This window comes from Martelella mangrovi, assembly GCF_040545495.1.
Lineage (GTDB): Bacteria > Pseudomonadota > Alphaproteobacteria > Rhizobiales > Rhizobiaceae > Martelella > Martelella mangrovi.
The window spans coordinates 171,029-228,267 of the sequence record NZ_JBEPLY010000005.1 but is presented as its reverse complement, the minus strand read 5'-3'; the positions used below and the strand labels follow the sequence as shown (position 1 = coordinate 228,267).

53 protein-coding genes and 1 pseudogene (2 of these 54 running past the window's edge) are annotated in these 57,239 nt (G+C 59.8%); 34 read left to right on the top strand and 20 right to left on the bottom strand.

Going from position 1 to position 57,239, the window contains the following annotated elements:
- Positions 1-1,289: the 3' portion of a single-stranded-DNA-specific exonuclease RecJ gene (gene recJ, locus ABID12_RS09970; RefSeq protein ID WP_354434085.1), read on the top strand. 526 nt of this gene lie to the left of the window's left edge; the window shows 1,289 of its 1,815 coding nt (coding positions 527-1,815); the start codon falls outside the window, past its left edge; the stop codon is at positions 1,287-1,289.
- A 12-nt stretch (positions 1,290-1,301) separates the two neighbouring features.
- On the opposite strand, the gene ABID12_RS09965 is transcribed toward recJ, so the two are convergent.
- Complete coding sequence (locus tag ABID12_RS09965) at positions 1,302-1,610, bottom strand: DUF4031 domain-containing protein (protein ID WP_354434084.1); 309 nt, start codon at positions 1,608-1,610, stop codon at positions 1,302-1,304.
- A 480-nt stretch (positions 1,611-2,090) separates the two neighbouring features.
- On the opposite strand from ABID12_RS09965, the gene ABID12_RS09960 reads away from it, so the two are divergent.
- The 3 genes from ABID12_RS09960 (at position 2,091) to ABID12_RS09950 (ending at position 3,806) form a co-directional block, all read left to right on the top strand.
- Positions 2,091-2,420 carry a hypothetical protein gene (locus ABID12_RS09960; RefSeq protein WP_354434083.1) on the top strand — a complete coding sequence of 110 codons (330 nt, stop codon included), beginning with the start codon at positions 2,091-2,093 and terminating at the stop codon, positions 2,418-2,420.
- Between the two features lie 129 nt (positions 2,421-2,549).
- On the top strand, positions 2,550-2,771 hold the full coding sequence (locus tag ABID12_RS09955) for a hypothetical protein (protein ID WP_146132266.1): 222 nt from the start codon (positions 2,550-2,552) through the stop codon (positions 2,769-2,771).
- Between the two features lie 75 nt (positions 2,772-2,846).
- On the top strand, positions 2,847-3,806 hold the full coding sequence (locus ABID12_RS09950) for a mitochondrial fission ELM1 family protein (RefSeq protein WP_354434082.1): 960 nt from the start codon (positions 2,847-2,849) through the stop codon (positions 3,804-3,806).
- Here the strand turns inward: ABID12_RS09950 and ABID12_RS09945 are convergent, their stop codons facing one another.
- Both ABID12_RS09945 and uvrB read right to left on the bottom strand, forming a co-directional pair.
- Positions 3,807-4,475, bottom strand: coding sequence for a 2OG-Fe(II) oxygenase (locus tag ABID12_RS09945; RefSeq protein ID WP_354434081.1), 669 nt, complete (start codon positions 4,473-4,475; stop codon positions 3,807-3,809). It lies immediately after the preceding gene.
- Positions 4,476-4,562: 87 nt separating this feature from the next.
- Positions 4,563-7,316, bottom strand: coding sequence for an excinuclease ABC subunit UvrB (gene uvrB / locus ABID12_RS09940; RefSeq protein ID WP_354434080.1), 2,754 nt, complete (start codon positions 7,314-7,316; stop codon positions 4,563-4,565).
- Positions 7,317-7,572: 256 nt separating this feature from the next.
- Here uvrB and ABID12_RS09935 point away from each other — a divergent pair, with 256 nt between their 5' ends.
- Both ABID12_RS09935 and ABID12_RS09930 read left to right on the top strand, forming a co-directional pair.
- A complete protein-coding gene (locus tag ABID12_RS09935) occupies positions 7,573-8,937 on the top strand; it encodes a DUF1800 domain-containing protein (RefSeq protein WP_354434079.1) in 1,365 nt (454 codons plus the stop codon).
- A 10-nt stretch (positions 8,938-8,947) separates the two neighbouring features.
- On the top strand, positions 8,948-10,117 hold the full coding sequence (locus tag ABID12_RS09930; RefSeq protein WP_354434078.1) for a DUF1501 domain-containing protein: 1,170 nt from the start codon (positions 8,948-8,950) through the stop codon (positions 10,115-10,117).
- Between the two features lie 62 nt (positions 10,118-10,179).
- On the opposite strand, the gene ABID12_RS09925 is transcribed toward ABID12_RS09930, so the two are convergent.
- Positions 10,180-11,043, bottom strand: coding sequence for a hypothetical protein (locus ABID12_RS09925; RefSeq protein ID WP_354434077.1), 864 nt, complete (start codon positions 11,041-11,043; stop codon positions 10,180-10,182).
- A gap of 2 nt (positions 11,044-11,045) precedes the next feature.
- Entirely contained in the window at positions 11,046-11,456 is a 411-nt protein-coding gene (locus ABID12_RS09920; RefSeq protein ID WP_354434076.1) for an acyl-CoA thioesterase, read from the bottom strand.
- A gap of 150 nt (positions 11,457-11,606) precedes the next feature.
- On the opposite strand from ABID12_RS09920, the gene ABID12_RS09915 reads away from it, so the two are divergent.
- The 3 genes from ABID12_RS09915 to clpA all read left to right on the top strand — a co-directional run bounded on the left by ABID12_RS09915 (position 11,607) and on the right by clpA (position 15,853).
- The gene (locus ABID12_RS09915) at positions 11,607-12,656 is read left to right on the top strand and encodes an extensin-like domain-containing protein (RefSeq protein ID WP_354434075.1); all 1,050 of its coding nucleotides are present in this window, start codon (positions 11,607-11,609) and stop codon (positions 12,654-12,656) included.
- Between the two features lie 433 nt (positions 12,657-13,089).
- Entirely contained in the window at positions 13,090-13,443 is a 354-nt protein-coding gene (gene clpS / locus ABID12_RS09910) for an ATP-dependent Clp protease adapter ClpS (protein ID WP_024707881.1), read from the top strand.
- 10 nt (positions 13,444-13,453) lie between these two features.
- The gene (gene clpA / locus ABID12_RS09905) at positions 13,454-15,853 is read left to right on the top strand and encodes an ATP-dependent Clp protease ATP-binding subunit ClpA (RefSeq protein ID WP_354434074.1); all 2,400 of its coding nucleotides are present in this window, start codon (positions 13,454-13,456) and stop codon (positions 15,851-15,853) included.
- 471 nt (positions 15,854-16,324) lie between these two features.
- Here the strand turns inward: clpA and ABID12_RS09900 are convergent, their stop codons facing one another.
- The 4 genes and pseudogenes from ABID12_RS09900 to ABID12_RS09885 form a co-directional block, all read right to left on the bottom strand.
- Positions 16,325-16,918, bottom strand: a complete 594-nt coding sequence (locus ABID12_RS09900) for an acyloxyacyl hydrolase (protein WP_106305453.1) — start codon at positions 16,916-16,918, stop codon at positions 16,325-16,327.
- 134 nt (positions 16,919-17,052) lie between these two features.
- Positions 17,053-17,727: a phosphoribosylformylglycinamidine synthase subunit PurQ gene (gene purQ, locus ABID12_RS09895; RefSeq protein ID WP_354434073.1), complete on the bottom strand. Its 675-nt coding sequence runs from the start codon at positions 17,725-17,727 to the stop codon at positions 17,053-17,055.
- A gap of 22 nt (positions 17,728-17,749) precedes the next feature.
- On the bottom strand, positions 17,750-17,998 hold the full coding sequence (purS, locus tag ABID12_RS09890; RefSeq protein WP_106305447.1) for a phosphoribosylformylglycinamidine synthase subunit PurS: 249 nt from the start codon (positions 17,996-17,998) through the stop codon (positions 17,750-17,752).
- 159 nt (positions 17,999-18,157) lie between these two features.
- Positions 18,158-18,776: pseudogene (locus ABID12_RS09885) on the bottom strand (phosphoribosylaminoimidazolesuccinocarboxamide synthase); the annotation flags it as partial.
- 292 nt (positions 18,777-19,068) lie between these two features.
- On the opposite strand from ABID12_RS09885, the gene ABID12_RS09880 reads away from it, so the two are divergent.
- Positions 19,069-19,389 carry a DUF1476 domain-containing protein gene (locus ABID12_RS09880; protein WP_319520067.1) on the top strand — a complete coding sequence of 107 codons (321 nt, stop codon included), beginning with the start codon at positions 19,069-19,071 and terminating at the stop codon, positions 19,387-19,389.
- 54 nt (positions 19,390-19,443) lie between these two features.
- On the opposite strand, the gene ABID12_RS09875 is transcribed toward ABID12_RS09880, so the two are convergent.
- Genes ABID12_RS09875 through ABID12_RS09855 form a run of 5 tightly spaced genes read right to left on the bottom strand, consistent with a single transcriptional unit; the run spans position 19,444 to position 24,923 of the window.
- On the bottom strand, positions 19,444-20,667 hold the full coding sequence (locus tag ABID12_RS09875; RefSeq protein ID WP_354434071.1) for a molybdopterin molybdotransferase MoeA: 1,224 nt from the start codon (positions 20,665-20,667) through the stop codon (positions 19,444-19,446).
- A gap of 6 nt (positions 20,668-20,673) precedes the next feature.
- Entirely contained in the window at positions 20,674-21,168 is a 495-nt protein-coding gene (moaC, locus tag ABID12_RS09870) for a cyclic pyranopterin monophosphate synthase MoaC (protein WP_354434070.1), read from the bottom strand.
- The gene (gene trpC / locus ABID12_RS09865; RefSeq protein ID WP_354434069.1) at positions 21,165-21,980 is read right to left on the bottom strand and encodes an indole-3-glycerol phosphate synthase TrpC; all 816 of its coding nucleotides are present in this window, start codon (positions 21,978-21,980) and stop codon (positions 21,165-21,167) included. Before trpC ends, moaC begins: the two co-directional genes overlap by 4 nt.
- 10 nt (positions 21,981-21,990) lie before the next feature.
- Positions 21,991-23,013: an anthranilate phosphoribosyltransferase gene (trpD, locus tag ABID12_RS09860; protein WP_354434068.1), complete on the bottom strand. Its 1,023-nt coding sequence runs from the start codon at positions 23,011-23,013 to the stop codon at positions 21,991-21,993.
- Positions 23,014-23,027: 14 nt separating this feature from the next.
- Positions 23,028-24,923, bottom strand: a complete 1,896-nt coding sequence (locus ABID12_RS09855) for a peptidylprolyl isomerase (RefSeq protein ID WP_354434067.1) — start codon at positions 24,921-24,923, stop codon at positions 23,028-23,030.
- A 295-nt stretch (positions 24,924-25,218) separates the two neighbouring features.
- On the opposite strand from ABID12_RS09855, the gene ABID12_RS09850 reads away from it, so the two are divergent.
- The 15 genes from ABID12_RS09850 to ABID12_RS09780 all read left to right on the top strand — a co-directional run bounded on the left by ABID12_RS09850 (position 25,219) and on the right by ABID12_RS09780 (position 42,087).
- Positions 25,219-29,100 carry an autotransporter domain-containing protein gene (locus ABID12_RS09850; RefSeq protein ID WP_354434066.1) on the top strand — a complete coding sequence of 1,294 codons (3,882 nt, stop codon included), beginning with the start codon at positions 25,219-25,221 and terminating at the stop codon, positions 29,098-29,100.
- A 98-nt stretch (positions 29,101-29,198) separates the two neighbouring features.
- Positions 29,199-30,089 carry a VOC family protein gene (locus tag ABID12_RS09845; RefSeq protein ID WP_354434065.1) on the top strand — a complete coding sequence of 297 codons (891 nt, stop codon included), beginning with the start codon at positions 29,199-29,201 and terminating at the stop codon, positions 30,087-30,089.
- 1 nt (position 30,090) lies between these two features.
- Positions 30,091-30,930 carry a 3-deoxy-8-phosphooctulonate synthase gene (gene kdsA, locus ABID12_RS09840; protein WP_319520059.1) on the top strand — a complete coding sequence of 280 codons (840 nt, stop codon included), beginning with the start codon at positions 30,091-30,093 and terminating at the stop codon, positions 30,928-30,930.
- Positions 30,931-31,135: 205 nt separating this feature from the next.
- A complete protein-coding gene (eno, locus tag ABID12_RS09835; protein ID WP_319520058.1) occupies positions 31,136-32,410 on the top strand; it encodes a phosphopyruvate hydratase in 1,275 nt (424 codons plus the stop codon).
- A gap of 178 nt (positions 32,411-32,588) precedes the next feature.
- Entirely contained in the window at positions 32,589-32,909 is a 321-nt protein-coding gene (locus tag ABID12_RS09830) for an FtsB family cell division protein (protein WP_354434064.1), read from the top strand.
- 147 nt (positions 32,910-33,056) lie between these two features.
- Entirely contained in the window at positions 33,057-34,079 is a 1,023-nt protein-coding gene (pdhA, locus tag ABID12_RS09825; protein ID WP_106305412.1) for a pyruvate dehydrogenase (acetyl-transferring) E1 component subunit alpha, read from the top strand.
- A 17-nt stretch (positions 34,080-34,096) separates the two neighbouring features.
- Positions 34,097-35,485, top strand: coding sequence for a pyruvate dehydrogenase complex E1 component subunit beta (locus tag ABID12_RS09820; RefSeq protein ID WP_354434063.1), 1,389 nt, complete (start codon positions 34,097-34,099; stop codon positions 35,483-35,485).
- Between the two features lie 12 nt (positions 35,486-35,497).
- Positions 35,498-36,859, top strand: a complete 1,362-nt coding sequence (locus tag ABID12_RS09815) for a pyruvate dehydrogenase complex dihydrolipoamide acetyltransferase (RefSeq protein WP_354434062.1) — start codon at positions 35,498-35,500, stop codon at positions 36,857-36,859.
- A 27-nt stretch (positions 36,860-36,886) separates the two neighbouring features.
- Positions 36,887-37,525: an SGNH/GDSL hydrolase family protein gene (locus tag ABID12_RS09810; RefSeq protein ID WP_354434061.1), complete on the top strand. Its 639-nt coding sequence runs from the start codon at positions 36,887-36,889 to the stop codon at positions 37,523-37,525.
- 82 nt (positions 37,526-37,607) lie between these two features.
- Positions 37,608-37,844 (top strand): HP1242/YdcH family protein, encoded by a 237-nt coding sequence (locus ABID12_RS09805; protein ID WP_319520055.1) that lies wholly within the window; start codon positions 37,608-37,610, stop codon positions 37,842-37,844.
- Positions 37,845-37,918: 74 nt separating this feature from the next.
- Positions 37,919-39,364 carry a dihydrolipoyl dehydrogenase gene (lpdA, locus tag ABID12_RS09800; RefSeq protein WP_354434060.1) on the top strand — a complete coding sequence of 482 codons (1,446 nt, stop codon included), beginning with the start codon at positions 37,919-37,921 and terminating at the stop codon, positions 39,362-39,364.
- Between the two features lie 70 nt (positions 39,365-39,434).
- Positions 39,435-39,686: a GlsB/YeaQ/YmgE family stress response membrane protein gene (locus tag ABID12_RS09795; protein ID WP_106305396.1), complete on the top strand. Its 252-nt coding sequence runs from the start codon at positions 39,435-39,437 to the stop codon at positions 39,684-39,686.
- A 62-nt stretch (positions 39,687-39,748) separates the two neighbouring features.
- On the top strand, positions 39,749-40,714 hold the full coding sequence (gene lipA, locus ABID12_RS09790) for a lipoyl synthase (RefSeq protein WP_354434059.1): 966 nt from the start codon (positions 39,749-39,751) through the stop codon (positions 40,712-40,714).
- A 352-nt stretch (positions 40,715-41,066) separates the two neighbouring features.
- Positions 41,067-41,630, top strand: a complete 564-nt coding sequence (locus ABID12_RS09785) for a P-loop NTPase family protein (protein WP_354434058.1) — start codon at positions 41,067-41,069, stop codon at positions 41,628-41,630.
- 10 nt (positions 41,631-41,640) lie between these two features.
- Positions 41,641-42,087, top strand: coding sequence for a type II toxin-antitoxin system RatA family toxin (locus ABID12_RS09780; RefSeq protein ID WP_354434057.1), 447 nt, complete (start codon positions 41,641-41,643; stop codon positions 42,085-42,087).
- A gap of 67 nt (positions 42,088-42,154) precedes the next feature.
- Here ABID12_RS09780 and ABID12_RS09775 read toward each other — a convergent pair whose 3' ends face one another.
- The gene (locus tag ABID12_RS09775; RefSeq protein ID WP_354434056.1) at positions 42,155-42,649 is read right to left on the bottom strand and encodes a CinA family protein; all 495 of its coding nucleotides are present in this window, start codon (positions 42,647-42,649) and stop codon (positions 42,155-42,157) included.
- Complete coding sequence (locus ABID12_RS09770; RefSeq protein ID WP_354434055.1) at positions 42,646-43,857, bottom strand: bifunctional 2-C-methyl-D-erythritol 4-phosphate cytidylyltransferase/2-C-methyl-D-erythritol 2,4-cyclodiphosphate synthase; 1,212 nt, start codon at positions 43,855-43,857, stop codon at positions 42,646-42,648. The genes ABID12_RS09775 and ABID12_RS09770 overlap by 4 nt, the downstream gene beginning before the upstream one ends.
- Positions 43,858-44,003: 146 nt before the next feature.
- On the opposite strand from ABID12_RS09770, the gene dusB reads away from it, so the two are divergent.
- From dusB to hflX, 8 genes are all read left to right on the top strand, one after another.
- Positions 44,004-45,020 carry a tRNA dihydrouridine synthase DusB gene (gene dusB / locus ABID12_RS09765; RefSeq protein ID WP_354434054.1) on the top strand — a complete coding sequence of 339 codons (1,017 nt, stop codon included), beginning with the start codon at positions 44,004-44,006 and terminating at the stop codon, positions 45,018-45,020.
- Positions 45,017-46,156 (top strand): two-component system sensor histidine kinase NtrB, encoded by a 1,140-nt coding sequence (locus ABID12_RS09760; RefSeq protein ID WP_319520047.1) that lies wholly within the window; start codon positions 45,017-45,019, stop codon positions 46,154-46,156. Before dusB ends, ABID12_RS09760 begins: the two co-directional genes overlap by 4 nt.
- Entirely contained in the window at positions 46,157-47,611 is a 1,455-nt protein-coding gene (gene ntrC, locus ABID12_RS09755; RefSeq protein ID WP_106305371.1) for a nitrogen regulation protein NR(I), read from the top strand.
- A gap of 167 nt (positions 47,612-47,778) precedes the next feature.
- On the top strand, positions 47,779-50,091 hold the full coding sequence (locus tag ABID12_RS09750) for a sensor histidine kinase NtrY-like (protein ID WP_354434053.1): 2,313 nt from the start codon (positions 47,779-47,781) through the stop codon (positions 50,089-50,091).
- The gene (ntrX, locus tag ABID12_RS09745; protein ID WP_106305366.1) at positions 50,081-51,445 is read left to right on the top strand and encodes a nitrogen assimilation response regulator NtrX; all 1,365 of its coding nucleotides are present in this window, start codon (positions 50,081-50,083) and stop codon (positions 51,443-51,445) included. Before ABID12_RS09750 ends, ntrX begins: the two co-directional genes overlap by 11 nt.
- Before the next feature lie 64 nt (positions 51,446-51,509).
- A complete protein-coding gene (gene trkA / locus ABID12_RS09740) occupies positions 51,510-52,886 on the top strand; it encodes a Trk system potassium transporter TrkA (RefSeq protein ID WP_106305363.1) in 1,377 nt (458 codons plus the stop codon).
- Between the two features lie 175 nt (positions 52,887-53,061).
- Positions 53,062-53,304: an RNA chaperone Hfq gene (gene hfq / locus ABID12_RS09735; protein WP_024706884.1), complete on the top strand. Its 243-nt coding sequence runs from the start codon at positions 53,062-53,064 to the stop codon at positions 53,302-53,304.
- A 77-nt stretch (positions 53,305-53,381) separates the two neighbouring features.
- Positions 53,382-54,653, top strand: coding sequence for a GTPase HflX (gene hflX / locus ABID12_RS09730; RefSeq protein WP_494337877.1), 1,272 nt, complete (start codon positions 53,382-53,384; stop codon positions 54,651-54,653).
- 6 nt (positions 54,654-54,659) lie between these two features.
- Here the strand turns inward: hflX and ABID12_RS09725 are convergent, their stop codons facing one another.
- From ABID12_RS09725 to ABID12_RS09710, 4 genes are all read right to left on the bottom strand, one after another.
- The gene (locus ABID12_RS09725; RefSeq protein ID WP_354434052.1) at positions 54,660-55,061 is read right to left on the bottom strand and encodes a carboxymuconolactone decarboxylase family protein; all 402 of its coding nucleotides are present in this window, start codon (positions 55,059-55,061) and stop codon (positions 54,660-54,662) included.
- Positions 55,021-55,431 (bottom strand): MerR family transcriptional regulator, encoded by a 411-nt coding sequence (locus ABID12_RS09720; protein ID WP_354434051.1) that lies wholly within the window; start codon positions 55,429-55,431, stop codon positions 55,021-55,023. Before ABID12_RS09720 ends, ABID12_RS09725 begins: the two co-directional genes overlap by 41 nt.
- Positions 55,432-55,545: 114 nt before the next feature.
- Complete coding sequence (gene mazG, locus ABID12_RS09715) at positions 55,546-56,379, bottom strand: nucleoside triphosphate pyrophosphohydrolase (RefSeq protein ID WP_354434050.1); 834 nt, start codon at positions 56,377-56,379, stop codon at positions 55,546-55,548.
- 33 nt (positions 56,380-56,412) lie between these two features.
- Positions 56,413-57,054 carry a nucleoside deaminase gene (locus ABID12_RS09710; protein WP_354434049.1) on the bottom strand — a complete coding sequence of 214 codons (642 nt, stop codon included), beginning with the start codon at positions 57,052-57,054 and terminating at the stop codon, positions 56,413-56,415.
- A gap of 161 nt (positions 57,055-57,215) precedes the next feature.
- Here ABID12_RS09710 and cysG point away from each other — a divergent pair, with 161 nt between their 5' ends.
- Positions 57,216-57,239, top strand: partial view of a siroheme synthase CysG gene (gene cysG, locus ABID12_RS09705; RefSeq protein WP_354434048.1) — the start only. The gene runs 1,440 nt beyond the window's last position; 24 of the gene's 1,464 nt are visible here — the first part of the coding sequence; its start codon is at positions 57,216-57,218; its stop codon lies beyond the right edge, outside the window.

Genomic DNA, 57,239 nt, shown 5'->3' with positions numbered 1-57,239 from the left:
CGGTTGCCCGTTCACGCGGGATCGATGTTGTGGTCATCGACCACCATCAGGTCGGTGTCGATCTTCCCGAGTGCACGGCGCTGGTCAATCCCAACAGGGAGGACGATCTTTCCGGTCAGGGGCATTTGTGTGCTGCCGGCGTTGTATTCCTCGTGCTTGTCGCGACATTGCGCGCGCTGCGCCAGGCCGGCGACATGCGGGCAGGGCGGATTGACCTGCTGTCTTGGCTGGACATCGTGGCGCTTGCCACCGTGTGCGATGTGGTGCCGCTCAAAGGGCTGAACCGGGCTTATGTGGTCAAGGGGCTGATCGTGGCCCGCGCACTTTCCAATCCCGGTCTTTCGGCTCTTTTCAAACGCGCCGGGCTCGCCGGCCCCGTGACGCCCTATCATTTCGGATTCCTGATCGGGCCGCGGATCAATGCCGGCGGGCGCATCGGCGATGCCGCGCTCGGCAGCCGGCTTTTGACGGTGCATGATACCGAGGAGGCCGAGGCAATCGCCGAAAGACTGGATCAGCTGAACCGCGAACGGCAGGCGATCGAGGCTGCGATGCTGGAAGAAGCGGAAGCCGATGCCATCACCGAGTTCGGGACCGGCGAGGGCGTCGGCGTGATCGTGACGGCGCGCGAGGGCTGGCATCCGGGCATTGTCGGGCTTCTGGCCTCGCGGCTGAAGGACCGGTTTGCGCGTCCGGCCTTTGCCATCGCCTTTGATGCCAATGGCAGGGGCACCGGCTCCGGCCGTTCGATTGCCGGTTTCGATCTCGGGCGCATGGTACGTGCTGCGGTGGAAGAGGGGATCTTGATCAAGGGCGGCGGGCACGCCATGGCCGCGGGGCTGACCGTGCGCCGCGAAAAGCTTTCGACGTTGCGCGCCTTTTTCGAGGAGCACGCCCGCGAAGCCGTTGAAGCCCTTTCTGCCGATGCTGTGCTGAAAATCGATGGTGCGCTGAATGCCTCCGGCGCCACGCTCGATCTGATTGACCGGCTGGAGGCCGCCGGCCCCTATGGCTCAGGCCATCCGCAGCCTGTCTTCGCCGTTCCCGATCACAAGCTTCGCGATGCCCGGGTGATCGGCACTGGCGGCCATGTGAAGGTGACACTGGAAAGTGCGGACGGCGCGCATCTCGATGGCATTGCCTTCCGCGCCGCCGACAAGCCCCTTGGCGAGATGCTGCTTGCTTCGCGCGGCCGCAGGCTCAATGTCGCAGGCTCGCTGTCCGGCGATTACTGGCAGGGCCGGCGACGGGTGCAACTGAGGATCATCGACGCTGCCGAGCCTGCCTGACGGTGTCCGCCATCAGCGCCGGCTGCGGATCAACCCGACCATGAAGCGCCAGCTGACCTCGACCGCACCGGCTTCAACGGCAACCACGCGCCGGGACATCGGGATATCGTAATGTTCCTTCGCGGTGCCCGGATACTGGACCCATCGGCGTTCCATGCCCAGCAGGTCGGCCATGGCGTGAAGTTCCGCGCTGGTATCGGCCAGCATGTGGCACATCACCATGCCCTTGAAGGGCCATTTCATATCATCGACGTAGACTGCCATGACTGTATTGTTGCCGATTTCCAATGTGAGCGGGTCGTCATATTTGAAACGGGGCATTTGTCAAGCTGACGGCCCGCAGGCAAGGCAGCGTGTTTCGTTTCCCGATTGTCGTGAGTGATGCCGAACCTGACGCTTGGCATCCTGTCGGGTTTACTCAGGGGAAGTATGACGCCGTTTTGTACGTTCATGCTTACGTTTAGCTCGTGTAACCTGTTATCCAGCAACATGGCCAATGAGCGTTCCAAACGCTTAGGAAACATACAGAGTATGCCAGGAACGTCATGATTTTCAGTGGTTTGACCAGTCGCGACGGTGTTTTGATTGACGAACTGAAACGGCGCAAAACTTACAATAGGTTGTAAATGTAATTTCTGAATCTACTAGGGGTGATATTAATCAAACCTTGCTTGAACACACTATTCTTTTGATGCCGATTGAACTTTGTGAGCATGGACAGCTTTCGGTAGAAGTGTTATTTTGATCTTTAACAATAATAAAGAAATCTGAAATTTTGGGTCGAGTTGTGAGAAGTGAGCCTTGCACAGCTTTGACAATCAACACAAAGACCTCTCCGGTATCGGTAAATGCGCAGGTTCAGGTCTGCGGAATGCCGATCGGATTTGTGAAGATATATGGTCTTTGTCGGTTGATGTGCCTGCGCTGGGCCGAAATGTTGCAAGCGCCGCGCAATCGTTTTCCGATCTCCGGGGAGCAGCCGGATGGTCGGACGTATTCTACGCGGCAATGAAGTTTTTCCAGTCATTCGAAATACCGGACCGGGTCAATCTACCGATATTGCTGTCGCTGATAGTGGCCGGTGCGATGAGTGGGCAAGAAGGAAATGATAGCGCTGTCTGCCCCGTCTGATGTGGACAGCGGCAGGACAGCTTTAAAGCGCAGTGGTGGAAAGTTCGCGACCGGCCGGATTTCAGGACAGGCTGACTGTCTGAAACGGGGTGCGACAAACCACAAGGCGGCAAACACATGGAGGGAATCATGCAGACCATGGCTACAAATATTGTTTTTGAAGAACATCAGGCCTTCGGAAACGAGGATGAAAAACATCTTCTGGATCTGATAGAGACCGCCGTATCGGTTGCGATCCGTCTGGGATACAGCGACACGGCAGCTGCGCTTTTCAGCGCGTGTGAAAGTGTTCATGTGAAGGGGGCGGGCGACATGCCCATGCCGTCGGTATCGGAGAACGCGCACCGTTGACTGTCTAGGCCGATGGCGTCACAAGCAATAACAGCGTTTCGGCGTGCGGTGTGACGTGATGGCAAAGGGCTAGTCTTGCGAATCTGGATTTTGACGGACGGGAAGATCGGCGACCGGGTGCAGTGTCTCGGTGTGGCTTCGCGTCTCGGGGAGGATCCCGAGGAAAAGGTGATCCTGCCCGGGAAACCCTGGGAATGGTGGATGCCGCATGGGCCCGTTCCACTGAAACACAGGCCGGGGCACCCCGGAAGCCCGATCGCGCCGCCTTTTCCTGATGTTGCGATTGCCAGCGGACGGCGCATGGTGCCTTACCTGAAGGCCGTGAAGAAGGCGTCCGGCGGCAAGACCTTCACCGTGTTTCTGAAAGACCCGCGGATTGGCGCCGCGGCGGCCGATCTGATCTGGGTGCCGCGTCATGACCGGCTTCGCGCCGACAACGTGCTGGTCACCGATACCGGCCCGCATCCGCTGACCGAAGAGGCGCTCGCCGCTGCGGTGGCCGAACGCCCGGCGGAATGGGAAAGCCTGCCGTGCCCGAGGCTGGGATTTCTGATCGGCAATCCGGTCTCCGGTGCGCGCGATGAAGATGCCGCGCTGAACCGTTTTCTGACGCAGATCGATCATGCCAGAAGCGCGGTCGGCAGCATCATCGTCACGCAGTCGCGACGGACCCCGGAGACGGTGATGACGGCGCTGCGCGCGCGGCTTTCCGGCTTTCCGCACTGGATCTGGTCGCCGGAAGAACAAAATCCCTACCGCGCGCTGCTCGGTTTTTGCGATATGCTGGCCGTGACCGGCGATTCCCACAATATGGTCAGCGAAGCCTTGTCCACCGGCAAACCGGTGTTTCCGCTTGTGCCCCATCATCTCAATCCGAAGCTGGCGGGCTTTCTGAAACGACTGGAGGAAACCGGCCTGACACGGCCGTTCGACGGGCCGCTCAAGCCTTACGACTATCAGCCTGTGGATGCCACGCAGACGATTGCAGAGGCGATTTTGCGCGGTCTTGCCGCGCGTGAGCAAAAGCCCGGATAATCAGGCGATCCTGATCGTGTCATCGGGGAAGGCGAGTTGCTCGCGCGCCCGCCACTCGGGAGCCACATAGTTGATGATCAGGGATTTGCGTACGCCTTCGATCGGACGTCGCTGAAATCCGTGCCAGGTATTGTCGGCGGGCACAAAGGCCATTGCCAGATTCGGGCCGAAAGGTGAGCGGCCGACATGCTCATCCTTGGAGGCATAGATATCGGTTCCGAGCTCTTCATGTCCCGGTCCGTCGGAAAGATAGATCAGCAGGGTAAACAGCTTCACGCCGATATCGGTATGCGGCTCCAGCCAGAAGCCATCCATGTCCTGAGCGTATTCGATCCTGAGGTTCGCCCCCTCGATATTAGTACCGAAAGTTCGCTGGATCACGCCGGCCATGTCAAGCGACTGGAAGGCTGCCGCAACCGCCGCGCAACTGCCATGCTTTGCCCTGTTCTCCCGGTCGAAATAATGCCGGCTCTTGTTGTGAATCTCCCGCGTGCCCGATCGTCCTTCATGGTCACGACGTGGAAAATCAAGTTTTTGCAAATCGGAAAGAAGTGTTTCCGGAAACATGTCCTTTGCCAGCCAGTACCGGTAAGGTTCATTGCCTTCCTGTGCATTTAAGAAAGAATTTTTTAAGTATTTCCTAATGCACTTATCATGAACGTCGGTCATTTTACAGGCCATTTTACGTTGCGTTGACGCAAAATATAAATGTATAATTTGCGCATCACAACTATAAAATGTAGTAATGGATAAGGTCTATTTACCGGGTTTTCCGGTTTTTCCCTTGCGGCGGCCACGTTGTTTCTGCTCGGCCGGTTCCTCATAGGAGCCGGCGCCGATCTTGCCCCGTTTGACCGGTTTGGCATCGCCGCCACGCGGTTTTTCGGTGCGCCCGACGGTCATCTCGTCCAGCGTGTTCTTGCGGAACAGTGGCTTGGCCGTATCCGTGCCGGGGCCCATATCGTCCAGAGACGGCGGCGCGAAATAGGATGATGTGTTTTTGTCGGCCTGTCGCGACTCGGCCTTTTCCAGCTTGTCGTCCATGCCTTCCAGTTCGGCAGCCTTCAGGCGCTTGATCTCGTCGCGCACACGGGCGGCGGTCTCGAAGTCGAGATCCGCGGCGGCATCGCGCATCTGCTTTTCGAGCGCCTCGAGATGGGCCTGCAGATTGTTGCCGACGAGGTGTCCATCCTGGGCAAAGCCCTTGCCGCCCTTGGTGCCGATATCGGCGCGGACATGATCCTTTTCATATACGGAGTCGAGAATGTCGGAAATCCGGGCCTTGACCGATTCCGGCGTGATGCCGTGTTCCTCGTTATAGGCGAGCTGTTTTTCGCGGCGGCGGCTGGTTTCGTCCATGGCGCGCTGCATCGAGCCGGTCACCTGATCGGCATAGAGGATCACCTGCCCATCGACATTACGGGCCGCACGGCCGATGGTCTGGATCAGCGATGTTTCCGAGCGGAGGAAACCCTCCTTGTCCGCATCCAGAATGGCAACGAAGCCACATTCGGGAATATCGAGACCCTCACGCAGCAGGTTGATGCCGACCAGCACGTCGAAAGCGCCGAGCCGCAGGTCGCGGATGATCTCGATGCGTTCCAACGTATCGATATCGGAATGCATGTAGCGCACGCGGATGCCCTGTTCGTGCAGATATTCGGTCAGATCCTCGGCCATGCGCTTGGTGAGCACCGTCACCAGTGTGCGATATCCCTTCGCCGCCACATCGCGGATTTCCGACAGCACATCGTCGACCTGGGTTTTTGCCGGGCGGATTTCGACCGGCGGATCGATCAGCCCGGTCGGGCGGATCACCTGTTCGGCGAACACGCCGCCAGCCTGCTCCATCTCCCAGCCGCCGGGCGTGGCCGAAACCGCAATCGTATCCGGGCGCATCGCGTCCCATTCCTCGAAGCGCAGCGGCCGGTTGTCCATGCAGGAGGGCAGGCGGAAGCCGTATTCGGCCAGCGTCGCCTTGCGCCGGAAGTCGCCGCGATACATGCCGCCGATCTGCGGAATGGTGACATGGCTCTCGTCGATGAAAATCAGCGCATTGTCGGGAATATATTCAAACAGGGTCGGCGGCGGTTCGCCGGGTTTGCGTCCGGTCAAGTAGCGCGAATAATTCTCGATGCCGGGGCAGGACCCGGTTGCCTCCATCATCTCGATATCGAAGCGGGTGCGCTGTTCGAGCCGTTGTGCTTCGAGAAGACGTCCAGCCTTTTCAAGTTCTTGCAGGCGTCCTTTCAACTCTTCCTTGATCGATTTTATCGCCGCATTCAGCGTCGGGCGCGGCGTGACGTAGTGCGAATTGGCGTAGATTTTCACCGATTGCAGGTCGCCGGTCTTCTGCCCGGTCAGCGGATCGAATTCGGTGATCTGGTCGATCTCGTCGCCGAACATCGATATCCGCCAGGCGGCGTCTTCAAGGTGGGCCGGGAAGATTTCGATCGTGTCGCCGCGCACGCGGAAGGAGCCGCGCTGAAAGTCCATGTCGCGGCGCTTGTATTGCTGGGCTACCAGATCGGCGAGCAACTGGCGCTGGTCGAGTGTATCGCCGACCGACATCTGGAAGGTCATCGCCGTATAGGTCTCGACCGAACCGATACCGTAGATGCAGGAGACCGAAGCGATGATGATGCAGTCGTCGCGCTCGAGGATCGCCCGGGTTGCGGCATGGCGCATCCGGTCAATCTGCTCGTTGATCGAGGATTCCTTCTCGATATAGGTGTCCGAACGCGGCACATAGGCTTCCGGCTGATAGTAATCGTAGTAGGAGACGAAATATTCGACCGCATTATCGGGGAAGAAATTCTTGAATTCGGAATAAAGCTGCGCGGCCAGCGTCTTGTTCGGGGCCAGAATGACGGCGGGCCGCTGGGTTTCCGCGATCACCTTGGCCATGGTGAAGGTCTTGCCGGAGCCGGTGACGCCGAGCAGAACCTGGCTGCGGTCGCCATCATTGAGCCCGCTGACGAGATCGCGGATCGCGGTCGGCTGGTCGCCCGAAGGCTTGTATTCCGTCTCCATGCGGATCGGAATGCCGCCTTCGGATTTTTCCGGGCGTTCGGGCCGGTGCGGCGTCCAGATCTTGCCGTCCTTGAACAGCGGATTGCCACTCTCGATCAGCTTGGACAAGGCATCAACGGTCGCTGTAACGGCGCCGGGGGCAAGGTTCTTGGCATCTTCCAGCGAGACATCGACACCTGAAACCGGGTTGAGGCCGGCGGCCGCACGCGTCTTCGGATCCGTCGACGCGCCGATCGATACGCCGCGCGATGTCCGTCCCGCGGTTGCGTCCCCGCCGCTTTCGGATGCCTTCTTGCGGTGCTTTCCGGCTCTCGAGGCAAGTTTCCGCTGCGAATCCGCGCTTTCGGCTTCGGCCTCGCGCTCGAGGTTCGCCAGCCAGTCGCTCATCGAACCATTCTGGGGCTCGCCCTCAAAAGGCGCCTGCGGTGCCTCTTCAAAACCGGGTTTTTCGGAAGATTTCTTGGGTGTTCTGGCCATGCCGCGAATATGGAGCGAGTCAGGATAAAAGAAAAGGGCGGGAGGGTAGAAAGTGAACAAAAAAGGAACGACCGTCCTGCCGATCCGTAGTTCAGGCCACGAGCCCTTAAACGGACCTATTCTTGCGGTATTGTTTCCACATTTCTCATGTAAGTATTTTCTAATACGAACTGCAGGACGGGTTGGTGGAAAGTCTGTTTTCATGTGCCCGATGACCGCGTCCCGCATAGACCACCGCGCAATACAGTGAAACACGATGACATCCAGACAATCCGCTATCTCGGCGGTGCGTTTTGGCTATGGACTTCGTCCAGGCGAAGACGCGCCCGGTGGCCCGGAAGGGGTCATGCAGCAACTGCGCTCGGCGAAAGATGAGGCGCTGATGTTCCCGCCTGAGGGGACAGGGGAACTCCGCCAGCGCGCAATCGCGACATTCATGAAGCGACGGGACATGCGCAAGGATCTCGAAGGCGAAGATCTGCGCGCGGCGCTTAAAACCGTCCGTCAGGAAAACGAAAGACGGTTCCGCAGCGATGCGATTGCGCGGACCGCCCAGTCTGTCGCTTCGCCGAACGGGCTTCAGGAACGGCTTGCCTTCTTCTGGACCGACCATTTCTCGGTCTCGTTTCGCAAGAACGAGGATATGCGCCAGTTCACGCCGCTCTTTGAGGTGGAGGCGATACGCCCCAATCTGGCGGCCGATTTCAGCACGCTTCTGAAAGCGGCAACCCTGCATCCCGCGATGATCTTCTATCTTGATCAGTGGCTTTCCGTCGGTCCGCACTCGGCCCGGGCCGGCAAGCGCGGTCTCAATGAAAATCATGGCCGCGAGCTTCTGGAACTGCACACGCTCGGGGCCGGCTCCGGCTACACGCAGACCGATGTGCGGCAGGCTTCCCTGTTGATGACGGGGCTGACGATCGACCGTCCGGGCGCGGAGACGATCTTCGATGGCAAACGCGCCGAGCCGGGCACGTTCTCGGTCCTTGGCAAGGTTTACGGGCAGGACCGGAGCGATATCGCGGACATCAACAGGTTCCTCGACGATCTTTCCGTCCGGCCGGAAACAGCGCGGTATATCAGCCGAAAACTCGCGACCTATTTCTTCTCCGAGGATCCTTCGCCGGAACTGGTTTCCGCAATGGAGCAGACCTGGCGCCGCACAGGCGGCAATCTTTCGGCTGTCTATGAGACCATGCTGGCCGATCCCGCCGCCTTCACCATGCAGCCGCGAAACATCAAGCTGCCTTTCGACTACGTTGTCTCCTGCCTGCGCGCCCTGAATGTGGATGGCGAGACGATTGTCAGTGACGAAAAGCTCGGCGGAACCGTCAACTATCTGCTGAAGACGCTGGGTCAGCCGGTGTGGGATCCGCCAAGCCCGGAGGGTTTTGAGAGCAACCGCGCAAGCTGGGTCAACGGCAACCAGCTGGCGGGCCGCATTGTCGTATCGCGGAACCTGATCAACAAGTTCCGGAAAGATCAGGAGCCGGTCGATTTCGCCAATCGAGCGCTTGGGCCATTGCTGAGCGAAAACACCGGAACGCTGGTGAAGCGGGCACCGAACCGGACGGCTGCCATGACGCTTGTTCTGGCATCGCCGGAATTCAACCTTCGTTAGGAGTTGCATCATGTCGATTGTGTTCAATCCTACGCGGCGGTTCCTGCTTGGCGGGGCCTGCTCGCTTGCGGCGATGCCGCTGATGACCAGCTTTGCGCTGGCCGAAGGCAATGGCGATAACCGTTTCGTCGCCATCATCCTGCGCGGGGCGATGGACGGTCTCGATCTGGTTCAGCCCTATGGTGATCCGGCCTATGCGGCGCTGCGACCGGAACTTGCACTGACGCCGGATCGCGGGCTTCACGATCTCGACGGCCGCTTCGGGCTGCACCCCGCTGCCGGCTATCTTTATCCACTCTGGCAAAGCGGCGAGCTGAGCTTCGTTCATGCGGTTTCCACGCCCTATCGCAATGCCCGCAGCCATTTCGATGGGCAGGACATACTCGAGACCGGCGGAAGCGGCCGCGCCGGAAAGGACGGATGGCTTAACCGGGCCATCGGGCTTTCGGGGCAGGGGCGTTTGAGGGCCATCGACGTGGCATCGGATTCCGACCTCATCCTGCAGGGTGAAAACGATGCGGAAATGTGGTCTCCAAAGGCCAATGTGCCGATTTCCGCCGACGAAATCATGTTTTTCGAGTCGCTTTACGGGCAGGACGAAGACTTTGCCCGCGCCTTTCAGCAGGCGCGCAGCGCCGACATGAGCGCAGACGAGATTTTCGGCGGCGAAAAACTCGGCGCCTCCACGGAAGGCCTGGCGAAGCTCGCCGGTGGTTTCCTGAAAGAAAACTACCGCGTTGCCGCTTTTTCCATCAATGGCTGGGATACGCATGCCGGTCAGCCTGATCTTTTCAGGCGGTCCGCGGGTAGTCTTTCATCGGCGATCCTGACGCTGAAGAACGAAATGGGACCCGCCGCATGGCGCAAGACGGTGGTCCTTGCGATGACGGAATTCGGGCGTACTGCCCGCCAGAACGGCACAGGCGGAACCGACCATGGCACCGGCGGCTGCGCCGTCATCGCCGGAGGCGCTTTCCCCGGCGGCAGGGTCATGGGCAACTGGCCCGGCATCGGCGATGGTGATCTTTACGAAAACCGTGACCTGATGCCGACCGGCGATATTCGCGAAGTGGCAGCCGCCTTGCTTTACAGGCAGTTCGGACTGGGCGCCGCAGCCCTGACAAACAGTGTTTTTCCGGGGCTCGATTTCTCGCCGTCATCCGTGTTTGTGCGGGCCTGAAACGCAAGTCACCCTTTCAAGGAACAGAAAACCGGCTTGGGGGGCCATTCAGCCCAACAGCCTCAGTTCCTGAGCACGACATAGGCACGGATAAAACCGTCATAGAGCATACGGCCGCGCCACAGCGCGAACGGCCAGACCCACCAGACGAACAGCACCAGCAGGGTCGCTGCATTGAGCACCAGGATATCGACGATTGCGCGCTGATCGGTGCCTGCGGTTTCGAGCCATGCGACCGCTTCGGCAACGGACGATGCTTTCGGGGTTCCCAGGGCAATGGCGAACTGGATCAGGTTATTGGCGATAAGCGGCCAGAACTTGAGATATTCACGCAGGACTGTCTTGCCGGGGGGAAGCGGCGGCGGAACCTTGGCCAGCGCATCGGGCGTGACATGAAGCGACATGAGCCGCTTGCCGGGCGTCCAGCCGAGAAAGATCGTAGCCAGTGCCAGAGCCAGTGGAAAGGCGATGAGCTGGAGCGAGGATACGCTTCTCTCGATAAACGGCGAGGGAAAGACCGGATCGTCATTTTCGTCGAGCTGGATTGAAACGGAACGGGTGAAGGTTGCGCCGTCTTCTTCGCCTTCGCGGCTTTCAGACACCACCGCCAGACGCTTTTGCGGCAGGAAAAAGCTGTCGATGGAGCACAGGCGGGCGCTGATTTTGGTGTCGTTGGCGTCGGATTTCGGCCAGTCTCGTTCGATCGCCGCGAAGACCGGCATGACGTCGCGATCCGCCGGCGTGCAGGTCCGCGTATAGAAAAACGAACTGGCAACTCCATCCTTGAGTTGTGGGACGACCATTGTCAGAGCGCCGACCACGAAGGTAGCGAGAATGCCGTAGGCCAGAAAATCGATGATGAGTGCGGCAAGCCGGCGCAGGAACAGGCGCGGTGGACGCTGGGGAACGGCAGTCTGGTCGCTCATGATCAACCAGCCGCTTCGCTGGCGGCGGATGAGCGCGTCGCAGGCACGGGGGAGGGTTTTCCGTTTTCATCCATGGCCACCATGATGAACTCGGCCTCGGTGACCTTTTCGCGTCGCGGCCGGTCGTGGCGGTGAACCCACGCCTGGACATCGATCGTCATCGAGGTGCGGCCGATGCGGGAAAACGCGGTATAGACACACAGCGTATCGCCGATCTTCACCGGCTTTTCGAATGTCATCGAATGAACGGCGGCGGTTACCGTGCGCATTCCGGCATGTTCGGAAGCTGCGACGAAAGCGGCCAGGTCCATCTGCGACATCACCCATCCGCCGAAAATGTCGCCGGCCGGATTGGCATTGGCAGGCATGGCCACCGTTCTGAGGGTCAATTCTCCGCTGGGTATCTCGCTCATCGATTCTTTCCTTCTGTGACAGATTTCAGATTATCCCGGCTTCTAAACGGCGCAAGGGCATGATTTCCAGATCGTGCCCGGGGCAAAGCATTTGTTTACATATGTCTGTTTTACTCGCCGCCAGGTTTCAACCTTGGCGCGATGGACGGTATGGTGTCATTTTCTTATCTGCGGCACGCGGTTTCCTGTACGGCAATTTCCCTGGCACTGGCCGGCTGCTCGATCGGCGGTCTGATGACCTCGTTTTCGGTCGATACCAGCGACAAGAATTCGCAGGTCGTCACCCGTAGCGAAGTCGCCAGAACACAACCGGCTGCAGATTCATCAAAAACACCGCAGCCCGATGCGTCCCGGCTTGCCGCAGACGAACCGCCGCCACCGACCATCGAGCAGCTGATTGCCGAAACGGAAACCTCCGCAGGCGTGCCGATTGACAGCTATCTCGGTTTTAGCAGCGCGGAAGACAGCAAGGACGTCACCGCCATTGCGGCGCAGGAAGCCCGGACCGCCGAACGGCAGGTGGACGGAGCCCCGGATCCGGGCATCGATCCGATCCAGACGGCCTCCTTGCTGCCCCATGTTCAGCCCGGTGCAACGGGGCAGGGGGGCATGTCTGCGCCCAAGCAGAACCGGATACCCGGGCTGATGCCGCTTGCCGAGCGGCAGTGCCGCAGCGAGCTGAACCGGATGGGCGTGACCTTCACCGAGGTCGAGGCAATCGCCAATGGCAGCCAGTGCGGGATCGAATATCCGGTCAAATTGCAGAGCCTGCCCGGTGATATCGCTGTTTCGCCGAATGTCACGGTAAACTGCGATACCGCGCTCGCCTTCGCCCAATGGGTGCAGAACGATGTGGCGCCCGCCGCACGCGTGCGCTATCTGACCGGCCTCAAGTCTATCCAGACCATGGGCGGATATTCCTGCCGGCGTGTGAACAACGGCACCAATTCGCGAACCATGTCCGAGCATTCGAAGGGCAATGCCATCGATGTCGGTGGCTTTACGCTCAATACCGGCAAGAAGATCGATATCTCCCGCAAGGGCCTGTTCGCCTTCCGGGAGAAGGGGCTTTTGAAGTCCGTTCGCGCCAGCGGATGTGATTATTTCAATACGGTGCTCGGCCCTGGCTATCCCAAGCATGGTGATCATTTTCACTTTGATTTGAAGCAGCGCTCATCCGGCAAGAGCTACTGTAACTGAGTGTCTCCCCATAAATCTCGGGCAGAGAATAAAGCGGTAGCGGCTTTTCTGTCGCTGCCGTTTTGTGTCTGTCGTGCCCGTAGTGTGCCAATGACATTGGCAACACGAAACGATACGTGTGACCACGCGAAACGTTTCGTGTTGACATAACAGCATTGGGGTGCGGGTTGAGACGAGTTTTTTGTTCGTAAATGTTCGCTTTGGAATCGGTATCGGGGAGCCGGTGCAGCGGCCTCTGGACGAGCGGCATGGACGGTGCGGTGCGGTTCCGCCGAAAGCGCGATATTTTTCTTAATGACAAGCCCGGAAGAACGGCATTAAGATCGGATCAGTCTCAGGGAGCTTGAAACGGACTCGGTACATACAGATATGAGCGTCAACGATAGCCTGGTGTACGCGGCTGAAATCTGAAGGACAGACGGAGTTAGAAAGAATGATCGCGATGTCGATCCGGATGCAGAACGACCCTTCCAAGAACGGGGGCAATCCGAACCGCGGAACGGCGGTGATCGCGCGCACCAAGCCCAAGACGAAGAAACCCAGCCTATACCGGGTTCTCCTGTTGAATGATGACTACACACCAATGGAGTTTGTAATCCATATTCTGGAGCGTTTCTTCCAGAAGGATCGCGAGGCGGCGACCCGCATCATGCTCAACGTCCACAATAACGGCGTCGGCGAGTGCGGGGTTTTCACCTATGAGGTGGCTGAGACCAAGGTCAGCCAGGTCATGGATTTTGCGCGTCAGCACCAACACCCATTGCAATGTGTCATGGAAAAGAAGTGAGGATCTGATCGTGCCAACATTCTCTCCCAGTCTCGAAAAGGCGCTGCATCAGGCTCTGACCTATGCAAATGACCGGCACCACGAATATGCAACGCTGGAGCATCTGCTCCTGGCGCTGATTGATGATGGTGATGCTGCCGCTGTCATGGGTGCCTGCAGCGTCGACCTCGATGCCCTGCGCAAGACCGTAACCGAATATGTCGATACCGAACTGGCCAATCTGGTCACCGGCTATGACGAGGATTCCAAGCCGACCTCCGGCTTTCAGCGCGTGATCCAGCGCGCGGTGATCCATGTCCAGTCTTCCGGTCGTGAAGAAGTGACGGGCGCCAATGTGCTCGTCGCTATCTTTGCCGAGCGCGAAAGCCATGCGGCCTATTTCCTGCAGCAGCAGGAGATGACCCGCTACGATGCCGTCAACTATATCTCGCACGGCATAGGCAAGCGGCCCGGAAGTTCGGAAATGCGTCCGCCGCGCGGCGCAAATGCCGAAAACGAGGATTCCGAAAACGGAGCACAGCAGGCCGAAGACGGCGGGCGCAAGCAGCCCGACGCCCTGAAGGCCTACTGCGTCAACCTCAATGAAAAGGCGCTGAGCGGCAAGATCGACCCGCTGATCGGTCGCGATTCCGAGGTTAACCGGACCATTCAGGTTCTGTGCCGCCGTTCCAAGAACAACCCGCTTTACGTGGGCGATCCCGGCGTCGGCAAGACGGCGATTGCCGAAGGCCTCGCCAAGCGGATCGTTGACGGCAAGGTGCCCGAGGCGCTGGTCGATGCGACGATCTTCTCGCTCGACATGGGCACGCTTCTGGCCGGCACCCGCTATCGCGGCGATTTCGAGGAACGCCTGAAACAGGTGGTCAAGGAGCTCGAGGAATATGAGGGCGCCGTGCTCTTCATCGACGAGATCCACACCGTGATCGGCGCGGGCGCCACCTCCGGCGGCGCCATGGATGCCTCGAACCTGCTGAAACCGGCGCTGTCTTCGGGCGCGATCCGCTGCATCGGGTCGACCACCTACAAGGAATACCGCCAGTTCTTCGAAAAGGACCGTGCGCTGGTGCGCCGGTTCCAGAAGATCGATGTCAACGAGCCCTCCGTGGACGATGCCATCGAGATCATGAAGGGTCTGAAGCCCTATTTCGAGGAATATCACAACCTGCGCTACACCAACGACGCCATCAAGGCGGCGGTGGAGCTGTCGGCGCGCTACATCTCCGACCGCAAGCTGCCGGACAAGGCGATCGATGTGATCGACGAAAGCGGTGCGGCCCAGATGCTGGTTCCGGCGTCCCGTCGTCGCAAGATGATCACCGAAAAGGAGATCGAGGCGACGGTTGCCACCATGGCCCGTATTCCGCCGAAATCGGTTTCCAAGGATGACGAGCAGGTGCTTGCCAATCTCGAGCAGGAACTGCGCTCGGTGGTCTACGGTCAGGACAAGGCGATCGATGCGCTTGCGACGGCGATCAAGCTGGCCCGTGCAGGGCTGCGCGAGCCCAACAAGCCGATCGGCTCCTACATCTTCTCCGGCCCCACGGGCGTCGGCAAGACCGAGGTGTCGAAGCAGCTTGCCTCCTCGCTTGGCGTCGAGTTGCTGCGCTTCGACATGTCGGAATATATGGAGCGTCACACGGTCTCCCGGCTTCTGGGCGCACCGCCCGGATATGTCGGTTTCGACCAGGGCGGCCTTCTGACCGATGGCGTCGATCAGCATCCCCATTGCGTGGTGCTGCTGGACGAGATCGAGAAGGCGCATCCGGATATCTACAACATCCTGTTGCAGGTGATGGACCATGGCTCGCTGACTGATCACAACGGCAAGAAGATCGACTTCCGCAACGTCATCCTGATCATGACGACCAATGCGGGCGCTGCCGAAATGTCGAAATCGGCAATCGGCTTCGGGTCTTCGCGGCGCACCGGTGATGATGAAGAGGCGCTGAACCGCATCTTCACGCCGGAATTCCGCAACCGTCTCGATGCGATCATCCAGTTTGCGCCGTTGCCGACCGAGGTCATCCATCAGGTTGTCCAGAAGTTCGTCATGCAGCTCGAAAGCCAGCTTTCGGAACGCAATGTCACCTTCGATCTGGAGGAGAAGGCGGTCGAATGGCTGGCCGAGCGTGGCTATGACGAGAAGATGGGCGCCCGTCCGCTCTCGCGCGTGATCCAGGAGCACATCAAGAAGCCGCTGGCGAACGAAATCCTGTTCGGCAAGCTCAAGAAGGGCGGCGTCGTGCGTGTCGATGTGAAGACCGACAAGGATGGCAAGGAAGAGCTGCTTCTGGATGCAATCCCGGATTCGACACCGGTCAAACCGTCGGAGCTGAAAAAGGATGCACCGAAGGACAAGCCCGCCAAGAAGGGTGGCTCCAAATCGAAAAAATCCTCCGCCGATACCTGATCGGCGGGCCATTCAGACCAGAACGCAAAAACGCCGGGCTATGCCCGGCGTTTAGTTTATTGGCAAACCTATCCATTTTACGGACGTCATCCTCGGGCTTGACCCGAGGATCTAACCACCGCTCAGCACGAGCGGCGCTGGCGGTCCGTAATAGACTGTTTTAAATTGACTTTTTGCCCGATACGCTTGTCGCGTTCATGCGTGCTTAGACCCTCGGGTCAAGCCCGAGGGTGACGAAGGAGGGTGGGGCGAGCTTTGTTAGCAATCTGAACGCCGAGCGAAAACTCGGCTTTTTTTTGTGCTGATCACCCTTTTCCGGACACCAAGGTTGACCGTCGTCGCCAATGCGGGGGTGACGAGCTTGTAGACCGCACCGGAAATGACCGTCGTGGGGGAAACAGCTGAACGTGAAGGTTCAGCCTGTCGCAGAGAATTTTAGCGTTCGGGGAACGGTCAAAACGCTCGGGCCGATCAGAAGCTCTTGCCGATGCCGAGGCCGCCATAGGTCAGGCCGCTGTTGGGGCTGGCAAGATTGGCGTTGGACGAGTGCCGCACAGTGGCCGTGATGTTCCAGTTGTTTTCGAGATTGACGCCGAAGGCGATGTACTCGTGGAACAGGAGATGGGAGCCGACGCCGGGGCCGCGGCCGCCGAATTCATCCTTGCTCGCATTCGTCAACGCGCCGCCGAAGCCGATGTCGACAAAGGTCGGGCCGGCGACCGGGAATTTCCAGCTGGCGCCCGCCATCAGCTGCGACGATTCGTCAGCCGTTGAAATGCTCGCGCTCAGGAAGAAGCGGGGATGGAGGAACTTGTCGAAGCCCTCACGGCCCTTGCTGTGCAGCGGGTCGAAGAACAGGCTGGGAATCAGGAAGACGCCCTTTTCGAAATCGGAGCTGGCGCCAAGCGACGCTGCGACTTCGAAACGGGCCTCATCGAAAATGCTGTCTTTGACAACCGGAGCGGGTGTCGGTGCCATATCGGCATCGGCCGAAAAAGCGCTGCCGGTACCGACAGCCAGAAATGCCAATACGGCTGTATGTTTTAGAGACAATTTCACAGTCATGCGTCTTCCCAATGGTAAACGACCGCCGGACGGTCCATCGAGACGCACCGGATCATGTCTGCATTTCTGCCGATTCCACGCTCAAGGTCAAGCGAAAGCTCATTAAGGAAGGCGGCACAAACTTCGGAAAATGCCTATGCTGTGGCAAGGATGCCGAGCGCGGATTCGAACAACCGTCGGCCGTCCGTGCCGCCATGGGCCGGTTCGATCAGGTTTTCGGGGTGCGGCATCATGCCCAGAACATTGCCCTGCGTGCTGACCACACCGGCAATATCGTTGATCGACCCGTTGGGATTGGTGCCTTCGGCATAGCGGAACACCACCTGGCCGTTGTCTTCCAGCCTGGCAAGTTCGTCGGCTTCAGCGAAGTAATTGCCGTCGTGATGGGCCACCGGGCAACGGATCACTTCATTTTCCGCATAGGCGGCGGTGAAGGCCGTGCGGTTGTTGGCAACCTGAAGGCGAACTTCGCGGCAGACGAATTTGAGCGATGCGTTGCGCATCAGCGCGCCCGGCAACAGGCCGGCTTCGAGCAGGATCTGGAAGCCGTTGCACACGCCGATGACCCGCACGCCCGCACGGGCCTTTTCAGCAACGGCCTGCATGACCGGCATGCGTGCCGCAATAGCGCCGCAACGCAGATAATCGCCATAGGAAAAGCCGCCCGGGATGACGATCAGGTCGACATCGGGCAGTTCCGTCTCGGTCTGCCAGACGGTGATCGGGTCATGACCGGAGATCGTGCCGATGGCGGCGAACATGTCGCGGTCGCGGTTGAGGCCGGGAAGCTGGATCAGTGCGGTTTTCATGAAATGCGCTCTCTTCCTGCCCTCAGGCCTGGCTCAGTTCGATCGCGTAGTTTTCGATCACCATGTTGGCCAGAAGCTTTTCGCACATGGCCGCGACATCGGCCTCCGCCTTGGCGCGGTCGTCGGTATCGATCGCAAGATCGAAAACCTTGCCCTGGCGTGCGGCGGAAAGCCCGTCAAAGCCCAGACCGTGCAGGGCGCCTTCAATGGCCTTTCCCTGCGGATCGAGAACGCCGTTTTTCAAGGTAACGATGACACGTGCATTGATCACTGGTTCAATCCCCAATCTGCTATTTGACAAGTACCGGGCCGGCAGCGCGTGCCGGTTCGTTCTCATTCATGATGCCCAGCCGGCGCGCAATCTCCGAATGGGCGCTGATGACGGTTCCGCTGGCGTCTGTCTCGCGGTCCAGACGCTGGTGGGTGCGAAGGTCAAGAACGCGACAGGAATCCGGCGAAATCTCTCCGGCCAGAATGATGCGCATCATATCGCCTTCAAAAAAGCGGCCGCACTCAATCCTGAAATCGACAAGCTGCATGCCTGCTCCGACAAAAAGACCGGAGAGGAAGTCGTTGATACGGATGGCCAGCGTGGTCATGTCGTCCAGTTCGGGCGGCGAGGCCCAGCCGAAGGCGGCAATATGTTCCTCGGTTACCAGCGGATTGTCCAGCTCGTCCGATTTCAGCGAGAATTCGACGATCGAACGGGGAAGGGGGACGCCTTCCTCGATGCCGAGCCTGCGCGACAATGAACCGGCGGCAATATTGCGCACAGTCACGGCAAGCGGGATCATTTCCACCTCGCGCACCAGCTGTTCGCGCATGTTGAGGCGGCGGATGAAATGCGTGGGAATGCCGATCGCGTTCAGGTGGCTGAAGACATATTCGGAAATGCGGTTGTTGAGGACGCCCTTGCCATCAATGACTTCACCGGCAATGCCGGGTTCTGTCCCGGCATCGTCCTTGAAGAACTGGATCAGCGTTCCGGGCTCGGGGCCTTCATAGAGGATTTTGCCCTTGCCTTCGTAAACCCGGCGGCGACGATTCATTTTCAGCTCGCGAAGTTGGCGCGTCCGGCTTGTCGGGCGCGCGATATTTTTATCTCTTCCGCTGGAATAGCGAAGTCGTGCGGCTTTCTCAATCAAAACCGGGCGTTTTTCAAGGCAATTGCGTTTTTACGTTGCGTTTGAATAAACAATCCCCGATTCCTCTCTGTTTTTAAACGATATTATTCAAAATATTTAATCCGGCTTCTTTTCAAATGTCATTTTTGCCGCCATCTTGAAAATGGAGACAGCGATCGCCGGGCCTGACAGCCCGGCAAAGATGGTGGAGGTGGATATGGCAGGTTCGGTTTTCAACGATCGTGAGCGTGCCTTCGAGGCCGCCTTCGTTCAGCAGGAGGCCGCGCGTTTCCGTGTGATTGCGCGGCGAAACCGCATGCTGGCCGCCTGGGCCGCCGGGCTTTTGGGGCGCGAGGATCTGGAAGTCTATGCCAGTGAGGTCATCGCCGCCGATTTCACCCATGCCGGTCATGGCGATGTGCTGAAAAAGCTGATGCGCGACTTTGCCGAGGCCGGCGTCGATATCGACGAGGAGACCGTGCAGATGAAAATGCACGCATTTCTGCAGGCGGCTGGCCAGCAGAGCGAGCACGGCTAGATCGCTTCCAACACAAATGGGTACAATTCTGTCGGCCTGCACCTGGCGATGGGGTTAATCTGCGTCGCGGGCAAGCATCATCACGGACAGCGGATCTCCGGCCTTGATTGCTTCGTCACCCGGAGGGCGAACAATCAGGCAGTCGGCATCGGCAAGTGTTGCGATCAATGACGAATCCTGGCTTTCGCAGGGCTCCACCAGCCCGTTGGCGCGGTCGGTAAACCGGCCGCGCATATAGTGGCGGCGGGGGCCGTTCGGTTCGATCGGGCCGGCGGCAACGGCCTGATGCAGACGGTTGCGCGGCGTCAGGTTCGCAAGCTTTCGGATCAGCGGTTCGGCAAAGATCAGTGTGCAGACAAAAGCGGATACCGGATTGCCCGGCAGGCCCAGCACCTTCATGTCACCGAGATTACCGACCATCAACGGTTTTCCCGGCCGCATGGCGATCTTCCAGAAATCGAGCGACATGCCGATGGACTGCAATGTCGGCCCGACCAGATCGCGGTCGCCGACGGAGGCGCCACCGATGGTCATCAGCACGTCCGCATTCCAGTCACGCGCGCGGTCGACGGCTGCCCGTAGATCTGCCGCATCGTCGCGGGCAATGCCGAGGTCAAGCGTTTGTGCGCCGTTCATGCGGGCAAGCGAATGCAGCGCAACCCCGGACGATGCCGAGATCTGGCCCGGGCCAGGCTTTTGTCCCGGCGGCACAAGTTCATCGCCTGTTGCAAGCAAGGCAATCCTTGGCTGTCGGCAAACCGGAAGCGCGCCGTGGCCGGCAGCAGCGGCCAGCGACAGGCTGCGCGCATCAAGCAGCCGGCCCCTTGCCAGAAGCAGCTGACCGTCGCGAAAATCCTGTCCGGCGGGACGGATATGCGCCCCCTTCGCCGCAGCTTCGGTTATCAGGATGCTGTGCTCGCCCCGTTTTTCGGTATCTTCCTGAATCACCACGCAGTCGGCGCCGGGCGGTACGGGCGCGCCGGTAAAAATGCGTATCGCCGTTCCGGGAATAACATCCTGCTCCGGCGTCTGCCCGGCGGCAACCGTGCCGATGACGGAGAGCGTGGCGCCGGCCGTTTCCACATCTTCGGCGCGCACGGCATAGCCATCCATTGCGGATGCGCTGAAGGGCGGCTGGGTTATACGGGCGAGAATGTCTTCGGCCAGAATGCGGCCGTCGGCGTCAGGCAGGGCCAGCATTTCTGTTCCCGAGACCGGACGGGCATTCGCGAGCAAGATTGCGAGTGCGTCTTCGACCGGCAGAAGGGTGTTTGCCATGGCGGCCTACTCCGCTGATCGCCTGAAATCGCCGCTCACGCCGCCGGATTTTTCCACGAGACGGATTGCGCCGATTTCCATTTCACGGTCGGCGGCTTTCGCCATGTCGTAGATCGTCAGGCAGGCGACAGAAACGGCCGTGAGCGCTTCCATCTCCACACCGGTCTTTCCGGTCAGACGCGTGGTTGCCATGACGCGCAGTCCGGGCAGGGTGGCGTCAGGGGTGATCTCGACTGCGATCTTGGTGAGCATCAGGGGATGGCAGAGCGGAATGAGGCTGGCAGTCTGCTTGGCGCCCATGATGCCGGCAAGCCGGGCGGCGGCGACCACGTCGCCCTTTTTCGCATTGCCGCTTTCGATCAGCGCCAGCGTTTCGGGTTTCATGCGGACGTAGCCCTCCGCTGTCGCGGTGCGCAGCGTCTCGTCCTTGCCGCCAACATCGACCATATGTGCCGCGCCGTCGGCGGCTATATGGGTGAGCTTTGCCGGCCGGTCGCTCATTGTGCCGGTTCTTCCGCGCTTGCCCCGGTCAAAAGCGCGCGGGTGGCGCCAGCAATATCGTCCTTGCGCATCAGGCTTTCGCCGACGAGGAAGGTCGAAATGCCGCTTTTTTTCAGCCGCAGGCAGTCGTCATGAACGAAAATGCCGCTTTCGCCGACAATCAGCCGGTCATCCGGCACCATGCTTGCGAGACGTTCGCTGGTTTCAAGCGAAACGTCGAAGGTTCTGAGATTGCGGTTATTGATGCCGAGCATCTTCGATGACAGTTTCAGCGCGCGTTCGCATTCCTCTTCATTGTGCACTTCCAGCAGTGCGTCCATGCCGAGTTCAAAGGCGGTATCTTCCAGAAGGCGCGCCTCATCATCGGAAAGGCTCGCCATGATGATCAGGATGCAATCGGCGCCCCAGGCGCGCGCTTCGTGGATCTGGTAGGGCTCGAACATGAAATCCTTGCGCAGGGCGGGCAGTACGCAGGCATTGCGCGCGGCGGCAAGATAGTCCGGTGCGCCCTGAAAGCTCGGCGTGTCGGTCAGCACCGAAAGGCAGGCCGCACCGCCGTCCTCATAGGCCCTGGCAAAGGCCGGCGGATCGAAGTCGGGGCGGATCAGCCCTTTGGAGGGGCTGGCCTTCTTGATCTCCGCGATCAGACCGAACCGGCCTTCATCTTTTTTGCGGCGCAGTGCCGCGAGAAAGCCGCGCGGCTTTTCCTGATCGCGCGCCTGCGCCTTCAGCTCGTCGAGCGGCACGCTCGACTTTGCCGCGGCGATTTCCTGGCGCTTGTAGGTTTCGATCTTTTTCAGGATGTCGGTCATGGCCGGTTTCTCAGCTTCCGCTTTTCTGATTGGAAACGGCAACGAGCCTTTCGAGCGCGAGCGCTGCGTTGCCGCTGTCAAGCGATTGTGCAGCGATTGTCATCGCGTCGGCAAGTGTTTCCCCCTTGCCGGCGATCATCAAGGCGGCGGCGGCGTTGCAGAGCGATACGTCGCGATAGGCATTGCGCGCGCCCGAAAGCACCTGGCGCAGGGCTGCGGCATTGACCTTGCCGTCACCGCCGCGCAGGGCCTCGAGTTCGACCTGATCGACACCGAAATCCTTCGGGGACAGCGTGAATTCGCGGATCTTTCCGTCGGCCAGTTCGACCACCTGGGTTTCACCGGTCGTGGTGATCTCGTCCAGCCCCTGACCGTGAACAACCCAGACCGTCTGCGAACCGAGATCGCGCAGAACCTCTGCCAGCGGCACCAGCCATTGCGGTGAAAACACACCGAGCAACTGGCTTTTGACGCCCGCCGGATTTGAGAGCGGTCCGAGAATATTGAAGATCGTCCTGGTGCCGAGTTCGACCCGCGACGGGCCGACATGGCGCATAGCCGCATGATGTTTCTGGGCGAACATGAAACCGATGCCGGCTTCCTGCAGGCAGGCCTCGATCACCTCCGGGCCGGTGTCGAGTTCGACGCCGAGTTCCGACAGGCTGTCGGCCGTACCCGATCGCGAACTGAGCGCACGGTTGCCGTGTTTTGCAACCGTGACGCCAGCACCCGCCGTAACGATCGCCGCAAGGGTCGAGATATTGTATGTGCCGGTGCCATCGCCGCCGGTTCCCACGATATCGATCGCACCGGCAGGGGCGGAAACCGTCAGCATCTTGGCGCGCATCGTCTCGACTGCGCCGACGATCTCATCAACCGTTTCCCCCTTGACCCTCAGCGCCATCAGGAAGCCGCCGATCTGCGCGGGCGTTGCCTCGCCCGACATCAGGATTTCGAAGGCCTGCCGTGACTGAGTTACTGTCAGCGACTGGCGGTCGGCGACCCGGGCGATGAACGGTTTGAGTTCGGACATGGTTTCGCTCTCGCTTACTGCAGGTTGATGGCCTGCTGGGCGAGCGTCTGGTTGATCGAGACGCCGTATTCGCTCTGCAGCTTGTTGATCATTTCGTCGAGGATATCGTCTCCGGCAGACGACGCAATGGCCGTGATGACCTGATTGTCACCGCTGGTCTCGAGCGTGTCGGTCGGGTTGACGACGGTGGCCACCGTGAGAACCACCTGCTGTGTGCCGCTGTCGCGCGGTGCGGTCGCTACCGTGCCAAGCGGGCCACTGAAGGCTGCTGCGATGACTTCCGGTCCCAGCTCGGCAACCTGCGATGTCCTTGTGATCGAAGGGCTGCGCTCGACATCGATGGCAAGATCATCGGCAACCTGCTGAAGGCTTTCGCCGTTTTCAATCCGCTGTTTCAGCTCGTCGGCTTTGGCAGCCAGCGCATCGCGCTGCTGTTCTGCCGCCCAGTCGGCCTCAACCTGGCTTCGGACCTCGTCAAACGTGCGGTCGCGCGAAGGCGTGATCGACGCGACCTCATACCAGATCAGACCGCCGTCATTGAGATTGAGCGGCAGGTTTTCAATGCCCGTATCGCTGTCGAAGGCGGCCGAGACAAGTTCGGTGCCAAGCGGAATGTCCTCGATCGGATTGCCGTCGGTATCGCGGCCGTTGGCGTCGACCGCATCAATGGTGACAGTCTGCAGGCCGAGGCTTTCAGCAGCTTCGGCCATGCTGGCGCCGCCGGCGCGCTGGTCTTCGTACTGGTTCTCGACATTGAGGATATCGTCGGCCGCCTGCTGCTCGGCAAGTTCGGTGCGAATCTGATCCTTGACGTCATCGAACGGCGTCGTGCTTTCCGGGGTGATTTCGGCGACCCGCAGGATAACCGGTCCGAAATTGCCCTGGACAACGCCGCTGGTGCCGCCTTCTTCGGGGATGGCGAAGGCGGCTTCATCGATGGACTGATCGGGGAACTGGCCCTTTTCGTAGACGCCGAGCGTCACGTCGCCAGTGGTCCGGCCCAGCTCGGTGACAAGCTGGTCGAAGGTCTTGGTGCCGTCGGCAAGGGCTTGTGCAGCCTGTTCGGCGGCGGCCTGATCGGTGAAGGTCAGCTGTTGGATCTGCCGTTGTTCCGGGGTGGTATAGGTGTTGATACGGGCTTCGTAGTCCGCACGCACCGCATCGTCGGAAACCGCCGCGGGATCAGCGATATCGGACGGGCGCAGGGCGACATAGGAAATCGCGCGGTATTCGGGGGCGCGATAGGCGGCCTGGCGCTGTTCGAACCAAGGCTCCAGCACCTCGTCGCCCGGCGATTTGACCGGGTCGATGAAAGCGTTGTTGAGCACGACATAATCGATCACGCGGCTCTGGCCGCGATATTCGCGGATCGCATCGACCAGGGTTTCCGGAGCGGCAAAGCCATCGGCAAGGCCGTCGACGATCTGCGCGCGCACCGCAAGCTTGCTGCGCTCTGCGACATAATCATCCTCGTTCATGCCGACATTGCGCAAAAGCGCGCTGAAGCGCCGGCGGTCGAACCGTCCGTCACTGTTTTGAAAGGCCGGGTCCTCGGCGATCAGCTTGGCAAGCCGGTCTTCGGAAAGGCCGAGGTTCATGTTGTCGGCAAGCTGGTCGAGGGCCGCACCGGCCACGAGCCGGGCATAGACCTGCTGATCAACCCCGAGCATCCGGGCTTCCTCGCCGCTCAGCCGGCGGCCGAACTGGTTGCTCACACTGTCGAGCTGACGCTGGTAGGCGAGGCGATATTCATTCGTCGATACGGTCTTGTCGCCGACCTGTACAACGACGTCCGAGTTCCCGGAAAGCAGCGCGCTCGAAGCGCCCCAGACGCCGAACGAGATGATCAGCAGGATCATCAGGATTTTTGCGACCCATGTCTGGGCGCCTTTGCGCATTGTCTCGAGCATTCTTGAGCGGTCCCTGTTTTCCGATCCATCGGGGTTTGTGACGCTTCTTAGACGAAGATGCAATGGAAATGAAGGCATAGCTTGGGGTTCATGCAAAACATCGCGCAGGCCACATTAACCCATCGCTAACCATAAATATTAAGCATGACCGCAAATCGTCCGTTCTCAAGGAGTTCTTAATTCACCCCGGTGCAGAATGGCGAAAGTAACGGATGGGGCCCGTTTTTCCGAATTGCCGGCAAGCGGAACCGTTTACCGGATCGACGATTAATTTGTGCTGGAGCAGGGTAGGGTAATGAGTGTTTCAAAAGTGCGGCAAAAAGCAGTTCGCACGGTTTTTCTGAGCTCTTCCGCACTGGTCCTGCTTTTGGGCGCGCCCGGTTTTGCTGCCGACTTCGAATGGACCGGAGCCGAATCGACGGACTGGTATACGGCCAATAACTGGCTGGAAAACGGCAACCCGACAACGAACACGCCGAAAACCGGTGACAATGTCACCATCAACACGCTGACCAACGCGCCGATACTGCCGAGTGATCGTGGAACAGAATATATCAGCACCTTCATTATCGGCGATACAGCGTCGGGACGGGTAACGTCAGATGCCACCATCAATGGTGAGCGGACCAGAATCGGTGAAACGGCAAGTGGCAACGGATTGCTGATACTGAGCAGCGGCGGCAAGATTCAGATGGATAATTCCATCATCGTTGGTGATGCCGGCACCGGACAGCTTGATATGGCAGACGGCGCAACGGGGCAGACGGCTTCCCTGATTCTCGGCAATGCTGCAGGCAGTACAGGGCTGATGCGGCTCACCGGCGCCGGCACCGAGATGCGAACCTATGGCACCGGAGAAAACGGCCTTTCAATCGGAAACAGCGGCAGCGGTCGTCTCGAGCTTACAAGCGGTGCGCGGATCGTATCGGATCAGGCAATCCTTGGGCGCAATTCCGGTGGCGAGGGCGTTGTCCTGCTTTCCGGCGCCGGCACCGAATGGAACGGCTACGGCGCAACGACGATCGGCAGCAGCGGCATCGGGACCGTGATTGCCCAGAGTGGCGCACATGTGATCAGCGGTTCGCTGACCATTGGTGAAAACGTGTCGTCGCTCGATAATGAGGCGACCATATCGGGCAGCGACTCGCTCTGGAACGTCTACAACGATATTTCCATCGGCGGTAATGTAGACGGCGGCGGCACGGGTGGCTCGGGCACGCTTTCCGTCCTCGACGGCGCAACGATGACCGGTAGCAACGCCTATATCGGCAATGTTGCCAACGGCGAGGGCAGCCTCACTGTTGATGGCGCGGGCTCGAAATTGCAGCTTAGCGCCGCGCTCAGGGTCGGGCAGGACGGCGATGGCAGCCTGACCGTTTCGGATGGCGGTTCCGTCACGGCCGATCAGGCCGTTCTCGGCTCCAATGCCGACGGGGAGGGTGGCATCCTGATCACGGACGCCGACAGCAACATGTCTCTCACCAACGGGATGACGGTCGGCGCGGGCGGCGAAGGTCTGCTCTATCTCGACAATGGCGGTTCGCTGAATTCCAATGGCGGTATTATCGGCCGGAATGCGGGAAGCATCGGCATCGTTGGTATCGACAATGATGCGACCTGGACCAATACGTCGAGCATGGAGATCGGCTCCGGTGGCGAAGGGCTGCTTGAAGTTCTCGGCGGAGGAACCCTCACCAGCCGGACGGCTGAGATCGGAACGGCTGGTACAGGCGTTGGTGTTGTTGGTGTCGGTGGCGCCGGCTCATCCTGGACGGTGAATGGCGGGATAACCGTCGGTGCGGCGGGAACCGGTTCGCTTTTGCTTTCCGACGGTGGCGTTGTCACCAGTAGTCAAAGCGTTGTCGGCTCTGCCGCTGGCTCCAGCGGCGATGTCCAGATCTATGGCGCCGACAGCAATTGGGATATCAACGGCGACCTGACTGTCGGGCAGAACGGCGCGGCTCTTCTGGTGGTCGGCGACGGCGGCATGCTGACGGCGGACACGGTCGATTTTGCTGCGAATTCGGGCTCCCTGGGTGTGCTGGTGATTGGCGGCGTGCCCGATGACAGCGCCCGCGCGCCGGGTGTGCTCGACGTGGACGACGTGTCGTTCGGCGATGGCCAGGGGCTGATTGTCTTCAATCACACGGCGACGGATTATGAATTCACCCGGGCAATCAGCGGTACGGTTGATATCGATGCGCTGGCCGGTACGACGATCCTGACCGCGGACAATACCAATGAAGGCGATACCCATATTGCCGCCGACGCCGAAATCCAGGTCGGCAATGGCGGCACAACCGGCACGCTGAATGGCAATGTCGAAATCGACAGCGATGGCGTTCTGGGTTTTGACCGCTCGGATGAGATCGCGTTCAAGGGCACGCTTTCAGGTGCCGGGTCGGTGGCGCAGCGCGGTTCCGGCACGCTGCGGCTGACGGCCGACGGTGACGACTTTACCGGAACGTTTGAGGCTGAGGACGGAACGCTTCTGGTTGACGGGGCGCTGCGCGGTTCCACGGCCGATGTGAAGGCGGGTGCTGCCTTTGGCGGCGCAGGCACGATCGGCTCGACAACGGTGCGCACCGGCGGCACTTTCCTTGACGGCGACGATGAGGGCGCAATCACCGTTGACGGCGATCTGACATTCGAAAGCGACGCCACCTATGTTTCGGTCATCCAGACCGCTCAGGAAACGGCAACAGTCACGGGCACGGTTGCCTTTGACGATACCCGGATCGATCTCGATTTCGCCGATGGCGGAGAGCTGAAGAAGCAATACACTCTGCTGGAAGCCGGTGAGATCACCGGCAGCTGGGAGGACACGACTGACGAAACGCTGCCGACTCAATTCCGTGGCACCATCACGCAGGATGCCGACCGCCTGAACATGTCGCTGGCCTATGTTGGCGGCGATTTCAACTTCTCCGCACTCGGCGCGCGCGTCAACGCGCAGCTGGTCAAGGCTTTCGATGACGGCGCAGCGCTGACCGGAACGCTGTCTGCCGGCATGTTGCAGTCGGGCGGTGCCTATGAAGCGGCGATGACCACGCTTGGCGGCGAACTGGGCGTCAACGCCTCGATGACGGCCAATCTCGGCATGCAGAATTTCCTGCGTCGTTCATCCAATCCGAGCCGCTTTCTTGCCGGCTGGCGTCCGATCGAGGAGACGCCCGACGATGAAGACAGCCTCCCTGCGGCAGAGGAAACCGCCGCGCTGGCCTACTGGAACCTCGGCACCCCGCGCAGCAGGCAGCCGCAATGGGACTGGGCAAGTGCCGGCCGCGCCGCGCCCTTTGCGCCATTCGCACCCTATTCGCCCTTCACGCCGGCCAACACCGTCTGGCTCGAATATAACAATGAAACCGCCAGTGTTGACGGCGACGCGGCCGCCGGCAATTCCGGTGCCGACATCGAGGGCAATACGGTGGAAGGCGGCTATATCGCCCAGATCGATGACGCCACATCAATCGGCTTCGTCTTTGGCGGTGGCGACATCAGCTACGATCAGAGCGAACAGGACGGCAGGGCCGACGATCACTCCCTGCACGCCGCCATCACGGCAGCCGGGCAGACCAAGGAAGGGCTTTACGGCGTCGCCACGGTCGGTGTCGGCATCGACGATATTGATACGCGCAGAACGGTCAGCCTCGGCAATGCCACCGATCAGCTGCGCGGCAGCTATTCGGCCACCACGTTCGGCGGTCGCATCGAAGCCGGCGGGCGCATCGTCAATAACGGCATAGCCTTCATTCCCTTCGCCGCGGCAAGCGCGGTTTACACCAGCGCTCCGGGCTACAAGGAAGAGGTCGCCAGCGGTGTCGGCAGTTCGGCGCTTGCCTATTCCGATGCCAGCCTTTTCCGCGGGACCGTCGAGGCCGGTGTCGGTTTCGATACGGCGGGAGGTGACCGGGTCGGCCGGCTTTCCTTCAATTCGCGCCTGTCCTATCTCTATCGCTACGGCGGCGGAGGCGACGCAAACGCACACTTCCTCTCGCTTCCCGGCTACGGCTTCTCTATCTCGAGCAATGCGCCGACCGGTAGCGCCGTTGCCGCCAATATCGGTGCGCGGATACAGTTGACGCCTCAGGCCGATCTGTCTCTTGGCGCCTATGGCGAATGGGGTGCGGAGTATTCGGCGCTGATCGCCTCGGCAAAACTGCGCTACATCTGGTAGGCGCAAGCGGCCAGACAAAGACTTCAGGCGGCGGCAAGACGCCGCTTGAAGATTGCCGCCTTTCATGCCATCAAGGACGCCGATAAAGGAGGAGCGTCATGTCTCTTTCGCACCGTATCCAGCGTCCGCTTGATCATCTTGTCCTGCCGGTCGTTGATCTTGCGACGGCGCGGCTTCGTCTGAGTGCGCTCGGTTTCAGTGTTGCCCCCGATGCCCGCCATCCCTTCGGCACGGAAAACGCCTGTGTGTATTTCGCCGATGCGACATATCTCGAGCCGCTGGGGATCGCGGACCTTCAGGTATACGAGAATCATGTGCGCCAGGGCGCGGAATTCGTCTCCAGGGATCGCGCCTTCCGGTTTCGCGTTGGCGAGGACGGGTTGTCGGCAGTCGTCTTCAAAAGCGAAAATGCCGAGGCCGATCATGCGTCTTTCGCCGAGGCAGGCATCGCGGCGGGCGACCTCTTCAGCTTTACGCGTAAATTTCAGCGCGACGACGGCAGCGAGGCCGAAGCGGGCTTCCGGCTGGCCTTTGCGGCGGACTTGCGCGCGCCGGACATGTTCTTTTTCACCTGCGAACGGCTTGCCGCACTCAGCCCGCCGGATGATTTGCTGGCGCACCAGAACGGTGTCACGGGCATTGCGACCGTGCTGATCGGTGAAGATAATCCGATGGAGTTCGAAGCGCTTTTGCAGCAGCTCAGCAATTGTCACGACATCGATATTCATCCGCATGGCGTCACCGTCGAAGGCGCCGGCGCCGGTTTTTCGATCTTCACCCATGAGGCTCTTTCCTCCCGCTACGGCATTGCGCCCCTTGCCACGGGCCGCGGGCTTGTCGGACGCGGCATCGTGTTCGAAACGGTGGACCTTGCCAATACGGGCGATATTCTGCGTCAAAACGACATCATTCACGAAACCGCGGACGATTTGATCCGCGTGCCGCCGGCCTCCGGGCAGGGCGTGACATTCATTTTCAAGGAAGCATGACATGAACAATCGGACCGTTTCGGCGGGCGAGGGTGCGGCAAACGTCGCCTTTTCCAACAGCGCAAAACTGTCGCTGATCGCCGGGCCCTGCCAGATGGAAAGCCGCGACCACGCCTTCATGATGGCCGGGAAGCTTGTCGAAATCTGCAAGGCGGCCGGGATCGGTCTTGTCTACAAGTCCTCTTTCGACAAGGCCAACCGCACCTCGCTGAAGGCCGAGCGCGGCATGGGAATTGAAAAATCGCTTGAGGTTTTCGCCGACCTGAAGAAGGAATTCGGGTTTCCGGTGCTCACCGATATCCACACCGAAGCCCAGTGCGCCGAGGTGGCGACGGTTGTCGATGTGTTGCAGATCCCGGCGTTTTTGTGCCGCCAGACGGACCTTTTGATCGCCGCCGCGAAGACCGGCCGCGTCATCAACGTCAAGAAGGGGCAGTTTCTGGCGCCCTGGGACATGAAGAACGTTCTCGCCAAGATCGTCGACAGCGGAAACGACAATGTGCTTCTGTGCGAGCGCGGCGTTACCTTTGGCTACAACACGCTGGTATCCGACATGCGCGCGCTGCCGATCATGGCTGAAACCGGCGCGCCGGTGATTTTCGATGCCACCCATTCGGTGCAGCAGCCGGGCGGGCAGGGCGGTTCCACCGGCGGCCAGCGTGAATTCGTGGAGACGCTGGCGCGGGCAGCCGTTGCCGTCGGCGTTGCCGGTGTTTTCATCGAAACCCATCAGGACCCCGACAATGCGCCGTCCGATGGCCCGAACATGGTTCGGCTTGATGATATGCCGCGGCTTCTTGACAAACTTCTCGCTTTTGACGCAATCGCGAAGGAAAGATAAGTTCCAGACAGGGGATTTCGGTTACGTTTTTAACGATACCGCCCCGAAAATTTTTCATTCGTCATAGTCCCGACGAGTGAAGTGCTTTATGCCGTTTTGCTGCAATGTGCCGGTTTCCCAAGACACCGTGCGTATTCAGGAAAATTCCAGCGCTCAGGCGCGTCCGTTACAATTTCGAACAGCAAGGTCCGACAGGTAGACAGACATGACGACAATCACCGACATTCTCGCCCGTGAAATCCTCGACAGCCGTGGCAACCCCACGGTCGAGGTCGATGTGTATCTGGAAGACGGCACCATCGGCCGTGCAGCCGTGCCCTCGGGCGCTTCGACCGGCGCCCATGAGGCGGTTGAGCTGCGCGATGGCGGTGAACGCTATCTCGGCAAGGGCGTCGAGAAGGCCGTGAACGCGGTCAACACCGAAATCCTAGAAGCCGTTGTCGGCATGGATGTCGAAAACCAGATGGAAATCGACCAGACCATGATTGAGCTCGACGGCACCCACAACAAGGGCCGCCTCGGCGCCAACGCCATTCTCGGCGTATCGCTCGCGTCCGCCAAGGCTGCCGCAACGGCAACCGGCCTTCCGCTTTACCGCTATGTCGGCGGCACCTTCGCACATCAACTGCCGGTTCCGATGATGAACATCATCAATGGCGGCGAGCATGCCGACAACCCGATCGACTTCCAGGAATTCATGATCATGCCCGTCGGCGCCGACACGCTGCGCGACGCGGTCCGCATGGGTTCGGAAATCTTCCACACGCTGAAGAAAGAGCTTTCGGCCGGCGGTTACAACACGGCCATCGGTGACGAAGGCGGGTTTGCGCCGGCTCTGCCCAGCACGATTTCCGCACTCGACTTTGTCATGAAGTCGATCGAAAAGGCCGGCTACAAGCCCGGCGACGACATCATGCTGGCCATGGATGCCGCTTCGACCGAATTCTACAAGGACGGCAAATACGTCATGGAAGGCGAAGGCAAGACGCTTTCCTCCAGCGAGATGGTCTCCTACCTTGAAGACCTGATCGGCAAATATCCGATCTTCTCCATCGAAGACGGCCTGGCCGAAGACGACTGGGACGGCTGGAAGGAACTGACGTCGGTTCTCGGCGGCAAGTGCCAGCTCGTTGGCGACGATCTGTTCGTGACCAACACCAAGCGCCTGAAGGACGGCATCAAGATGGGCGTGGCCAACTCGCTGCTCGTCAAGGTCAACCAGATCGGCTCGCTGACGGAAACGCTCGACGCTGTCGAGACCGCCCACAAGGCCGGTTACACCAACGTCATGTCGCATCGCTCGGGCGAGACCGAAGACGCCACGATTGCCGACCTCGCCGTTGCCACCAATTGCGGTCAGATCAAGACCGGTTCGCTGTCGCGCTCCGACCGTCTGGCCAAGTACAACCAGCTGATCCGGATCGAGGAAGAGCTGGGTGCACAGGCCGTTTTTGCCGGCAAGTCGATCCTCAAGGGCTGATCGTCTGAAGGCGAATTGATTGCTCTGATTTGCGATGCCCGCGGCCTGGTGCCGCGGGCATTTCTGTTTTGATCCGATAGGCGATTTCGGTGTCGAAACCGCATGAGGATTTAGTCTTGGTTAAGGTTACACCGCTAAGGTCCGGTTCAGTGTATTGCGTATCATTCCGGACAGCTCCATGTGGACTCGCCATCATAAACCACGGCTTTACGGCCGCCTTGTCGTTCCCGCGATTGCGGCGTGTTTCATGAGCTATTTCGGCTATCACTCGATCCATGGTGATTACGGGATGATGGCCGCCAAGCGATTCGAAGCGCACAAGCAGATCAGCGAACGCAAGCTTGAGAAGCTCACGGCCGAACGGCAGGCCATGGAAGATCGCGTCCGGATGCTGTCCGACGGCTCGCTGATGAAGGATGCGCTCGATGAGGAGGCGCGTTACGCGCTCAATCTTCTCAAGCCGGATGAAATCGTGATTTTCGACCGAAATCTCAAATAAATCGAATTCAAGTTAATTCGATTATTATTGTTGTTTATCAAATGGATATATAAGTCATTTTTGCGGTAAATCTAGCATTGCCGTGCCGCACAAAACGCCTTATTGTGACCGCCAACTCCACGTCTTTCCTTCAAAAGGAGGTCTTGAATGGCGGCTCAAACATCCGGTTCACGGAAATCGTCAAAAAAAGAAGAAAGCGCCAAGATTGCGGAATTCGACCGCGATCAGGAAATGCACGCCTATCGTGAGATGCTCATGATTCGCCGTTTCGAGGAAAAGGCCGGCCAGCTTTATGGCATGGGCTTTATCGGCGGCTTCTGTCACTTGTACATCGGCCAGGAGGCCGTTGTCGTCGGCACGCAGATGGCGCTGCAGGACGGTGACCAGATCATCACCAGCTATCGCGACCATGGTCATATGCTCGCCACCGGCATGGAAGCCCGCGGCGTCATGGCCGAGCTGACCGGCCGCCGCTCCGGCTATTCCAAGGGCAAGGGCGGCTCGATGCATATGTTCTCCAAGGAGAAGGCCTTTTACGGCGGTCATGGCATCGTCGGTGCACAGGTTCCGCTTGGCACTGGTCTGGCGTTCGCCAACCAGTATCGCGACAACGGCAAGGTTGCGGTTGTCTATTACGGTGACGGCGCGGCCAATCAGGGCCAGGTCTACGAAAGCTTCAACATGGCCCAGCTGTGGAAGCTCCCGGTCGTCTATGTTGTCGAAAACAACCGTTATGCGATGGGCACGTCCGTCAGCCGTTCGTCGGCAGAGACCGACTTCTCCAAGCGCGGTGCCTCCTTCAGCATCCCCGGCAAGCAGGTCGACGGCATGGATGTGCGCGCGGTAAAGGCTGCGGCCGAAGAAGCCGAAGCGCATGCGCGTTCCGGCAAGGGACCGATCATCCTTGAAATGATGACCTATCGTTATCGCGGTCACTCGATGTCCGACCCGGCGAAATACCGGACCAAGGATGAAGTGCAGAAGATGCGCTCCGAACACGACCCGATCGAGCAGGTGAAGCAGCGTATGATCGAGAAGAAGTGGGCCACCGAAGACGAGCTGAAGGCGATCGACAAGGATGTCCGCGCCGTCATCTCCGATGCGGCCGATTTCGCCCAGACCGATCCGGAGCCCGATGTCTCCGAGCTCTACACCGATATCCTGCGCTAAGACGGGGAGGGATAAAGATGCCTACCAATATTCTCATGCCGGCTCTCTCTCCGACGATGGAAGAGGGCAACCTGACCAAATGGCTCAAAAAGGAAGGCGACAGCGTCGCCGCCGGTGACATTCTGGCCGAAATCGAAACCGACAAGGCGACGATGGAAATCGAAGCCGTCGATGAAGGCACGATCGGCAAGATCCTCGTTGAGGAAGGTGCGCAGGGCGTAAAGGTCAACGCGCCGATCGCCGTTCTTCTCGAAGAAGGCGAAAGCGTGGACGATATCGACGCCTCGGCCACCAAGCCGCCGGAAGAAACCAAGGCGCCCGAAGTCGCTCAGGAAGAAAAGCCGCAGGCCCCGCCGGAAGCCATTCCGGCCCAGCCGAAAGCTGTCGAGCCCGCATCCGATCCGGATATTCCGGAAGGCACGGAAATGGTGTCCATGCAGGTGCGTGAAGCGCTGCGTGATGCCATGGCCGAGGAAATGCGCGCCGATGAAGACGTGTTCGTCATGGGCGAGGAAGTGGCCGAATATCAGGGCGCCTACAAGGTGACCCAGGGCATGCTTCAGGAATTCGGTCCTCGCCGCGTTGTCGACACGCCGATTACCGAACACGGCTTTGCCGGTGTCGGCATCGGTGCGGCGCTGGCCGGTCTCAAGCCAATTGTCGAATTCATGACCTTCAACTTCGCCATGCAGGCGATGGACCAGATCATCAATTCGGCGGCCAAGACCCATTACATGTCCGGCGGACAGATGGAATCGTCGATCGTTTTCCGCGGTCCGAACGGCGCGGCTGCCCGCGTTGCAGCACAGCATTCGCAGTGCTACGCCTCCTGGTACAGCCACATTCCGGGCCTCAAGGTGATCATGCCTTACACGGCGGCCGACGCGAAGGGCCTTCTCAAGGCCGCGATCCGCGACCCGAACCCGGTTATCTTCCTGGAAAACGAAATCCTCTACGGTCACAAGTTCGATGTGCCGAAACTTGACGATTTCGTTCTGCCGATCGGCAAGGCCCGTATCCACAAGCCCGGCAGCGATGCCACCATCGTTTCCTTCGGCATGGGCATGTCCTACGCCATCGAGGCAGCGGAAAAGCTGGCGGAAGACGGCATTGACGCCGAGGTCATCGACCTGCGCACCATCCGCCCGATGGACCTGCCGACCATCATTGAATCGGTGAAGAAGACCGGTCGTCTGGTCACCGTCGAGGAAGGTTTCCCGCAGTCCTCCGTCGGAACCGAAATCGCCACGCGCGTCATGCAGCAGGCTTTCGATTATCTCGATGCGCCGATCATGACGATTGCCGGCAAGGACGTTCCGATGCCGTATGCCGCCAACCTCGAAAAGCTGGCGCTGCCGAATGTCGGTGAAGTCATCGATGCGGTCAAAGCCGTCTGCTACAAGTAAGGGAGCCGATTGATGCCCATCAAGATTACGATGCCGGCACTTTCGCCGACCATGGAAGAGGGCAACCTTTCCAAGTGGCTGGTGAAGGAAGGCGACAGTGTTTCCTCCGGTGATGTGATTGCCGAGATCGAAACCGACAAGGCCACGATGGAAGTCGAGGCCGTGGATGAGGGAACGGTTGCCAAGCTGGTGGTCCCGGAAGGCTCTCAGGGCGTGAAGGTGAATTCGCTGATCGCGGTTCTTGCCGAAGAAGGCGAAGACGCTGCCGAAGCCGCCAAGGCGGCCGAAGGCGGCGACGCCGCACCGGCGCCTGCCGCCAGTGAAGCGTCCAAGGCTGAAGCGCCCAAGGCCGAGGAAACCGCCAAGGCGCCGACGCCGTCGGCCGACACGCCTGTTCCCGAGCCCAAGGCGCCGGCTGCGCCGAAGGCTGACGGCGAGCGTATCTTTGCCTCGCCGCTGGCACGCCGTCTGGCAAAGGAAGAGGGGCTTGATCTGGCAGCTCTTTCCGGGTCGGGACCGCATGGCCGTATCGTCAAGCGCGATATCGAAAAGGCCGTCAGCGAAGGTGTCGGCAAGGCCGCACCGAAGGCGGAAGCCGCCGCCGGTGCTCCGGCCACAGCGCCGGTCCCGCAGGCCCAGTCGGAAGATGCAATCCTCAAGCTGTTCGAGGAAGGCTCCTACGAGCTTGTGCCGCATGACGGCATGCGCAAGACGATTGCCAAGCGCCTGCAGGAGAGCAAGCAGACCATTCCGCATTTCTATGTGACGGTGGACTGCGAACTGGATGCGCTTCTGGCGCTTCGCAGCCAGCTCAACAAGTCGGCCCCGGTCAGGGATGACAAGCCGGTCTACAAGCTTTCGGTCAACGATATGGTGATCAAGGCCATGGCGCTGTCGCTGCGCGATGTGCCGACGGCCAATGTTTCCTGGACCGACAGCAACATGGTTGTTCACAAGCATGTCGATGTCGGCGTTGCCGTTTCCATTCCGGGCGGTCTGATCACGCCGATCATCCGCAAGGCCGAGGAAAAGCCGCTGTCCGTCATCTCCAACGAGATGAAGGATATGGGCAAGCGCGCCAAGGAAAAGAAGCTGAAGCCCGAGGAATATCAGGGCGGCACCACGGCGGTCTCCAATATGGGGATGATGGGCGTCAAGGACTTTGCCGCCGTCGTCAACCCGCCGCACGCTTCCATTCTGGCGGTTGGCGCCGGCGAGAAGCGCGCGGTCGTCAAGAATGACGAGATCACCATTGCCACGGTCATGTCGGTCACGCTTTCGACCGATCACCGCTGCGTCGACGGTGCTCTGGCGGCCCAGGTGCTGTCGTCCTTCAAGGGCTACATCGAAAATCCGATGTCGATGCTGGTCTGAGGCGGTCCTGGGCAGGGATGATACGCAATGAAAACAGTTCTTTGTTACGGTGATTCCCTGACATTCGGACATGATCCGGCCGGAAACGGCCGCCATGCCCATAAGGATCGCTGGCCGATGGTGCTGCAAAAGGCTTTGGGGGAGGGCGTTGAGGTTCTCTCCGAAGCCCTTGGCGGCCGCACCACAGCCTATGATGACCACACGGCGGCAGCCGACCGCAACGGCGCGCGCATTCTGCCGACGTTGCTTGCCAGCCATACGCCGCTCGATCTGGTCATCATCATGCTGGGCACCAACGACCTCAAGCCGTGGACCGGCGGCGGGGCATTTGCCTCGCGCAGCGGCCTGAAGCGGCTGATCGAGATCGTGCGTTCGCATCCCTATTCATTCGGTGACGATGCGCCGGACATTCTCGTGGTCTCGCCGCCGCATGCGGTGCCCACGGCGAATGATACCGGCATGGGTTTCCTGAAGGGTATTGTCGAACAGTCGCAGATGCTCTCGACCTATTACAGCGAGATCGCCGACGATTTGGGCTGCGGTTTCTATGATGCCGCATCCGTTGCAACGGCAAGTCCGATCGACGGCGTTCATCTGGACGCGGACAACACGCGGGCGATCGGCCGCGGTGTCGAGCCGATGGTCCGAATGATGCTCGGGCTTTGATCGCAGGTGACGGAAATCAAGGAGGACGATCTGCCAGAGGTTAGCGTTGGATATAAGCTTCAATCAAAGGAGGAAATATCCAATGTCGAATACACCGCACGAACTGGCTGATGAATTCCCCGATCTTGTCGAGAAGATGCATGCTCTGAAAGCCGAGGATGCACGGTTTGGCAAACTCCTCGACGAGTATCACGACATAAACCGCGCGGTTCATCGCGCGGAAACAAGGGTCGAACCGACCGACGACGCGCATATGGAAGACCTGCGCAAGCGCCGGATGGTTCTGAAAGATGAAATCTATGGAATGCTGACACGCTGAACGCGGCGGCATTCCCCGAAAAGAGGCCGGACAGGCTTATGCCATCCGGCGCCTTCGCAAAGGAGATGTGCCCCGTGTCCCAGAACTATGATGTTATCGTCATCGGCGCCGGTCCCGGCGGTTATATCGCTGCCATCCGCGCTGCCCAGCTTGGTCTGAAGACCGCCGTTGTCGAGCGCGAGCATCTGGCCGGCATCTGCTCCAACTGGGGCTGCATTCCCACCAAGGCACTGCTGCGCTCCGCCGAAATCCTCGATTTCAGCAATCACGCCAAGGAATACGGCCTGACAGTCGAGGGTTCGGTCAAGGCCGATCTGGAAGCCATCGTCAAGCGTTCGCGCGGCATTGCCGAGCGCATGAATGCCGGCGTCGGCTTCTTGATGAAGAAGAACAAGGTCGATGTGATCTGGGGCGAGGCGACGCTTTCCAAGCCCGGCGAGGTCACCGTCTCCGACGTGAAGAAGACGATCGTCGAGCCGCAGGCGCCGAAGCCGAAGAACACGCTCGGTTCCGGCACCTACACGGCCAAGCACATCATTGTCGCCACCGGCGCCCGCCCGCGTGCGCTTCCGGGCATCGAGCCGGACGGCAAGCTGATCTGGACCTATTTCGACGCGCTGAAACCGGCCAAGCTGCCGAAATCGCTGCTGGTCATGGGCTCCGGCGCCATCGGCATCGAATTCGCCTCCTTCTACCGTTCGCTCGGTGTCGAGGTGACCGTTGTCGAGGTGATGAAGCAGGTGATGCCGGTCGAGGATGCCGAGATCGGCAAATTCGCCCAGAAGCGGCTTGAAAAGCGCGGCATCAAGATCATGCTGGAAGCCAAGGTGGCCAAGGTCGAGAAGGGCAGCGACAACATCACTGCGCATGTCGAGACCAAGGACGGCAAGGTCGAAAAGATCACCGCAGACCGGATGATCTCGGCTGTCGGCGTTCAGGGCAATATCGAGAATATCGGCCTTGAAAAGCTCGGCATCAAGACAGATCGCGGCTGCATTGTCATCGATGATTACTGCAAGACCAATGTCGAGGGCGTCTATGCCATCGGCGATGTCGCCGGTCCGCCGATGCTGGCCCACAAGGCCGAGCACGAGGCTGTCATCTGCGTCGAAAAGCTCGCAGGCGAAAAGAACGTCCATCCGCTCGACAAGCGCAAGGTTCCCGGCTGCACCTATTGTAATCCGCAGGTCGCCTCGGTTGGTCTCACTGAGGCCAAGGCCAAGGAAGCTGGCTATGACGTGCGCGTCGGCCGCTACAGCTTCGTTGCCAATGGCAAGGCCGTGGCGCTCGGCGAGGATCAGGGCATGGTCAAGACGGTGTTCGACAAGAAGACCGGTGAGCTTCTGGGCGCCCATATGGTCGGCGCGGAAGTGACCGAACTGATCGAGGGTTTTGTCGTCGCCATGAACCTGGAGACGACCGAGGAAGAACTGATGCACACCATCTTCCCGCACCCGACCTTGTCGGAAATGATGAAGGAAAGTGTGCTCGACGCTTACGGGCGTGCACTGAACGCGTGATTCCTCTATGGTGGCGGGGCAGGCTTTTATTGGCCTGCTCCAAAACCGAGAGAGGAAGGGAGACGCATTTATGGAAGAGCAGGGTGTAGGCTGGATTGCCGCCATCGTCATCGGCGGTGTTGCCGGGTGGCTTGCCGAGAAGTTCATGAAGTCCGATATGGGCATCCTCATGAACATCATCCTCGGCATTGTCGGGGCCATTGTCGCCAACGCCATTCTGGGCGTGTTCGGCATTGCCCTTGGTGGCTGGCTTGGCTACCTGATCGCCGGTTTTATCGGCGCCGTGATCCTGATCTGGGTCGGACGCCTGATAAAGCGCTGACAGAAGTTTGCAGGAAAAGTTGGCCGGGCCCCTTCGGGCTCGGCCGCCAACAAGGGTGAAACATGGTTACGCTTCTTGATACCACAGCCCCCAAGCGGGTGCGCCATCCGGAAAAGGCTCACAAGCCCGATACGGAAATCATGCGCAAGCCGGACTGGATCCGGGTAAAGGCGCCGACCTCCAAGGGCTATCAGGAAACCCGCGGGATCGTGAAGGAAAACAGACTGGTGACGGTCTGCGAGGAAGCGGGCTGTCCCAATGTCGGGGAGTGCTGGGAGAAAAAGCACGCCTCGTTCATGATCATGGGCGAAATCTGCACCCGCGCCTGTGCCTTCTGCAATGTTTCGACCGGCAAGCCCGGCGCGCTCGACCAGAGCGAGCCGGAAAATATCGGCAAGGCCGTCAGCCAGATGGGCCTTCAGCATGTGGTGATCACCTCTGTCGACCGAGATGACCTCGCCGATGGCGGTGCGGAGCATTTCGAAAAGGTCATCCGCGCTATCCGGGCAGCATCGCCCTCGACCACGATCGAGGTGCTGACGCCTGACTTCCTGCGCAAACCCGGCGCGCTGGAGCGCGTTGTGGCCGCACGTCCCGATGTGTTCAACCACAATCTGGAAACCGTACCGTCCAATTATCTGACGGTGCGCCCCGGTGCGCGTTATTTCCACTCCATCCGCCTGCTTCAGCGGGTCAAGGAACTGGACCCGAACATGTTCACCAAATCCGGTATCATGGTCGGTCTCGGTGAGGAGCGGAACGAAGTGCTGCAGTTGATGGACGACCTCAGGACGGCCGATGTCGACTTCCTGACCATCGGTCAGTATCTGCAGCCGAGCCGCAAGCATCACCGCGTGGTCAAGTTCGTCACGCCGGAAGAGTTCAAGTCCTATGAAACGGTGGCCTACACCAAGGGCTTCCTCAAGGTTTCGGCCAGCCCGCTGACCCGCTCGTCACACCATGCCGGCGAGGATTTCGCTGAGCTGCGCGCAAACCGCGCGAAGAAGCTGGCACAGGCCGCCGAATAAGCATCAACACCCAGCCTTTTCGACGGGCGTCATCCTCGGGCTTGACCCGAGGATCTAATCAACCTTCCGCGCGAGAGGTGCTGGCGTTCGTTGATATACTTTATTTTAGTCCCCTTTTGTCCGACACGCCTGTCGTGTTGACGTGTGATCAGATGCTCGGGACAGGCCCGAGCATGACGGCGGAGAATGGGGAGGTGTTCTCGGCGATCTGAGAGCGTTCTCCTCTCACCGATACTCAGATGACAGAGAGGCTAGGCCGCACCTTCTCTCCCATCACTGGAGAGCGGTTGATTCGCTCTGCTACAACCGCTAAAGACCCCAGCTCCGGTTCTCTGGAAAAGGGGAGCATTTCATGAACCGTATCGACATTTCGGAGGCTGCCGCGCGACTGAAGACAGCACGGCGGATCATGGTGCTGGGGTGCTCGGGCAGCGGCAAATCAACACTTTCGCGAAAGATCGCGGAGCGTTTCGGCCTTCGCCACATCTCGATGGACCGCGACGTGTTCTGGCTTCCGGGCTGGGTGATGCGCGACAAGGCCGAGATCCGGTCGCGCGTGGAAAGGCTGGCGCAAGGCGAGGCCTGGGTGTTCGACGGCAACAACACCGAAACAATGCCACCCCGAATGGCCCGTGCCGACCTCATTCTCTGGCTTTCCCCGCCGCGCCGGGTCAGTCTTTGGGGCGCTCTCAAGCGCATTCCCATATCCTATGGCCGGGTGCGGTCCGATATGGCGCCCGGATGCCCCGAGCGCATCAACATTGAATTCCTGCGCTACATCTGGAGTTTCAACCGCAAGACATTGCCAAAAATGGAACGGATAGTGGAGGAGAAGGGTGGAGCTCTGCCGGTCTGCCTTTTGAAATCGCACCGCGCCGTCAACGAATTGCTTGCGCTTTCCGCTCGGGACCATTAGCTGAAAAACCATGCCAGAGTTCAAGACAACACGACATGTCCACCATTCAGCCGACCGGATGTTCGACCTCGTTGCCGACGTTGAACGTTATCCCGAGTTTCTGCCGCTTTGCGAGGCTCTGTCGATCCGCTCGTCGCGGGAAAAGGACGGCAAGACCCTGCTGATCGCCGATATGACGGTCGGCTACAAGGGTATTCGCGAGACCTTTACCACGCAGGTGCTGCTTAACCGCGAAGAGCGCCGCATCGATGTCAGCTATATCGACGGCCCGTTCCGGTTTCTGGATAATTGCTGGCATTTCCAGCCGGAGGGCGAAAGCGCCTGCGCCGTTCAGTTCTATATCAACTACGAATTCAAGAACCGCATTCTCGGCGCGATGATGGGCTCGATGTTCGACCGGGCCTTCCGCAAGTTTTCCGAAGCCTTCGAGGCACGCGCCGACAGGATTTATACCTAGTCCTAAGGACCGGAACGATTTTGAAAGTGGCTAGGCGAAAGTCGTAGCCATCACTACGGCGAGGGTATTACGACTGAATCAGGCCTTCGAGCATGCCAAGCGCGGTCTGCACCGTGGCAATGCGGATGCCGTCGCGGCCGATGTCGCCATAGCGGCTTTCGATATGGTGGAGGCGTCCCTTGCGGTCACGCGCTGCAAGATGGACGAGGCCGACAGGCTTTTCGGGCGTTCCGCCGGAAGGACCGGCGATGCCGGTCACGGCGACGGCCAGGTCGGCGCCCGATCGCCAGAGTGCCCCGGCCGACATCTGCAGCGCGGTTTCGCGTGAGACCGCACCGACCGTTGCCAGCGTTTCGGCGCTGACCCCGAGCATGTCCATCTTCGCCTGGTTGGAATAGGTGATATAGCCCCGGTCGACGACCGCGGAGGAGCCGGCGATATCGGTCAGCGCACTGACAATCATTCCGCCGGTGCAGCTTTCGGCGGTGGCAATGGTCTTGCCGGCTCTGGTGCAATGGTCGACGAGAAGCCGGGCCCGTTCTTCGATATCCGCGTTGATCATCGCATGTTTCCGTAACTGACGCTCGCCGTGGCAATCGCGGCGATCCCCTCGCCACGGCCGACGAAGCCGATGGTTTCGTTTGTCGTGGCCTTGACCGAGCACCGCGCCAGATCGATGCCAAGGCAATCTGCGATTTTCTGCCGCATTTCATTGCGATGCGGGCCGACCTTCGGCGCCTCCGCGATCAGGCTGACATCGGCATTGAGGATGACGCCGCCCTTGTCCCGCACGATCTTTGCGGCATGTGCCAGAAAGATGTTGGACGCCGCTCCCTTCCATTGCGGATCGGACGGCGGGAAATGATCGCCAATATCGCCTTCGCCGCAGGTCGCGAGCAGGGCGTCCGTCAGGGCGTGGAAGGCGACATCGGCATCGGAATGGCCGGAAAGCGTCATGTCATGGGGAATGCGCACGCCGCAAAGCGTCACCCCGTCGCCGGGCACCAGCTTGTGCACGTCATAGCCGTTTCCGGTGCGGATATCGGCAATCAGGTTCTGGGAAAGCTTTTCGTCTGCCATGGCGAGGTCTCTCCGGAAGGTCAGTTTCACATTGTCGGCAAGTCCGTCGACAAGCCGTACGCCAAGACCGGCCCATTCGGCGATGCCGGCGTCATCGGTAAAATCGAAACGCTGTTCGGCAGCGGCCCGGCGGTGCGCGTCGAAAATGACGGCAAAATCGAAGGCCTGCGGGGTCTGCGCGGCGAAAAGCCCGGCCCGCGGCACGGTTCCGGCCACCATGTGATGCGCATCGGCCTGCTTCAGCGTGTCGGCCACGGCAATCGCCGGCAAAACGGCATTGTCGCCGGCCTTCAACGCCGCGCAGATCCGCTCGATCAGCGGTGCGTCGAAAAAGGGCCGCACAGCGTCGTGGATCAGCACGTGGCTGGGATTGGCCCGCTCCAGTGCCTCAAGCCCGTTCAGGACAGATTGCTGGCGGGTGTCGCCGCCATACACGAACTGAATGCCATCGGCCTGCCGCACATGCGACAGAGCGTCACGGAAAAGCGCCTCGTCATCCGGGTGAATAACCACGACGATACCCGCGCTTGCGCCGGCCCATTCGACAAAGCCCGACAGGGTGTGGGAAATCACGGGCATGCCGCCGATAGGGCGGTATTGCTTCGGGCCTTCTTCGGGAACGCCGGCCCTTTCCCCTCGGCCTGCGGCAACCACGACAACACCGGGATTGAAGCTTTTGCCTGCTGCCATGATCAGATATGTACCTGTCTGTTGATTCCAGTTGGCGCGAACTTACCCGGATTGCGCCAATTTTCCAGCATATGCCTAATTTTTGTGAAGTATTAGCGAAATCGCTTGGCAAACGGCCACGGCTTGTCTAAAAATAGGGCAAAATGATGTGCTGCATGAAAGATAGCCATTTGCTTCGCAATAATCCATCGGATTCCTTTGAGATTGGCAACGTCCGGGTTCGCAATCGCGTCATTCTGGCACCGATGTCCGGCGTTACCGATCTGCCGTTCAGGGAACTCGCCTTCTGCCATGGCGCGGGCCTTGTCGTGACCGAAATGATCGCAAGCCGCGAGCTGACATTCAATACCGCCGAAAGCTGGGTACGCCTGAAGGGCGCGGGGCTCAAGCCCCATGTGGTGCAGCTTGCCGGTCGCGACCCCGCCTTCATGGCGGAGGCTGCCCGTATCGCCGAGGCCAATGGCGCCGATATCGTCGATATCAATATGGGCTGCCCGGCAAAAAAGGTTGTCGGCGGCTATACCGGTTCGGCGCTGATGCGCGAGCCGGAGCGGGCGCTTGCCATTATCGAGGCCACCGTTGCCGCCGTCGATGTGCCGGTCACGGTCAAGATGCGGCTTGGCTGGGATCATGAAAGCATGAATGCCCGCGAGCTTGCCGCCCGCGCGCAAGATGCCGGCGTTCAGGCTATCACGGTGCATGGCCGGACCCGCATGCAGTTTTACAAAGGCAGTGCCGACTGGGATGCCGTGGCTGCTGTCGCCGACGTCGTCAGCATACCTTTCATCGCCAATGGCGATATCGAAACCCGCGAGGATGTAGACAATCTGCTGTCGCGCAATGGCATCACGGCGGTGATGACGGGCCGCGGCTGCCAGGGACGGCCATGGCACGCAGGTTTCCTGGCCGGCGCGCCGGACCTGCCACAGGCCGTCAAGGCGGGAATAGCACTGGAACATTATCGCAAAATGCTGTCATTTTACGGAACCGAGGTCGGCGTACGCCACGCCCGCAAACATCTTGGATGGTATATCGGCCGGCTTGTGCCCGGTATCGATGCCGCTGAAAGAACCCAGATCATGACCGAAACAAATCCGGATCGCGTTATCGCCCGGCTGGATGCCCTGCTGACGCACGCGAGCGAGGAAAGGAAAGCCGCATGACCACCACCGATGGCGGTATGCGCAAGGCTGCCGAAATGGTCGCTCTCGAAGTGCTGAACGCGATTCAGAATCCCGTCGTGCTGATCGAGAAAGACGGCCGGATTTCCTATACGAACTGGGAAGCCGAGGTGTTTTTCGGTGCAAGTGCGGCCCATCTGGCGCGCAAGGCACTGACCGATTTCATCCCCTTCGACAGCCCCTTGCTGGCCCAGATCGAGCAGGTGCGCGAACGCCGCGCGCCGGTCAATGAATACCGCGTTGATCTGTCCTCGCCGCGTCTTGGCCAGGACAAGCTGGTGGATATCTATGTCGCGCCGGTGGGAGAGGAGGGCTCCGTGGTCCTGGTTTTCCAGGTGCGTTCCATGGCTGACAAGATCGATCGCCAGCTTGTGCATCGCGCGGCGGCGCGCTCGGTCACGGGGCTTGCCTCGATGCTGGCGCATGAAATCAAGAACCCGCTTTCCGGCATTCGCGGTGCGGCCCAGTTGCTTGAGACCAACGCCAGTGACGATGACAGGGCGCTGACCCGTCTGATCTGCGATGAATCCGACCGGATCGTCTCGCTGGTGGACCGTATGGAAGTGTTTTCCGACGAACGGACGATCGACCGCGTGCCGCTCAACATCCATTCGGTGCTCGACCACGTGAAGGCGGTGGCAAAAGCCGGTTTTGCGCGCGATATCAAGATCATCGAGGAATATGACCCGTCCCTGCCGCAGGTTTTTGCCAATCGCGACCAGATGGTTCAGGTGTTCCTCAACCTGGTCAAGAATGCAACGGAAGCGGTCGCCGACAAGCCGGATGGCGAGATCATCCTGACATCGGCCTACCGGCCCGGCATCCGTATGTCGGTGGCGGGAACCCGCGAAAAGATCTCGCTGCCGCTGGAATTTTGCGTTCAGGATAACGGACCGGGCGTTCCGCCCGATCTTATGCCGCATTTGTTCGATCCTTTCATCACCACCAAACCGAACGGTACGGGACTGGGGCTTGCCCTGGTTGCCAAGATCATCGGCGCGCATGGCGGGATCATCGAATGCGAGAACATGAAAGGTCGCACGACATTCCGGATCCTGATGCCCGTCTCCAAGGATGTCCTGCAGGAGCAGGCCAACCCGAAAATGGAAATTGAATAGATGACAGCCACGATACTTGTCGCAGATGATGACGCAGCCATCCGTACGGTGCTGAACCAGGCGCTGAGCCGTGCCGGTTACGATGTCCGGATCACCTCGAATGCCGCAACCTTGTGGCGCTGGGTGTCCTCGGGCGAGGGCGATCTGGTGCTCACCGACGTGGTCATGCCGGACGAAAATGCGTTCGACCTGCTGCCGCGCATCAAGAAATCACGGCCCGAACTGCCGGTGATCGTGATGAGCGCGCAGAACACCTTCATGACGGCGGTGCGGGCATCGGAAAAGGGCGCTTATGATTACCTGCCCAAACCGTTCGATCTGACCGAGCTGATCGCCATTGTCGGCCGGGCGTTGTCCGAACCGAAACGCAAGCCGGCGCCGCTTGGCGACGACATGCAAGACGGTATGCCGCTCGTCGGCCGGTCGGCTGCCATGCAGGAAATCTACCGGGTTCTGGCGCGTTTGATGCAGACCGACCTGACGCTGATGATCACGGGTGAATCAGGCACCGGCAAGGAGCTGGTGGCGCGTGCGCTGCACGATTACGGCAAGCGCCGAAACGGTCCGTTCGTTGCCATCAACATGGCGGCGATCCCGCGTGATCTGATCGAATCGGAATTGTTCGGCCACGAAAAAGGCGCGTTCACCGGCGCTCAGACCCGGTCCTCCGGCCGTTTCGAACAGGCCGAGGGCGGCACGCTGTTTCTGGATGAAATCGGCGACATGCCGATGGATGCGCAGACGCGGCTTTTGCGCGTTCTCCAGCAGGGGGAGTACACCACGGTGGGTGGACGCACGCCGATCCGCACAGATGTGCGCATCGTTGCCGCCACCAACAAGGACCTCAAACAGTCGATCCATCAGGGCCAGTTCCGCGAGGACCTCTATTATCGCCTCAATGTGGTGCCGCTCAGACTGCCGCCGCTGCGCGAGCGTGCCGAGGATATCGGTGACCTTGTCCGCCATTTCATCAATGAAGGCGAAGTCGAAGGGCTTGGCGGCAAACGGTTCGAACAGGCCGCCATCGACGCCATGAAGACCTATCCGTGGCCCGGCAATGTGCGCGAGCTGGAAAACCTCGTGCGCCGGCTGATGGCGCTCTATCCGCAGGACGTCATCACCCGTGAGATCGTCGAGCAGGAGCTGCAGGCCGATCAGCCGGAAGCGCCTGCCGAGGGCGCACAGGTGCGCAGCGGCATGCCGACCATCGCCCAGGCCGTCGAGGAGAACATGCGCACCTATTTCGCCAGTTTCGGCGAAAGCCTTCCGCCCTCCGGCCTTTACGAGCGGGTTTTGAACGAGGTCGAATACCCGCTTATCCTGGCGGCACTCACGGCCACGCGCGGCAACCAGATCCGCGCGGCGGACCTGCTCGGCCTCAACCGCAACACGTTGCGCAAGAAAATCCGTGAGCTGGGTGTTTCGGTCTACCGCAGCTCGCGCTCTGCATCCTGATTTTGCCCGGATTGACAGGGGACTGGCAGCTTTCCGTTGCATTTGTGCCACAATCTGTTGCATATCCTCACCATAGGATGGAATCGCGGTGATTGCGCTCACCTTTACCGCGCGTGTCCTTGAGCGTTCTCGCCGATGAGGGCGGGAGGGCGTTTGAGAACGGTGGCATGACAGCAGACGGCAGCGAGACACAAAGCAGTTTTCACGCGCAGGTCGAGGATGATGGCGCGACCAGCGGCGATTCAGCCCATGGGCGCGGCAGCGCACGGGCCATTTTGAAATCGCCGGGCATGTTCCTCGTCGTCGGCGCGTTGCTGACCGCCTTCCTGTCGCTTTTCATTCTTCTGGGGCTGACGCCGATAAAGCCGACCGGCCATGTCGTTGCCGGGCTTGTGGCTGCCAACTCGCTCTTCGTTCTTGCGATGATCTTTCTGATCGGCCGGGAGGTTCTCACCCTGCTGAAGGCCCGCAGGCGCGGCCGTGCGGCCGCCCAGCTGCATATCAGGATCGTTGCGCTTTTCTCGATTGTGGCGGTGACGCCGGCGATCGTGGTGGCGATCTTTGCCACACTGACGCTCAATGCCGGCCTTGATCGCTGGTTTGCGCTCCGAACCCAGTCGATCGTGCAGTCCTCGTTGAATGTCGCTCAGGCCTACATGATGGAGAATGCCAGCTATCTGCAGGGCCAGACGCTCTCCATGGGCAACGACCTGGAGCGCAACCGCTCGCTCTATTTTCTGGACCGGACCGGCTTTGCCGACCTCATGACCCGTCAGGCGCGCGGGCGCGGAATGCTCGGCGCCTTCCTGATGCAGGACGACGGCAGTGTTGTCGTTCAGGCCGATCTAGGCGACGAAACCGTGCTGCCCGACATTCCCGATGATGCGCTTGAAAAGGCCGCTGCCGGCACGCCAACGCTGATTCCGCCGGGTGATACCAATCTTGTGGGCGCAATCATCGCGCTTGAGGCCATTCCGAACAGCCTGCTCTATACCGTCCGTGCCGTTGATCCCAATGTCATGGGCGCGATGCGGATGATCGAGGACAATGTCTCCGAATATTCGGCGATGGAGGAGGGGCGTTTTTCAATTCAGGTGGCCTTTGCGGTGCTCTATCTCGGCTTTGCGCTGATCGTGCTGCTGGCCGCGATCTGGACCGGTATCGCCGTTGCAGACCGTATCGTTCTGCCGATCCGGCTGCTGATTGGTGCTGCCGACCAGGTGGCCTCGGGCGACATGAAGGTTGTTGTTCCCGTTCGCACCATCGATGGCGATGTCGGCAGACTTTCCAGCACCTTCAACAAGATGATCTCGGAAATCCGCGTTCAGCAGCGTGAAATCCTGGTGGCCAAGGACGAGGTTGATGACCGACGGCGCTTCATCGAGGCTGTGCTGTCCGGTGTTACCGCAGCCGTGATCGGCGTCGATGAAAGCCGCACGATCACCATCGTCAATATTTCCGCCGAACAGCTTCTTGCCGCCAGGAGCGAAGAACTGATCGGCCGCAAGCTTGCTGATCTCTCCCCCGAGATCGACATGGTGATGACAGCGGCCATGCGCCGCCGCCGGCAGAATTTCCGCCGGCAGATCAATCTTTTCCGCCTTGGCAAGGAACGCACGCTCTCCGTACAGGTGACCCGTGAGGATTCCCGCAACGCTTCGAATTCCTATGTCATCACCCTTGATGACATTACCGATCTGATCATCGCCCAGCGTTCGACGGCCTGGGCCGATGTCGCGCGCCGGATTGCTCACGAGATCAAGAACCCGCTGACGCCGATCCAGCTTTCCGCCGAACGCATCAAGCGGCGCTTCGGCCGCAAGATCGACAATGAGGAAGACCGCAAGGTCTTCGACCAGTGTACCGATACAATCGTCCGTCAGGTGGGCGATATCGGGCGGATGGTTGATGAGTTTTCATCTTTTGCGCGCATGCCCAAACCGTCGAAATCCGCCGGTGACCTGCGTCAGATTCTGTCTGACGCGGTGTTCCTGCTGGAGATGGGCCGCACCGACATCACCTTCCTGCGTGAACTGGGCGATGAACCGCTTGAAGGCTTCTTTGATGACCGGATGCTTGGTCAGGCCTTCGGGAATATTATCAAGAATGCCGTAGAGGCGATTGAAAACGTTCCAGAAAGTGAAATATACGGAGAGCGGAAAATCCTCGTGCGCGCCGGTTTCGACAAACAGAGGGACCGTTACGTCATCGACTTTATCGACAACGGCAAGGGGCTGCCTGTCGAAAATCGGCACATGATCCTTGAACCGTATATTACGATGCGCGAAAAAGGCACCGGGCTTGGCCTCGCGATCGTTCGCAAGATCATCGAGGAACATGGCGGCAAGCTGGAATTGCATGACGCTCCCCAGGATTTTGCCGGGGGACGGGGAGCGATGATCCGCGTTGAACTGCCGCATGTTCATGACAGTGAACGCACGCGCGAGGAAACAGACAAGGAAGAACAAGATGGCCTCTGATATTCTCGTCGTCGATGATGAGGCGGATATTCGTGATATCGTCTCGGGCATCCTTTCCGATGAAGGGCATGAAACCCGCGTCGCACATGACAGCGACAGTGCGCTGGCTGCGATCAACGACCGCGTGCCGCGTCTGATTTTTCTCGATATCTGGATGCAGGGCAGCCGGCTTGACGGCCTGGCGCTTCTGGAAGAGATCAAGCAGCGCTACCCGGATATTCCGGTGGTAATGATTTCGGGCCACGGCAATATCGAAACCGCGGTGTCATCGATCAAGCGCGGCGCCTTCGATTTTATCGAGAAGCCGTTCAAGGCCGACCGTCTGGTGCTGATCGCCGAGCGGGCGCTGGAAAATTCGCGGCTGAAATCGGAAGTTCAGGAGTTGAAGCGCAAGAGCGGCGACCCGGACGAACTCGTCGGTTCGTCGCTTCTGGTTTCGCAGTTGCGACAGACCGTCGAGAAAGTCGGCCCGACCAACAGCCGCGTCATGATTTTCGGCGGCTCCGGCTCCGGCAAGGAGGTGGTTGCGCGGCTGATGCACAAGAAAAGCCTGCGGGCGCAGGCGCCGTTCGTGGCGCTGAATGCAGCGGCCATCACGCCGGAAAACATGGAGACCGAGCTGTTCGGCGTCGAGGCGGGTGGTGGGCGCACCCGCAAGACCGGGGCGCTGGAACGCGCGCATCGCGGCACGCTCTATCTGGATGAAATCGGCGAAATGCCGCCGGAAACCCAGAAAAAAATCCTGCGCGTGCTGGTCGACCAGCAGTTTGAACGTGTCGGCGGCAGCCGACGGGTGAGCGTTGATGTCAGGATATTGTCGTCGACAGCACTCGATCTGAAATCGCGCATCGAAGAAGGCCTGTTCCGTCAGGACCTGTTTCACCGTCTGGCGGTCGTGCCGGTTGTCATTCCCGGCCTTGCCGAGCGGCGTGAGGATATTCCGTTCCTGGCCGATTTCATCATGCGCCAGCTCTGTGAGCAGGCGGGAATCCGCCAGCGGCAGATCGGCGATGATGCCATGGCTATCCTGCAGGCGCATGACTGGCCGGGCAATATCCGCCAGTTGCGCAACAATCTGGAACGGCTGCTGATCCTGTCGCGGGAGGAGGATGCCGGCCAGCCGATCGGCGCAGACCTGCTGCCGGCCGATCTCTCCGACGTGCTGCCGCAAATCCAGACCTCGGGCGACGCCCACATCATGACGCTGCCGCTGCGCGAGGCGCGCGAACGTTTCGAGCGCGATTACCTGATGGCGCAGATCAACCGTTTCGGCGGTAATATCTCGCGTACGGCAGAATTCGTCGGAATGGAGCGCTCGGCTCTGCATCGCAAACTGAAGTCCCTTGGCATTTGATGCAAAACCGGGCAGATTGCGGCCAGCTGAACCACCAGAATCTTAAAACCCCAGAGGGGTTCTGATGAAAATCATTATTTGCGGTGCGGGCCAGGTCGGCTTCGGCATCGCCGAGCGTCTTTCCCAGGAATATAACGACGTTTCCGTTATCGACACTTCGGCCTCGCTGATTACGGCCATTACCGAATTGCTCGATGTGCGCGGCTATGTCGGCCACGGCGCCCATCCGGATGTGCTGGCCAAGGCGGGCGCCGATCAGGCGGACATGATCATTGCCGTCACGCTGCACGACGAAATCAACATGGTGGCTTGTCAGGTCGCCCATTCGCTGTTCAACGTGCCGACCAAGATCGCCCGCATACGCTCCCAGAGCTACCTGCATTCGCACTATTCCGATCTGTTTTCGCGCGATCATATGCCGATCGATGTGACGATCTCGCCGGAAGTCGAGGTCGGCAAGATGGTCCTCCGGCGCATTTCCTTTCCGGGCGCGACCGATATCGTCCGCTTTGCCGACGAAAAGATCGCCATGCTGGCCGTCGAGTGCAATGACGACTGCCCGGTTCTCAACACGCCGCTGATGCAGCTGAGCCAGCTGTTTCCCGATCTCAACGCGACGGTAACCGGCATTTACCGGAACGAGGAAGTGATCATTCCGCATTCGACGGATCAGGTCGTGGCCGGCGATCTGGTCTATGTCGTCTGCGAACAGGAGCATATCCGCCGCACGCTGGCGCTGTTCGGGCATGAAGAGCAGGAGGCCCGGCGGATCGTGATTGCCGGCGGTGGCAATATCGGCTTTTTCGTCGCGAAATCGATCGAGGAACTGCAGCCGAAAACCCGGCTGAAGATGATCGAGTTCGACCGCGAAAAGGCCATCGCCGTCTCCGACGCACTGCATCATGGTATCGTGCTTCAGGGCTCGGCGCTGGACCAGAACATCATGATCCAGGCGGACGTACCCGACGCGCATCTGATGGTCGCGCTCACGAACAATGACCAGACCAATATTCTGGCCTCGGTGATCGCCAAACAGCTTGGCTGCAAGTCCAATCTGGCGCTTTTGAACAATCCGTCCTTCCATGATGTGACCAAATCGCTCGGGATCGATGCCTATATCAATCCGCGCGCCGTCACGATCTCGCGCGTGCTCCAGCACGTCCGCAAGGGCCGTATCCGCTCGGTCTACGCGGTGCAGAAGGGGGCGGCCGAAGTGATCGAGGCGGAAGCCCTGACGACATCGCCGCTGGTGGGAACGCCGTTCAGGGACCTCGACCTTCCGGAGGGAATTCGCATCGGCGCAGTCTATCGCGGTGACACGACATTGCGCCCGACCGGCGACCTCAAGATCAAGCCGCATGACAGGGTCATTCTGTTTGCTGCGGCATCGGCGGTGCGCCATGTGGAGCAGCTTTTCCGCGTTTCAATTCAGTATTTCTGACAGGTGAAATCGGCCTGCAACCGGCCGTGCTGCAGGCAATCGGTTTTCGTCGTTGCGAAAGCGCTACCAATTTGCTACGACCTGTCATTGACTGGTTGTCCCTCGTTCTTCGAAGGCAACTACAATGAGGTGGGCACCGGTTTTCGGCCGGCAAGAGAAAGAAAGAAGCGGCGCCATGGCGGAACGTTCTCAGAATTTGCAGGACCTTTTCCTCAATACTGTCCGTAAGCAGAAGATTTCTCTCACGATTTTTCTGATCAATGGGGTCAAGCTCACGGGCGTTGTCACATCTTTTGACAATTTCTGCGTTTTGCTGCGTCGGGACGGACATTCCCAGCTGGTTTACAAGCATGCGATCTCGACGATCATGCCCGGCCAGCCGGTTCAGATGTTTGAAAACGACGACAACGCTTCCTGATTCGGTGATTTTCCATTCCCGATACGTTTTTTCCTGAAAGCGAATATGAGAACCGCGATTCATCACGGGCGCTCGTTATTGTGCCCGTCATCAAGGCCCAACGGGGCAGTGATGGCGAAACCTCTTCGCGCGCGCCCGAAAGCCGTCTGCAGGAAGCAGTCGGCCTTGCCGGCGCGATCGGTCTGGAGGTCGTCGCCTCCGAGATTGTCGCGGTCAACGAGCCGCGCCCGGCCACACTGATCGGCACGGGCAAGATCCAGGAAATCGACGAATTGCTCGACAACAGCGATATCGGCCTGGTGATCGTCGATCACCCGCTGTCGCCTGTCCAGCAGCGCAATCTCGAAAAAGCCTGGGTTGCCAAGGTGATCGACCGTACCGGCCTGATCCTCGAGATCTTCGGCGAGCGGGCCTCCACCAAGGAAGGCCGGCTGCAGGTCGAACTGGCGCATCTCAATTATCAGCGCGGACGTCTTGTCAGAAGCTGGACCCACCTTGAGCGTCAGCGTGGCGGCGGCGGCTTCATGGGCGGTCCCGGTGAAACCCAGATCGAGGCCGACCGCCGGATGCTGCGCGAGCGCATTACCAAGCTCGAACGCGAGCTGGAACAGGTCGTGCGCACCCGCCAGCTGCACCGTTCGAAGCGCAAGAAGGTGCCGCACCCGATCGTTGCGCTCGTCGGCTATACCAATGCCGGCAAATCGACGCTGTTCAACCGGATTACCGGGGCAGGGGTGCTGGCCGAGGACATGCTGTTTGCCACGCTGGACCCGACGCTTCGGCGGATGAAGCTGCCGCATGGCCGCACGGTTATCCTGTCCGATACGGTTGGTTTCATTTCCGACCTTCCGACCCATCTGGTCGCAGCCTTCCGCGCAACGCTGGAAGAGGTGCTGGAAGCCGATCTGATCCTGCATGTCCGCGACATGTCCGATCCGGCGCGCGATGCCCAGTCGGACGATGTTCTGCGCATTCTCGGCGACCTCGGCATCGACGAAAAGGCGCAGAACGAGAAGATCATCGAAGTCTGGAACAAGCTGGACCTGCTGGATACTGAAGAGCATGACGCGCTGATGGCCCGGGCGGCTGCCAACGCCTCTGTCATGGGCGTTTCCGCCGTTACCGGCGAGGGCGTCGATGCGCTGGTGGACCAGATCGCAGCCCGGCTTGCCGGCATTCTGACCGAAACCACCATCACGCTGTCGCCGGCTCAGTTGCACATCCTGCCGTGGATCTACGAGCACGCGCTTGTCGATGAACGACGCGACCTTGAGGACGGCTCCGTCAGTCTCGACATCCGCGTGCCCGGTCCGGAAGCGCAGCGGCTGGAAAGCATGCTGGCGGGATAGGCGCGGCTATAGCGGCGATCGCGCGGCAAAGACCGCCTTGGCGGCAAAGAGCCCGTTGAGGGCGGCAGGAAATCCGGCATAGACCGCCATTTGCATGATCGTTTCCGTAATTTCATCCCTGCTCACGCCGACATTCAGGGCCGCCTCGATATGCACCTCAAGCTGTGGCCTTGCATTGCCGAGCGCCGTTAGAGCGGCGATGGTTGCGATTTCGCGTTCACGCAGACCCAGGCCGGGGCGGCTGTAGATGTCGCCAAAGGCGAACTCCAGAAGATAGCGTGAGAAATCCGGCGCAATATCCGCCAGCGCTTCGATAACCTTTTCCCCGGCCTCGCCGTCGATTTCGGCAAGGGCATGCTTTCCCCGCTCAAGCCGGGTTTGTTCGGGAGTGGATTGATGGTTGTTCATTGGTTGTCTTGTCCTGCTGTTCGTCACCGCCGGCGTAACCGGCTATCTTGGTGTCGAGAACCGCAAGACAGGACTGAAGTTCGAGCACATGGGCGCGCACTGTGGCGCGATGCGCTTCGAGCAGGCGGCGGCGCTGGTCTTGCGTCACTGCTCCCTGTTGTCTGAGTGCTGCATATTGCAGCATCTGACTGATCGGCATTCCCGTTGTCTTCAGACGACCGAGAAATTCAATCCAGATCAGCGTCGACGGATCATAGTCACGATGGCCCGACCGGTCTCTGTCGGCTTCGGGAAGCAGGCCGATCTTTTCATAGTAGCGGATCGTATAGACCGACAATCCGGAACGCTTCGCCAGTTCACCGATTTTCATGACAGTCCTGTGTTTTGGTCACGACGCTGGCGAAGTTAGGTGTTCGAGTGCACTCGAGGTCAACAGCGAAAACGCGAAGGACGAAAAAAAACGACGGTGGAGGGCCCTCAACGGCTATCCCAGTTTTCGCTCGATCGCCTTGGCATCCTGCCAGAGCGCTTCCATGCGTTCCAGGGTCGCGGCATCCAGCGTCTCACCGGATTGTTCAAGAGACTTCTCTATGTGATTGAACCGGCGTCGGAATTTCGTATTTGTTCCACGCAGGGCTTGTTCCGGATCGGTCTTTGTGTGGCGGCCGAGATTGACGGCGGCGAAGATGAGATCACCGAGTTCATCGGCAATCGCAGCCTTGTCACCTGACTGAAGCGCCTGCCGCAACTCGCCGATCTCCTCTTCGAACTTGTTGAGAATCGGTTCTGGCTCGGACCAGTCGAAACCGACGTGGGCGGCGTGTTCCTGAAGCTTGAGCGCTTCCGTCAGCGCCGGGAACGAGCGCTGGACGCCGCCGAGATGTCCGGCCTTGAAATCCTCTGTGATCCCGGCTTTCGCCCGTCGTTCGGCGCGTTCTGCCTTTTCCTGCCGCTTGATCTCGTCCCACTGGATCTTGACCGCTTCGGGCGTATCGGCCGCATTGCGGGCAAAGACATGCGGGTGACGGCGAACCATCTTGGCCGTGATGGCATGAACCACATCGCCGAAGCTGAACAGGCCCTGTTCCTCCGCCATACGGGCGTGAAACACGACCTGCAGCAGCAGGTCCCCCAGTTCGTCGCACAGGTCATCAAAATCGTTGCGCTCGATCGCGTCGGCCACTTCATAGGCTTCTTCGATGGTGTAGGGCTTGATCGACGCGAAATCCTGTTTGACGTCCCACGGGCAGCCGGTCTCGGGGTCCCGCAAGGCGGCCATGATTTCGATAAGGCGAGCGATGTCGCGTGACGGTTCCACGGTGGCAGGCTCCGTATATGTGAACAAGATTTCTCAGCCCAGCGGGATGCCGGTTGCATTCTTATGCGACTGGTAGGTGTCCGACGCAAGGGCATAGCGGTGCCTGATCGCGTCGATGCGCTTCATCAACTGCTCGTGCGTGGGGCCGGTGGTGTCCTCTGCCATCTGAACAATGGAATGCGCGGTGAAGAACGCATTGCTGCGGCGATAGCCGCCGGGTTCCAGCCCGTAGAGTTCCTTCATGATCTTCAGGTCATGCGGAATGCCGAAACTGTCGCGGGAATCTTCATGGCTGAAGAAATAGTAGTAGTTATCGAAACCGGCCCAGGTGATCGCGGACATGCACATGGTGCAGGGTTCATGCGTCGACAGAAACAGAAGCTCGCTTGTCGGCGGCGGGGAGGGCAGTTCGTAAAACTGATTGAGCGTCTTCACCTCACCATGCCAGAGCGGATTGGTGGTTTCGTCATTCGTCCCGGCAATCACCAGCGACAAGTCGGATTTGCGCAGAATTGCCGCGCCGAAAACCTTGTTACCGCTGTCGACGCCGCGTTCGGTAAGCGGCAGAATGTCGTTTTCGATGACCGAGAGCAGTCGGTCCGTCAGTTTGCTGTCTTGCACGAAGCATGTTCCCGTTTTTCCAATTTTGATCGCAGTATTGGCATATTCATCCATCAGCGCAAATGCCGGCGGATACGGTTCCGGTCAAATTTACTGCCATTGGTGAAAAATTGAGGAATGAAATGTTTCGCCGCTTACAGACGACGCATTTTCGTTTCTTCAATCGCCGGACAAACGAAGCGATTATTCGGGCAATCGTGAAAGGACTGCCCGCAATGGTCGCGAAAGACGAACTGCTG

Excerpts from the sequence above, each read along its gene's own strand:
- ABID12_RS09965 (WP_354434084.1), bottom strand. The coding sequence starts at position 1,610 with ATGCCCCGTTTCAAATATGACGACCCGCTCACATTGGAAATCGGCAAC.
- ABID12_RS09955 (WP_146132266.1), top strand. The coding sequence starts at position 2,550 with ATGCAGACCATGGCTACAAATATTGTTTTTGAAGAACATCAGGCCTTC.
- ABID12_RS09945 (WP_354434081.1), bottom strand. The coding sequence starts at position 4,475 with ATGACCGACGTTCATGATAAGTGCATTAGGAAATACTTAAAAAATTCT.
- uvrB (WP_354434080.1), bottom strand. The coding sequence starts at position 7,316 with ATGGCCAGAACACCCAAGAAATCTTCCGAAAAACCCGGTTTTGAAGAG.
- ABID12_RS09935 (WP_354434079.1), top strand. The coding sequence starts at position 7,573 with ATGACATCCAGACAATCCGCTATCTCGGCGGTGCGTTTTGGCTATGGA.
- ABID12_RS09930 (WP_354434078.1), top strand. The coding sequence starts at position 8,948 with ATGTCGATTGTGTTCAATCCTACGCGGCGGTTCCTGCTTGGCGGGGCC.
- ABID12_RS09925 (WP_354434077.1), bottom strand. The coding sequence starts at position 11,043 with ATGAGCGACCAGACTGCCGTTCCCCAGCGTCCACCGCGCCTGTTCCTG.
- ABID12_RS09920 (WP_354434076.1), bottom strand. The coding sequence starts at position 11,456 with ATGAGCGAGATACCCAGCGGAGAATTGACCCTCAGAACGGTGGCCATG.
- ABID12_RS09915 (WP_354434075.1), top strand. The coding sequence starts at position 11,607 with ATGGTGTCATTTTCTTATCTGCGGCACGCGGTTTCCTGTACGGCAATT.
- clpS (WP_024707881.1), top strand. The coding sequence starts at position 13,090 with ATGATCGCGATGTCGATCCGGATGCAGAACGACCCTTCCAAGAACGGG.
- ABID12_RS09900 (WP_106305453.1), bottom strand. The coding sequence starts at position 16,918 with ATGACTGTGAAATTGTCTCTAAAACATACAGCCGTATTGGCATTTCTG.
- purQ (WP_354434073.1), bottom strand. The coding sequence starts at position 17,727 with ATGAAAACCGCACTGATCCAGCTTCCCGGCCTCAACCGCGACCGCGAC.
- ABID12_RS09880 (WP_319520067.1), top strand. The coding sequence starts at position 19,069 with ATGGCAGGTTCGGTTTTCAACGATCGTGAGCGTGCCTTCGAGGCCGCC.
- ABID12_RS09875 (WP_354434071.1), bottom strand. The coding sequence starts at position 20,667 with ATGGCAAACACCCTTCTGCCGGTCGAAGACGCACTCGCAATCTTGCTC.
- moaC (WP_354434070.1), bottom strand. The coding sequence starts at position 21,168 with ATGAGCGACCGGCCGGCAAAGCTCACCCATATAGCCGCCGACGGCGCG.
- trpC (WP_354434069.1), bottom strand. The coding sequence starts at position 21,980 with ATGACCGACATCCTGAAAAAGATCGAAACCTACAAGCGCCAGGAAATC.
- trpD (WP_354434068.1), bottom strand. The coding sequence starts at position 23,013 with ATGTCCGAACTCAAACCGTTCATCGCCCGGGTCGCCGACCGCCAGTCG.
- ABID12_RS09855 (WP_354434067.1), bottom strand. The coding sequence starts at position 24,923 with ATGCTCGAGACAATGCGCAAAGGCGCCCAGACATGGGTCGCAAAAATC.
- ABID12_RS09850 (WP_354434066.1), top strand. The coding sequence starts at position 25,219 with ATGAGTGTTTCAAAAGTGCGGCAAAAAGCAGTTCGCACGGTTTTTCTG.
- ABID12_RS09845 (WP_354434065.1), top strand. The coding sequence starts at position 29,199 with ATGTCTCTTTCGCACCGTATCCAGCGTCCGCTTGATCATCTTGTCCTG.
- kdsA (WP_319520059.1), top strand. The coding sequence starts at position 30,091 with ATGAACAATCGGACCGTTTCGGCGGGCGAGGGTGCGGCAAACGTCGCC.
- eno (WP_319520058.1), top strand. The coding sequence starts at position 31,136 with ATGACGACAATCACCGACATTCTCGCCCGTGAAATCCTCGACAGCCGT.
- ABID12_RS09830 (WP_354434064.1), top strand. The coding sequence starts at position 32,589 with ATGTGGACTCGCCATCATAAACCACGGCTTTACGGCCGCCTTGTCGTT.
- pdhA (WP_106305412.1), top strand. The coding sequence starts at position 33,057 with ATGGCGGCTCAAACATCCGGTTCACGGAAATCGTCAAAAAAAGAAGAA.
- ABID12_RS09820 (WP_354434063.1), top strand. The coding sequence starts at position 34,097 with ATGCCTACCAATATTCTCATGCCGGCTCTCTCTCCGACGATGGAAGAG.
- ABID12_RS09815 (WP_354434062.1), top strand. The coding sequence starts at position 35,498 with ATGCCCATCAAGATTACGATGCCGGCACTTTCGCCGACCATGGAAGAG.
- ABID12_RS09810 (WP_354434061.1), top strand. The coding sequence starts at position 36,887 with ATGAAAACAGTTCTTTGTTACGGTGATTCCCTGACATTCGGACATGAT.
- ABID12_RS09805 (WP_319520055.1), top strand. The coding sequence starts at position 37,608 with ATGTCGAATACACCGCACGAACTGGCTGATGAATTCCCCGATCTTGTC.
- ABID12_RS09795 (WP_106305396.1), top strand. The coding sequence starts at position 39,435 with ATGGAAGAGCAGGGTGTAGGCTGGATTGCCGCCATCGTCATCGGCGGT.
- lipA (WP_354434059.1), top strand. The coding sequence starts at position 39,749 with ATGGTTACGCTTCTTGATACCACAGCCCCCAAGCGGGTGCGCCATCCG.
- ABID12_RS09785 (WP_354434058.1), top strand. The coding sequence starts at position 41,067 with ATGAACCGTATCGACATTTCGGAGGCTGCCGCGCGACTGAAGACAGCA.
- ABID12_RS09780 (WP_354434057.1), top strand. The coding sequence starts at position 41,641 with ATGCCAGAGTTCAAGACAACACGACATGTCCACCATTCAGCCGACCGG.
- ABID12_RS09775 (WP_354434056.1), bottom strand. The coding sequence starts at position 42,649 with ATGATCAACGCGGATATCGAAGAACGGGCCCGGCTTCTCGTCGACCAT.
- ABID12_RS09770 (WP_354434055.1), bottom strand. The coding sequence starts at position 43,857 with ATGGCAGCAGGCAAAAGCTTCAATCCCGGTGTTGTCGTGGTTGCCGCA.
- dusB (WP_354434054.1), top strand. The coding sequence starts at position 44,004 with ATGTGCTGCATGAAAGATAGCCATTTGCTTCGCAATAATCCATCGGAT.
- ABID12_RS09760 (WP_319520047.1), top strand. The coding sequence starts at position 45,017 with ATGACCACCACCGATGGCGGTATGCGCAAGGCTGCCGAAATGGTCGCT.
- ntrC (WP_106305371.1), top strand. The coding sequence starts at position 46,157 with ATGACAGCCACGATACTTGTCGCAGATGATGACGCAGCCATCCGTACG.
- ABID12_RS09750 (WP_354434053.1), top strand. The coding sequence starts at position 47,779 with ATGACAGCAGACGGCAGCGAGACACAAAGCAGTTTTCACGCGCAGGTC.
- ntrX (WP_106305366.1), top strand. The coding sequence starts at position 50,081 with ATGGCCTCTGATATTCTCGTCGTCGATGATGAGGCGGATATTCGTGAT.
- trkA (WP_106305363.1), top strand. The coding sequence starts at position 51,510 with ATGAAAATCATTATTTGCGGTGCGGGCCAGGTCGGCTTCGGCATCGCC.
- hfq (WP_024706884.1), top strand. The coding sequence starts at position 53,062 with ATGGCGGAACGTTCTCAGAATTTGCAGGACCTTTTCCTCAATACTGTC.
- ABID12_RS09725 (WP_354434052.1), bottom strand. The coding sequence starts at position 55,061 with ATGAACAACCATCAATCCACTCCCGAACAAACCCGGCTTGAGCGGGGA.
- ABID12_RS09720 (WP_354434051.1), bottom strand. The coding sequence starts at position 55,431 with ATGAAAATCGGTGAACTGGCGAAGCGTTCCGGATTGTCGGTCTATACG.
- ABID12_RS09710 (WP_354434049.1), bottom strand. The coding sequence starts at position 57,054 with ATGGATGAATATGCCAATACTGCGATCAAAATTGGAAAAACGGGAACA.